The 56,511-nt window shown below is 66.3% G+C and carries 55 protein-coding genes and 4 pseudogenes (2 of these 59 running past the window's edge); 22 read left to right on the plus strand and 37 right to left on the minus strand.

Going from position 1 to position 56,511, the window contains the following annotated elements; all coding sequences use genetic code 11:
- The 3 genes from A5733_RS03960 to nirD all read left to right on the plus strand — a co-directional run.
- Positions 1-250: the 3' end of a PLP-dependent aminotransferase family protein gene (locus A5733_RS03960; protein ID WP_076239161.1), read on the plus strand. The gene continues 1,163 nt to the left of window position 1, outside the view; only the last 250 of its 1,413 coding nucleotides appear in the window; the start codon falls outside the window, past its left edge; its stop codon occupies positions 248-250.
- A gap of 124 nt (positions 251-374) precedes the next feature.
- A complete protein-coding gene (nirB, locus tag A5733_RS03965; RefSeq protein ID WP_076239162.1) occupies positions 375-2,960 on the plus strand; it encodes a nitrite reductase large subunit NirB in 2,586 nt (861 codons plus the stop codon).
- Entirely contained in the window at positions 2,957-3,328 is a 372-nt protein-coding gene (gene nirD / locus A5733_RS03970) for a nitrite reductase small subunit NirD (protein ID WP_076239163.1), read from the plus strand. Before nirB ends, nirD begins: the two co-directional genes overlap by 4 nt.
- Here the strand turns inward: nirD and A5733_RS03975 are convergent.
- From A5733_RS03975 to A5733_RS04055, 17 genes and pseudogenes are all read right to left on the minus strand, one after another.
- Complete coding sequence (locus A5733_RS03975; RefSeq protein WP_067775774.1) at positions 3,313-3,573, minus strand: Fur family transcriptional regulator; 261 nt, start codon at positions 3,571-3,573, stop codon at positions 3,313-3,315. The genes nirD and A5733_RS03975 overlap by 16 nt on opposite strands.
- Before the next feature lie 673 nt (positions 3,574-4,246).
- Complete coding sequence (locus A5733_RS03980; protein WP_076239164.1) at positions 4,247-4,942, minus strand: sirohydrochlorin chelatase; 696 nt, start codon at positions 4,940-4,942, stop codon at positions 4,247-4,249.
- Positions 4,939-6,090 (minus strand): uroporphyrinogen-III synthase, encoded by a 1,152-nt coding sequence (locus A5733_RS03985; RefSeq protein WP_067775768.1) that lies wholly within the window; start codon positions 6,088-6,090, stop codon positions 4,939-4,941. Before A5733_RS03985 ends, A5733_RS03980 begins: the two co-directional genes overlap by 4 nt.
- 34 nt (positions 6,091-6,124) lie before the next feature.
- Positions 6,125-7,531: a NarK/NasA family nitrate transporter gene (locus A5733_RS03990; protein ID WP_198938726.1), complete on the minus strand. Its 1,407-nt coding sequence runs from the start codon at positions 7,529-7,531 to the stop codon at positions 6,125-6,127.
- 119 nt (positions 7,532-7,650) lie between these two features.
- The gene (gene aac(2')-Ib, locus A5733_RS03995; protein ID WP_067775763.1) at positions 7,651-8,241 is read right to left on the minus strand and encodes an aminoglycoside N-acetyltransferase AAC(2')-Ib; all 591 of its coding nucleotides are present in this window, start codon (positions 8,239-8,241) and stop codon (positions 7,651-7,653) included.
- Between the two features lie 39 nt (positions 8,242-8,280).
- Entirely contained in the window at positions 8,281-9,162 is an 882-nt protein-coding gene (locus tag A5733_RS04000; protein ID WP_067775760.1) for a 5-oxoprolinase/urea amidolyase family protein, read from the minus strand.
- 17 nt (positions 9,163-9,179) lie between these two features.
- Positions 9,180-9,854 (minus strand): allophanate hydrolase subunit 1, encoded by a 675-nt coding sequence (locus tag A5733_RS04005; RefSeq protein ID WP_233152610.1) that lies wholly within the window; start codon positions 9,852-9,854, stop codon positions 9,180-9,182.
- Positions 9,855-9,928: 74 nt separating this feature from the next.
- Positions 9,929-10,630, minus strand: a complete 702-nt coding sequence (locus A5733_RS04010; RefSeq protein WP_067775757.1) for a queuosine precursor transporter — start codon at positions 10,628-10,630, stop codon at positions 9,929-9,931.
- Positions 10,631-10,642: 12 nt separating this feature from the next.
- Positions 10,643-11,593: an ABC transporter substrate-binding protein gene (locus A5733_RS04015; protein ID WP_076239167.1), complete on the minus strand. Its 951-nt coding sequence runs from the start codon at positions 11,591-11,593 to the stop codon at positions 10,643-10,645.
- Positions 11,594-11,703: 110 nt separating this feature from the next.
- Positions 11,704-12,099 (minus strand): organic hydroperoxide resistance protein, encoded by a 396-nt coding sequence (locus A5733_RS04020; protein ID WP_233152617.1) that lies wholly within the window; start codon positions 12,097-12,099, stop codon positions 11,704-11,706.
- A gap of 100 nt (positions 12,100-12,199) precedes the next feature.
- Entirely contained in the window at positions 12,200-14,170 is a 1,971-nt protein-coding gene (locus A5733_RS04025; protein ID WP_076239169.1) for an MFS transporter, read from the minus strand.
- 148 nt (positions 14,171-14,318) lie between these two features.
- Positions 14,319-15,344: an alcohol dehydrogenase catalytic domain-containing protein gene (locus A5733_RS04030; protein ID WP_076239170.1), complete on the minus strand. Its 1,026-nt coding sequence runs from the start codon at positions 15,342-15,344 to the stop codon at positions 14,319-14,321.
- A pseudogene (locus A5733_RS04035) lies at positions 15,344-17,260 on the minus strand (flavin-containing monooxygenase). Before A5733_RS04035 ends, A5733_RS04030 begins: the two are co-directional and overlap by 1 nt.
- 86 nt (positions 17,261-17,346) lie before the next feature.
- Positions 17,347-18,711 carry an FAD-dependent oxidoreductase gene (locus A5733_RS04040; RefSeq protein ID WP_076239171.1) on the minus strand — a complete coding sequence of 455 codons (1,365 nt, stop codon included), beginning with the start codon at positions 18,709-18,711 and terminating at the stop codon, positions 17,347-17,349.
- Positions 18,712-18,729: 18 nt separating this feature from the next.
- Entirely contained in the window at positions 18,730-19,731 is a 1,002-nt protein-coding gene (locus tag A5733_RS04045; RefSeq protein WP_076239172.1) for a zinc-binding alcohol dehydrogenase family protein, read from the minus strand.
- 17 nt (positions 19,732-19,748) lie between these two features.
- Positions 19,749-20,501, minus strand: a complete 753-nt coding sequence (locus A5733_RS04050) for a glycine betaine ABC transporter substrate-binding protein (protein WP_076239173.1) — start codon at positions 20,499-20,501, stop codon at positions 19,749-19,751.
- The gene (locus A5733_RS04055; RefSeq protein WP_076239174.1) at positions 20,498-21,145 is read right to left on the minus strand and encodes a cysteine hydrolase family protein; all 648 of its coding nucleotides are present in this window, start codon (positions 21,143-21,145) and stop codon (positions 20,498-20,500) included. The genes A5733_RS04050 and A5733_RS04055 overlap by 4 nt, the downstream gene beginning before the upstream one ends.
- 133 nt (positions 21,146-21,278) lie before the next feature.
- Here A5733_RS04055 and A5733_RS04060 point away from each other — a divergent pair, with 133 nt between their 5' ends.
- The gene (locus A5733_RS04060) at positions 21,279-21,668 is read left to right on the plus strand and encodes a helix-turn-helix domain-containing protein (protein ID WP_076239175.1); all 390 of its coding nucleotides are present in this window, start codon (positions 21,279-21,281) and stop codon (positions 21,666-21,668) included.
- A 42-nt stretch (positions 21,669-21,710) separates the two neighbouring features.
- Here A5733_RS04060 and A5733_RS27820 read toward each other — a convergent pair.
- Together A5733_RS27820 and A5733_RS04070 are read right to left on the minus strand one after the other, a co-directional pair.
- Positions 21,711-21,830 (minus strand): annotated as a pseudogene (locus A5733_RS27820) (Fic family protein); the annotation flags it as partial.
- Between the two features lie 142 nt (positions 21,831-21,972).
- Entirely contained in the window at positions 21,973-22,857 is an 885-nt protein-coding gene (locus A5733_RS04070; protein WP_076239177.1) for an NmrA family NAD(P)-binding protein, read from the minus strand.
- Between the two features lie 69 nt (positions 22,858-22,926).
- Between A5733_RS04070 and A5733_RS04075 the strand changes: the two genes are divergently transcribed.
- On the plus strand, positions 22,927-24,411 hold the full coding sequence (locus tag A5733_RS04075) for an amidase (protein ID WP_076239178.1): 1,485 nt from the start codon (positions 22,927-22,929) through the stop codon (positions 24,409-24,411).
- On the opposite strand, the gene A5733_RS04080 is transcribed toward A5733_RS04075, so the two are convergent.
- The 3 genes from A5733_RS04080 to A5733_RS04090 all read right to left on the minus strand — a co-directional run bounded on the left by A5733_RS04080 (position 24,408) and on the right by A5733_RS04090 (position 25,714).
- Complete coding sequence (locus A5733_RS04080) at positions 24,408-24,788, minus strand: type II toxin-antitoxin system VapC family toxin (protein ID WP_076239179.1); 381 nt, start codon at positions 24,786-24,788, stop codon at positions 24,408-24,410. The genes A5733_RS04075 and A5733_RS04080 overlap by 4 nt on opposite strands.
- Positions 24,785-25,033: a type II toxin-antitoxin system Phd/YefM family antitoxin gene (locus A5733_RS04085; protein WP_076239180.1), complete on the minus strand. Its 249-nt coding sequence runs from the start codon at positions 25,031-25,033 to the stop codon at positions 24,785-24,787. The genes A5733_RS04080 and A5733_RS04085 overlap by 4 nt, the downstream gene beginning before the upstream one ends.
- An 87-nt stretch (positions 25,034-25,120) precedes the next feature.
- Entirely contained in the window at positions 25,121-25,714 is a 594-nt protein-coding gene (locus tag A5733_RS04090; protein WP_067764203.1) for a TetR/AcrR family transcriptional regulator, read from the minus strand.
- A 131-nt stretch (positions 25,715-25,845) separates the two neighbouring features.
- Here A5733_RS04090 and A5733_RS04095 point away from each other — a divergent pair, with 131 nt between their 5' ends.
- The 3 genes from A5733_RS04095 to A5733_RS04105 are packed head-to-tail and all read left to right on the plus strand — an operon-like array spanning position 25,846 to position 28,249.
- Entirely contained in the window at positions 25,846-27,186 is a 1,341-nt protein-coding gene (locus tag A5733_RS04095; protein ID WP_076239181.1) for a cytochrome P450, read from the plus strand.
- Positions 27,183-27,368 (plus strand): ferredoxin, encoded by a 186-nt coding sequence (locus tag A5733_RS04100; RefSeq protein ID WP_067764209.1) that lies wholly within the window; start codon positions 27,183-27,185, stop codon positions 27,366-27,368. Before A5733_RS04095 ends, A5733_RS04100 begins: the two co-directional genes overlap by 4 nt.
- A 26-nt stretch (positions 27,369-27,394) precedes the next feature.
- Positions 27,395-28,249 (plus strand): SDR family NAD(P)-dependent oxidoreductase, encoded by an 855-nt coding sequence (locus tag A5733_RS04105; RefSeq protein ID WP_076239182.1) that lies wholly within the window; start codon positions 27,395-27,397, stop codon positions 28,247-28,249.
- A 288-nt stretch (positions 28,250-28,537) separates the two neighbouring features.
- Here A5733_RS04105 and A5733_RS04110 read toward each other — a convergent pair.
- Both A5733_RS04110 and A5733_RS04115 read right to left on the minus strand, forming a co-directional pair.
- Positions 28,538-29,653 (minus strand): annotated as a pseudogene (locus A5733_RS04110) (CaiB/BaiF CoA transferase family protein); the annotation flags it as partial.
- Positions 29,650-30,822 carry an acyl-CoA dehydrogenase family protein gene (locus A5733_RS04115; RefSeq protein WP_076239183.1) on the minus strand — a complete coding sequence of 391 codons (1,173 nt, stop codon included), beginning with the start codon at positions 30,820-30,822 and terminating at the stop codon, positions 29,650-29,652. The gene A5733_RS04115 and the pseudogene A5733_RS04110, both read right to left, overlap by 4 nt.
- A gap of 122 nt (positions 30,823-30,944) precedes the next feature.
- Here A5733_RS04115 and A5733_RS04120 point away from each other — a divergent pair, with 122 nt between their 5' ends.
- The 3 genes from A5733_RS04120 to A5733_RS04130 are packed head-to-tail and all read left to right on the plus strand — an operon-like array spanning position 30,945 to position 35,721.
- Positions 30,945-31,943 carry a LacI family DNA-binding transcriptional regulator gene (locus tag A5733_RS04120; RefSeq protein WP_369830898.1) on the plus strand — a complete coding sequence of 333 codons (999 nt, stop codon included), beginning with the start codon at positions 30,945-30,947 and terminating at the stop codon, positions 31,941-31,943.
- Positions 31,944-31,991: 48 nt separating this feature from the next.
- Positions 31,992-33,041, plus strand: coding sequence for an alpha/beta fold hydrolase (locus A5733_RS04125; RefSeq protein ID WP_076239185.1), 1,050 nt, complete (start codon positions 31,992-31,994; stop codon positions 33,039-33,041).
- Positions 33,042-33,066: 25 nt separating this feature from the next.
- Positions 33,067-35,721, plus strand: a complete 2,655-nt coding sequence (locus tag A5733_RS04130) for an excinuclease ABC subunit UvrA (RefSeq protein ID WP_198938723.1) — start codon at positions 33,067-33,069, stop codon at positions 35,719-35,721.
- Between the two features lie 55 nt (positions 35,722-35,776).
- Here the strand turns inward: A5733_RS04130 and A5733_RS04135 are convergent, their stop codons facing one another.
- The 4 genes and pseudogenes from A5733_RS04135 to A5733_RS04150 all read right to left on the minus strand — a co-directional run.
- Entirely contained in the window at positions 35,777-37,834 is a 2,058-nt protein-coding gene (locus A5733_RS04135) for an MFS transporter (protein ID WP_233152611.1), read from the minus strand.
- A gap of 154 nt (positions 37,835-37,988) precedes the next feature.
- Positions 37,989-38,915 carry an alpha/beta fold hydrolase gene (locus tag A5733_RS04140; RefSeq protein WP_076239187.1) on the minus strand — a complete coding sequence of 309 codons (927 nt, stop codon included), beginning with the start codon at positions 38,913-38,915 and terminating at the stop codon, positions 37,989-37,991.
- A gap of 72 nt (positions 38,916-38,987) precedes the next feature.
- A complete protein-coding gene (locus A5733_RS04145) occupies positions 38,988-39,587 on the minus strand; it encodes a LysE/ArgO family amino acid transporter (RefSeq protein ID WP_076239188.1) in 600 nt (199 codons plus the stop codon).
- A 239-nt stretch (positions 39,588-39,826) separates the two neighbouring features.
- A pseudogene (locus A5733_RS04150) lies at positions 39,827-40,132 on the minus strand (Fic/DOC family protein); the annotation flags it as partial.
- Between the two features lie 52 nt (positions 40,133-40,184).
- Here A5733_RS04150 and A5733_RS04155 point away from each other — a divergent pair.
- From A5733_RS04155 to A5733_RS04170, 4 genes are all read left to right on the plus strand, one after another.
- On the plus strand, positions 40,185-41,204 hold the full coding sequence (locus tag A5733_RS04155) for an iron-containing redox enzyme family protein (protein WP_076239189.1): 1,020 nt from the start codon (positions 40,185-40,187) through the stop codon (positions 41,202-41,204).
- A gap of 222 nt (positions 41,205-41,426) precedes the next feature.
- Positions 41,427-41,846: an STAS domain-containing protein gene (locus A5733_RS04160; protein WP_083665987.1), complete on the plus strand. Its 420-nt coding sequence runs from the start codon at positions 41,427-41,429 to the stop codon at positions 41,844-41,846.
- A gap of 80 nt (positions 41,847-41,926) precedes the next feature.
- Positions 41,927-42,610: a cutinase family protein gene (locus A5733_RS04165; RefSeq protein WP_076239235.1), complete on the plus strand. Its 684-nt coding sequence runs from the start codon at positions 41,927-41,929 to the stop codon at positions 42,608-42,610.
- 196 nt (positions 42,611-42,806) lie between these two features.
- Positions 42,807-43,058, plus strand: a complete 252-nt coding sequence (locus A5733_RS04170; protein WP_067764242.1) for a hypothetical protein — start codon at positions 42,807-42,809, stop codon at positions 43,056-43,058.
- A gap of 22 nt (positions 43,059-43,080) precedes the next feature.
- Here the strand turns inward: A5733_RS04170 and A5733_RS04175 are convergent, their stop codons facing one another.
- Positions 43,081-43,278 carry a hypothetical protein gene (locus A5733_RS04175; protein WP_076239190.1) on the minus strand — a complete coding sequence of 66 codons (198 nt, stop codon included), beginning with the start codon at positions 43,276-43,278 and terminating at the stop codon, positions 43,081-43,083.
- A 92-nt stretch (positions 43,279-43,370) separates the two neighbouring features.
- Here A5733_RS04175 and A5733_RS04180 point away from each other — a divergent pair, with 92 nt between their 5' ends.
- A complete protein-coding gene (locus A5733_RS04180) occupies positions 43,371-43,868 on the plus strand; it encodes a DUF4383 domain-containing protein (protein WP_067764371.1) in 498 nt (165 codons plus the stop codon).
- 41 nt (positions 43,869-43,909) lie between these two features.
- On the opposite strand, the gene A5733_RS04185 is transcribed toward A5733_RS04180, so the two are convergent.
- The 4 genes from A5733_RS04185 to A5733_RS04200 form a co-directional block, all read right to left on the minus strand.
- A complete protein-coding gene (locus A5733_RS04185) occupies positions 43,910-45,343 on the minus strand; it encodes a glyceraldehyde-3-phosphate dehydrogenase (RefSeq protein WP_076239191.1) in 1,434 nt (477 codons plus the stop codon).
- Between the two features lie 155 nt (positions 45,344-45,498).
- Positions 45,499-45,882 (minus strand): type II toxin-antitoxin system VapC family toxin, encoded by a 384-nt coding sequence (locus tag A5733_RS04190; protein WP_067764247.1) that lies wholly within the window; start codon positions 45,880-45,882, stop codon positions 45,499-45,501.
- Positions 45,879-46,109, minus strand: coding sequence for a type II toxin-antitoxin system Phd/YefM family antitoxin (locus A5733_RS04195; protein ID WP_076239192.1), 231 nt, complete (start codon positions 46,107-46,109; stop codon positions 45,879-45,881). Before A5733_RS04195 ends, A5733_RS04190 begins: the two co-directional genes overlap by 4 nt.
- A 44-nt stretch (positions 46,110-46,153) precedes the next feature.
- A complete protein-coding gene (locus A5733_RS04200; protein ID WP_076239236.1) occupies positions 46,154-46,828 on the minus strand; it encodes a thioredoxin domain-containing protein in 675 nt (224 codons plus the stop codon).
- 183 nt (positions 46,829-47,011) lie between these two features.
- Here A5733_RS04200 and A5733_RS04205 point away from each other — a divergent pair, with 183 nt between their 5' ends.
- Complete coding sequence (locus tag A5733_RS04205; protein WP_142253792.1) at positions 47,012-47,605, plus strand: hypothetical protein; 594 nt, start codon at positions 47,012-47,014, stop codon at positions 47,603-47,605.
- Between the two features lie 21 nt (positions 47,606-47,626).
- Here the strand turns inward: A5733_RS04205 and A5733_RS04210 are convergent, their stop codons facing one another.
- Positions 47,627-48,232: a TetR/AcrR family transcriptional regulator gene (locus A5733_RS04210; protein ID WP_076239194.1), complete on the minus strand. Its 606-nt coding sequence runs from the start codon at positions 48,230-48,232 to the stop codon at positions 47,627-47,629.
- Positions 48,233-48,293: 61 nt separating this feature from the next.
- Between A5733_RS04210 and A5733_RS04215 the strand changes: the two genes are divergently transcribed.
- From A5733_RS04215 to A5733_RS04230, 4 genes are all read left to right on the plus strand, one after another.
- On the plus strand, positions 48,294-49,406 hold the full coding sequence (locus A5733_RS04215; RefSeq protein WP_076239195.1) for a DUF1214 domain-containing protein: 1,113 nt from the start codon (positions 48,294-48,296) through the stop codon (positions 49,404-49,406).
- On the plus strand, positions 49,403-50,650 hold the full coding sequence (locus A5733_RS04220) for a sulfotransferase (RefSeq protein WP_076239196.1): 1,248 nt from the start codon (positions 49,403-49,405) through the stop codon (positions 50,648-50,650). The genes A5733_RS04215 and A5733_RS04220 overlap by 4 nt, the downstream gene beginning before the upstream one ends.
- A gap of 40 nt (positions 50,651-50,690) precedes the next feature.
- Positions 50,691-51,671: a glycoside hydrolase family 6 protein gene (locus A5733_RS04225; RefSeq protein ID WP_076239197.1), complete on the plus strand. Its 981-nt coding sequence runs from the start codon at positions 50,691-50,693 to the stop codon at positions 51,669-51,671.
- Positions 51,672-52,021: 350 nt separating this feature from the next.
- On the plus strand, positions 52,022-53,194 hold the full coding sequence (locus tag A5733_RS04230; protein ID WP_142253793.1) for a hypothetical protein: 1,173 nt from the start codon (positions 52,022-52,024) through the stop codon (positions 53,192-53,194).
- Positions 53,195-53,209: 15 nt separating this feature from the next.
- Here A5733_RS04230 and A5733_RS04235 read toward each other — a convergent pair whose 3' ends face one another.
- The gene (locus A5733_RS04235; RefSeq protein ID WP_076239199.1) at positions 53,210-53,836 is read right to left on the minus strand and encodes a hypothetical protein; all 627 of its coding nucleotides are present in this window, start codon (positions 53,834-53,836) and stop codon (positions 53,210-53,212) included.
- Between the two features lie 73 nt (positions 53,837-53,909).
- A complete protein-coding gene (gene thiD, locus A5733_RS04240; protein WP_076239200.1) occupies positions 53,910-54,713 on the minus strand; it encodes a bifunctional hydroxymethylpyrimidine kinase/phosphomethylpyrimidine kinase in 804 nt (267 codons plus the stop codon).
- A 291-nt stretch (positions 54,714-55,004) separates the two neighbouring features.
- On the opposite strand from thiD, the gene A5733_RS04245 reads away from it, so the two are divergent.
- The gene (locus tag A5733_RS04245) at positions 55,005-55,703 is read left to right on the plus strand and encodes a DUF4344 domain-containing metallopeptidase (RefSeq protein ID WP_369806642.1); all 699 of its coding nucleotides are present in this window, start codon (positions 55,005-55,007) and stop codon (positions 55,701-55,703) included.
- A 381-nt stretch (positions 55,704-56,084) separates the two neighbouring features.
- Here the strand turns inward: A5733_RS04245 and A5733_RS04250 are convergent, their stop codons facing one another.
- Positions 56,085-56,511 carry the 3' portion of a TetR/AcrR family transcriptional regulator gene (locus tag A5733_RS04250; RefSeq protein ID WP_076239201.1) on the minus strand. 194 nt of this gene lie beyond the right edge of the window, so only the last 427 of its 621 coding nucleotides appear in the window; the start codon falls outside the window, past its right edge; its stop codon occupies positions 56,085-56,087.

The raw sequence follows: 56,511 nt of genomic DNA on the forward strand, positions 1-56,511 counted from the left end.
GTCCGCCCAGGTGGAGCGGGTGCCCCGCGGCGGGCTGCATCTGTGGCTGCGGCTGCCCGATGCGGTCAACCTGCAACACTTGGCGCGGGCCTGCGAGGCCGAGTCGGTGCTGGTGGCTCCGGGTGACGAATGGTTTCCCGCCGAGCCGTCGGGACCGTACCTGCGGCTGAACTACAGCGGTCCCGATCCGCAGCGTTTCGGCGAGGGCGCCCGGGTGCTCGGCCGGGCCCTGGACGCGCAACTGGGCTAGAAAGGGCCATCGCAAGCTCACATGGGCTCAGCTCACATGTGCGTCGCCGGCATCGTGAGCACACCGTGACGGGCGCTTCACACGGCGCGACATTTCGGCAACGTCAGGTTCCTAACCTCGCCGTATGTCCTCAACACAGAACGTCGTGGTCGTCGGACACGGCATGGTGGGCCACCGCTTCGTCGAGGCGCTGCGGTCGCGTGACGCCGCAGGCACCTGGCGGGTCACCGTCCTGTCCGAGGAAGCCGACGCCGCCTATGACCGGGTCGGGCTGACCGGCTACACCGAGCACTGGGATCGGGCCCAACTGGCCCTGCCCGGCAACGACTACGCCGGTGACGACCGGGTGGACCTGCGTCTGGGATGCGCGGTCGCCGAGATCGACCGCGAGGCCAAGACCGTACGCACCGTCACCGGGGAGACCTTCGACTACGACGCGTTGGTCCTGGCCACCGGCTCGTACGCGTTCGTGCCGCCGGTGCCGGGCCACGACCTGCCGCACTGCCACGTCTACCGCACGCTCGACGACCTCGACGCGATCCGGGCCGGCGCCTTGGCCGCGCGCGATTCGAAGACGCCGGTCGGCGTAGTGATCGGTGGCGGCCTGCTGGGTTTGGAGGCCGCCAACGCGTTGCGCGCCTTCGGGTTGACCACCCATGTCCTGGAGATGTCACCGCATCTGATGGCGGCCCAGCTCGACCCGGCCGGCGGCGCCCTGCTGAACCGGATGATCCGCGGCCTGGGCATCGAGGTGCACACCGGGGTCGGCACCGAGAGCATCCACCCCACGCAGAAGAACAAGCCGCTGCGCAAATCCCAGACCGATGACTCGGTGCGGCTCTCGCTCAACGACGGCAGCACGCTGGATGCCGGCCTGGTGGTCTTCGCGGCCGGCGTGCGTCCCCGCGACGAACTGGCCCGTCAGGCGGGTCTCGACATCGCCCAACGTGGCGGTGTGATGACGGATTTGTCCTGTGTGACAAGTGATCCCGACATCTACGCCATCGGTGAGGTCGCGGCGATCGAGGGTCGGTGCTACGGCCTGGTGGCTCCCGGCTACACCACCGCCGAGGTGGTGGCCGATCGGCTGCTCGGCGGTGAAGCCGAGTTTCCCGGTGCGGACATGTCGACCAAGCTCAAACTGCTCGGGGTCGACGTCGCCAGTTTCGGTGACGCCCAAGGGCGTACGCCCAACTGCCTCGACGTCGTGGTCAACGATCCGGTCAAGCAGACCTACGCCAAGCTCGTCCTCTCCGATGACGCCAAGACGCTGCTCGGCGGCATCCTCGTCGGCGATGCGTCGGCCTACGGCGTGCTGCGGTCGATGGTGGCCAGCGAACTGCCCGGTGATCCGCTGTCGTTGATCGCACCCGCCCAGGACGGCAAGGCCTCGGGCCTGGGGGTCGGGGCACTGCCCGATATCGCGCAGATCTGTTCGTGCAACAACGTCACCAAAGGTGATCTGAAGGAGGCCATCTGCGGGGGATGCACCGATGTACCGAGCCTGAAGAAGTGCACCCTGGCCGGTACGTCCTGCGGATCCTGTGTCCCGCTGATCAAGCAGCTGCTCGAGGCCGAGGGGGTCGAGCAGTCCAAGGCGTTGTGTGAGCACTTCAGCCAGTCGCGGGCCGAGCTGTTCGAGATCATCAGCGCCACCGAGATCCGTACCTTCTCCGGTCTGATCGAGAAGTTCGGCACCGGAAAGGGTTGCGACATCTGCAAACCCACCGTGGCATCGATCCTGGCCTCCACCAGTTCCGAGCACGTCCTCGACGGGGAACAGGCCTCGCTGCAGGATTCCAACGACCACTTTCTGGCCAACATCCAGAAGAACGGCAGCTACTCGGTGGTGCCGCGGTCACCCGGTGGTGAGATCACCCCCGAGCAGTTGATCCTGATCGGCGAGATCGCCAGGGATTTCGATCTTTACACCAAGATCACCGGCGGTCAGCGGATCGACATGTTCGGCGCCAGGGTGGAACAACTGCCGCAGATCTGGGCCCGCCTGGTCGAGGGCGGCATGGAGTCCGGTCACGCCTACGGCAAATCGCTGCGCACCGTCAAGAGTTGTGTCGGCAGCACGTGGTGCCGCTACGGCCAACAGGATTCGGTGAACATGGCCGTCGAGATTGAAAAGCGCTACCGGGGCCTGCGCGCACCGCACAAGATCAAGATGGCCGTCTCGGGATGTGCGCGCGAATGCGCAGAGGCACAGAGCAAGGACGTCGGCATCATCGCCACCGAACAGGGCTGGAACCTCTATGTCTGTGGCAACGGCGGGATGTCACCGCGGCACGCCCAGTTGCTCGCCGGGGACCTCGACGACGAGACCTTGATCCGCTACATCGACCGATTCCTCATGTTCTACATCCGCACCGCGGATCGGTTGCAGCGCACGGCCCCCTGGCTGGAAGCTCTCGATGGCGGGCTCGACCACCTGCGCGACGTGGTGTGCCACGACTCGCTGGGCCTGGCCGCCGAATTCGAGGCGGCCATGGAGCGTCACGTCTCGGGCTACGCCTGTGAGTGGAAGGGCGTGCTGGACGACCGGGAGAAGCTCTCGCGCTTCGTGTCCTTCGTCAACGCACCCGACGTCGACGATCCCACCATCACCTTCACCGAGCGGGCCGGGCGGAAGGTGCCGGCCAGCCCCGCGCACGCGGGGAGCACCAGCTTGGGTATGCCGTCGATTGTTCAGGAGGCGAAATGACATTGCTCGACGACCGCCAAGACGGGTACGCGCCGATGCTGTGGGCGTGGACCACGGCCTGCCGATATGACGTCCTGATTCCCTGCCGCGGCGTGGCGGTCCTGTTGCCCGACGGCTCGCAGGTGGCGTTGTTCCGCCTCGACGACGGATCGTTGCACGCAGTGGGCAACATCGACCCGTTCAGCGGTGCCGCGGTGCTGTCGCGCGGCATCGTGGGCGATCGTGGCGGACGGGCCACCGTGCAGTCACCGATCAAGAAGCAGGCGTTCGCACTCGACGACGGCAGCTGCCTCGACGACGACACGGTGTCGATCCCGGTGTACCGCACCCGGGTCACTCCGGGCGGGTTTGTTCAGATCGCGGCCTGATCGATCTCGTCGACGGTCCGGCTCCAGTGAGCGTCGCGTCCGGAGAGCTTGTGGCGTTGGACGTCGCCGCGGCGTTCGAGCACCGTGAGGTTGCGGTACACCGCCTCGATCACCACCGGTGCACGAAGGTGCTCATGGATGTCGTCCCGTAGCTGGGCAGTGGTCATCGGCCGTGACGCGCGTTCCAGGGCAGTGAGCAGGTGCTGACGCAGACGTTCGGCCGGGACCCGGTCAGCGGGTCGCACGGCCCTGTGCGCCGTCTCGGCGCTCAGCGTCCAGCGTTCTTGCCACCTGCACTTTTACCTGCACTTCCCTCAACCGTCCGATGGTCGGCATAACGATAGCTGAGTATTCGACCCCCATCTGACACGGTCTGCCGTCGGCAAACGCCGACCGCGAAGGCTAACTGGGTCAACCAGCTGGACAGAGGTACTTTCCTGGGAAAGTTTGCCAGTTTTGCTTGATGGGTACCCACTCATCAGAGTGTGGGCAGCATTATCTTGGCTAACTAGATTAGTTCGCTGTGTGTGTTTACACTCCCTGGCAGGGAAGCGTCGCAAGAGGGGCTGACAAGGGATGTTCGCGCGTTCGGTGTTGAATCTGGTGGGGGCGGCAGCGATGCTGGGCGCACTCGCCGCGGCGTTCATGCCGCTGAGTTTGGATGCCGTGGATCGCACCGGGCAATCGATCCCCTGTGGTAGCGGTGCGAGCCCGAATTACGACGTCGCCGCCCAGCAGGATCGACTCAACCTGGACCAACACACGCTGGCCGGTCCGGGATTCGTGGCGAGCGATTACGTCGAGCAATGTTCGGCGTTGGTCGACGTGCGACGGTCCGCGGTCTTCTCGGTCGCCGGTGCCGGTGCCGTGCTGTTGGTGACGGTGTTCGCCGCGCCGCTCGTGTCGCGGTCGGTCCGGTCACGCCGCGGCAGGCAGGCTCAGCACGCCCGCACGGCGGAACCGGTTCGCTATCAGCCGGACCAGCCCCGGATGGGTACCGAGTGGTTCGCTGACGAGGTCAGCGCCGGATTCACGCAGCCGGTCCTGGAAAAGCCCCTCGGCCAGCAGGTAGGACGCCACAGCTATGCGGCGATCGCCGCGGCGGCGCTGCGCGGCGACAGCTTCGGCCACGCTCGGCGCCCCGGTGGCGGCGAAGGCCAGTTCTACGCGGTCGCCGGTCACCGCTGACAGCAGCGCGGCGGTGCGCCGCAGATCTGTCTGGGCACTTCGGTCTGACGTGCCTGCCGCCGCGAGGATCACCGAATCACCTGGACGCCAACCCGACTCACGGAGCCGGTCGGCAAGAACCCGCACGGTACCCGGGCACGGGCCCAGTGGTTCGGTGACGGTGACGGCCGGATGTGCACTGGCCGCCACGTGGGCGGGCACGTCGACCCGTACGTGATAGCCCGCGGCCAGGAAGGCCGGCACCACCACGGCCGGGCAGTCGGTCGGCAGCTCGGCGAGCACCTCGCTCGGGGTCGGCCCCACCACGTCGACGAACGAGACGTGCACGGGCCGGCCCAGCAGGCCGGACACCTGCCCGGCCAGATCCCCGATCATCGCGACGCCACCCGGCTTGCGGGTGCCGTGCGCCACCAGGACGAGGCTCATCGCGCCCGGGCCATCTCGGGCTCGTCCACGGCCAGTCGGTAACCCCGCTTGACGACGGTGGACACGATGTTCTTGTCGCCCAAGGCGGTTCGAAGCCGCAGCACCGCGGTCTCCACGGCGTGGGTGTCGGTGCCGGTGCCGGGCAGGGCGCTGAGCAGATCGAACCGCGAGACCACCGCACCCGGGCGGTGGGCCAGGGCCCGGATGGTCGCCATGGCGGCCGGCGACAGCGATTTCACCACACCGTCCACCACCACGCAGGTCCCCCGGATCTCCAGTGTGTGGCCGGCGACGCGCACCGTCCGGGCCTGCAGCAGGGGCAGTTCATCAGTGATGTGACGGGCCAAGGCCCCCAACCGCATCCGCTCCGGTGCCGAGGACGGTATCCCGAGCCGGACCAGGGGCCGAGCGGTGACAGGGCCGACGCACATCGCGTGGACATCGGTGCGCAGCGCAGCCACCACCCGGTCGGCCAGCCCCATCTCGGTGGCCCGCATCAACACCGAGGCGACTGCCATTGCCGAGGTGAAACTGACTGCGTCATAGCGTTTCTCGGCAATCCCGGTGACCATCTGATCGAATTCGCCGTCCCGGGGTGCGGGGTGCCAACGGTAGACCCGGATCGGCACCACCTCGGCACCGGCGGCCCGCAACTCGTCGAGAAATTCGGGAAACGGATCCCACTCGTCGGTGGCCCCGTGCAGCTGCACGGCCACGCGTTGACCCGCCACCCCCTGCTCGATCAGGTAGCGCAAGACTTCTCGGGAGGATTCCGATTCCGGTGACCATTCCTCGGGCAGGCCTGCGGCCCGCAGCGCCCCAGTGGCCTTGGGGCCGCGGGACACGATGCGCGCTGTGGCCAGGGCGTCGGCCAGGTTGCCGTCCAGCCCCCAGCCGTCGGCGGCGGCCATCCAGCCGCGGAATCCGATGCCAGTGGTGGCCACCACGATGTCGGGCGGCACCTCGATCAGCGCCGCGGTGTGCGCGCGGAGCTCGTCGTCGTCGGGCAAGGGCACCATGGTGATCGCGGCAGCACTGGTCACCGTCGCGCCGCGCCGGCGCAACAGCGCACTGAGCTCGTCGGCACGGCGGGCGGAGGTCACCGCCACCCGGAAACCGGTGAGCGGCGCCCAGTCGGGATCACTCATGTGTCCTGTGTAAGCAGGCGGTGTTTCCAAGGTGTTAACCCACCATTGCTGAGGCGTGTCGGTCTGCGGGGACCGTGGTGACCTGCGTCGCAATCGGCCGCCGCACATACCGCAGCCAGGTGACCGCCGAGGCCAGCAGGTAGAACGTCAGGAAGATCACGAACGCCGTGGTCGCCGACCCGCTGGAGAGGTAGGACTGGCGCAGGGCCAGGTTGATGCCGACACCGCCGAGTGCGCCGATGGCTCCGGCGAATCCGATCAGCGCGCCCGACATCGACAGTGACCACCGCTGCCGATCCTCCTCGCTGAGATCGAGCGAGTGGCTGCGGGCTTCGAAGATCGACGGGATCATCTTGTACACCGAGCCGTTGCCCAGACCGCTCAGCAGGAACAGGGCGATGAATCCGATGACGTAGCCGACCATCATCAGGCCGTTCGCCGCACCGGCGGAGTGATCGTCGACCACGCTGATCGCGACGAGCGACCCGGCGGCCAGGATCATGCCGCTGAACGTCGTGAGGGTGACCCGGCCGCCGCCGATCCGGTCGGCGAGCTTGCCGCCGTAGACGCGGGACACCGAGCCCAGCAGGGGGCCGATGAAGGCGATCTGGGCGGCGTGTAGCGAGGCCTGTGCGGCGCTTTGACCGCCGGCGGCGAAGTTGATCTGCAGGACCTGGCCGAAGGCGAAGGAGAAGCCGATGAAGGAGCCGAACGTGCCGATGTAGAGCAGGGCGATGACCCAGGTATCCCGTTCTGTCAGAATCGCTTTCATCGCCGACAGGTCGATCTTGTGTTGTTCGAGGTTGTCCATGTACAGGGCGGCGCCGATGCCGGCGATGGCCAGTGCGACGAGGTAGATGGCGCAGACCCAGTAGGGGGAGCGGTTGCCTGCGGTGGCGATGACGAGCAGTCCGACGAGTTGGATGACGGGGACGCCGATGTTGCCGCCGCCGGCGTTGAGGCCGAGTGCCCAGCCTTTGAGGCGTTGGGGGTAGAAGGCGTTGATGTTGGTCATCGAGGAGGCGAAGTTGCCGCCGCCGAAGCCGGCCAGCGCGGCGCACAGTAGATAGGGCCACAGCGGCAGGCCCGGATTGGCCAGCAGCACCATCGTTCCCACGGTGGGGATGAGCAGGACGAAGGCGGAGAAGACGGTCCAGTTGCGGCCGCCGAAGGTGGCGGTGGCCAGGGTGTAGGGGATGCGCAGGCAGCCGCCGACGAGGGTGGCGGTGGCGCCGAGCAGGAATTTGTCCCCGGCGGTGAATCCGTAGACGGCCTCGGGCATGAACAGCACCATCACCGACCAGATGGACCAGATCGAGAACCCGACGTGTTCGGCGATCACCGACCAGATCAGATTGCGGCGAGCGATGTATTTGTTGCCGGCCTCCCAGGCTTCGGTGTCCTCGGGATCCCAGTTGGTGATGCGATTCGACTTCAGCAGTGTGGGCATGGCGCAAAGCTAGAAAGCGTTTGTTGCGCCGGCGCTGCCCGCAATGACCCGGTGGTGAAATTCCGCTCACCTACGCCGGGGCGGCGATGTGAGCCTGCGCCCGCTGGTGGCTACCAGACGTCGCCGTCGCGCCAGTCGCAGATGATCTCGGCGGAGGTGTCCAACTCCAGGCCGGCGGGCAGACCGACCGGCAGCACGAACACCGAATCGTCTTCGTCGGGGGTGCGGGTGACGCCGGTGGGCCGCAGCACCGAGGTCGGGCCCTGCCAGGGTAGCCAGCCGCGGGAGAGATACATGTGCCGAGCCGAGTCGCCGGAGCTCAGCGCGCCGATCTGATAGGCACCGCGCAGGACCTGCTCGACGGCGTCCATCACGGCCGTGGCCAGGCCCTGGCCGCGCCAATCCTCGCGCACCGCCACGGCTTCCACGTACCCACAGCGCAACGCGGTGTCGCGGTAGATCAGGCGCCGCTGCACCACGGCAGCATGCGCGATCAGGGCGCCGTGGTGACAGATGAAGGCATGCATGCCGCCGAGGGCGTGCTCCCAGTCGTCATCGGTGAACATGCCGTCGAAGGCCTCGATGACCATGCGGCGCGCGCCCTCGCGCGTCTCGTGATCGAGATCCGAGGTGTGGACCAGCCGCGCGGTGTGCAGGATCCCGCCGCTGATGCGCGGTGCACTGACATCCTGGAGGGGCACACCCCAAGTTCTACCAGCGCCGCGCGGCGGTGTCTCTACCTAACCCTCGAACGGCCGGCGCGGGTGCGACCAGTGCAACCGCACGGTCTGCCCCGGACGGATCTGACCCAGTTTGTCGATGTCGTCGTCGGTCACCACGCCGATCACCGGGTAGCCGCCGGTGACGGGGTGGTCGGGTCCGAGGATCACCGGAAAACCGTTGGGCGGGATCTGGATTGCACCACGGGTGGCGCCCTCGCTGGGGAGCTGGCGGTCCGGCCACCGGTAGTCCAGCGGCATACCGACCAGCCGCATCCCGACCCGGTCGCTGCGGGTGGTCACCTGCCAGTTGGTGCGGATCAGGACGTCGGGGTCGACGAACCAGTCGTCGCGTGGGCCGGGCACCACGTTCAGCTCGATCACGTCGTCGGAGATGGCGGCGACCGGGGCCTGATCGGTCTCGGGGAGTTCGGCGGTGTGCTCGCCGACCGGCAGCACGTCGCCCGGTCGCAGCGGCGCCGGTCCGATCGCCGACATCACGTCATAGCTGCGTGAGCCGAGAACGGGTTCGACGGCGATGCCGCCGCGCACCGCGAGGTAGCTGCGCAGCCCGGAGTGCGGGGCGCCCAGCGAGATCACCTCGCCCTCACGCACGTGGTGAATGCTGTTGGTGCCGAACGGTATTCCGTTGACGGCCGGATCGGTGTCGGCGCCGGTGACGGCGACCGTCACGTCCCCGCCGCGCACGCGGGCCGAGAACCCGCCGAACATCACCTCGATGGTGGCGTGCTCACCGGGATTGGCCACCAGGCGGTTGGCCAGGGTGTGCGCCCGGCGGTCGGCGGCGCCCGAGCGGGTGACGCCGAGGTGGGCCTGGCCGGGGCGGCCGAGGTCTTCGACGAGGGCCAGTGGGCCGGTCCGCAGTACTTCCAGTGTGGTCATGGTGTCCTCCTCGACGGCTAGCCGATGGCCCGGAACTGCACCCACGTGCCCGGGGTGAGCAGCGCGGGTTGGTCGCGATGAACGTCGAACAGGACCGCGTCGGTGCGTCCGATCAATTGCCAGCCGCCGGGGGACTGGCGCGGGTAGATGCCGCTGAACTCACCGGCCAGCGCCACCGCGCCGGCGGGCACGCTGGTGCGCGGCTCGGCGCGACGCGGCACCTGCAGCCGTTCGTCACCGCCGACGAGGTAGCCGAATCCCGGTGCGAAACCCATGAATCCGACCTGCCACGGACTGCCGGTGTGGGCGGCGATGACCTGTGCCGGGGTCAGCCCGGTCAGAGTCGCCACCTCGTGCAGATCGTCACCGTCGTACACCACGTCGATGGTGACGTCCGCCCGTCCACCGGCCGGGCGGACGGGAGCCGCGCCCGGTTGCAGCCGCAGCTTGCTCAGCCGTTGGCGGGTGGGCGCCTGGTAGCGCGGATCGGCCAGTTTGATCAAGATCGTGCGCGAGGCGGGCACGATATCGACCACACCGAGAAGTTGGGCCGCCGACAGCGTCGCGGTCCACGCCAGAACATCGGCAGTGCTGTTGAACTCGAGCAGCAGAGCCTGATCGCCATAATCGCGGGCGGTGCCTGGGTCCAGGCTGGGTCCCGCCGCGTCCATCACCTCTGATGTCACACTCATGACCTGAAGCTACCCGCGGGTAGCTAAGAATGCTCCGGCTCTGTGAACCTTGCCAGAGGTGCCTTACCGAAGCCTCACACGGCGGCCTGATATGTCGGCTCTCGGCGCTTGATGACGGCGATGACACGGTAGGTGATCGGCAGCATGATCACCTCGATTGCGGTCTTGTAGATCCAGCCCAGTGCGGCGTAGGTGACGAAGTCCCCGAAGGTGTTGATGCCGATCGCGCTGGCCGCGATGGCGCAGAACACCAGGGTGTCGCCGAGCTGCCCGGCGAATGTGGAACCGACCAGGCGGGCCCACAGGTGTTTCTCCTTGGTCCGCTCTTTGATGGCGACCACCACCCAGGCGTTGATGGTCTGCCCGACGATGAACCCGGCCAGCCCCGCCACGATCAGTTGGGTGTAGGCATGCACGACGTTCTCGAAGTGCTCCTGGTTGGTGTAGAAGTCCGCCGCAGGCAGATAGATGGTCACCCAGAAGGCCAAGGCGGCCAGCGCGTTCATCGAGAACCCGAGGAAGATGGCGCGGCGGGCGGCCTTGAACCCGTACACCTCGGACAGCACATCGCCGATCACGTAGGTCAGCGGGAAGACGATGAAGCCGCCGTCGGTGATGATCGACCAGTTGCCGATGATCGGGCCGAAGGCCACGCCCTTGGTGGCGGTGACGTTGGAGATGATCACCAGCGCCGTGAACACGGCGACGAGCACCGGATAGTAGGCCGAGCCGACGATGGCGGTGCCGCGGTGCTCGTGTTCTCCGGTGTCGGTCACCGGGCCATTTTGTCAGGCCAGTGTCTGGTTCAGCAGGGTCGGTAGCTGGTCGGCCACCAACGGATACGACAGCGGCGAGGCGAACGCGATGGCCCCGGCCAGTTCTTTGGGGGTGAACACATGCCGATTGCGGGTGCTTGCCTTGAGCCCGGCGATCACCGGATCGGCTAACAGGGCGTCGCGCTCCTGGTCGCTCTCGGTGGTCCAGATCAACACATCGGCGGCGTCGAGCACCGAGGCGATGTCGTCACGCGCAATCAGGTCGGGCGTCTCGGGGACGGTAAAGCCCATCTGGCTGAGAAATTCGGTGCGCCACCCGGTTCGGGACTGCACGCTGTCGCGGAACAGCGTGCCGCCCAACAACAGGACTTTCTTTCCGGTGAACTGTGGGTTGTTGGTCGCGACGGCCTTGAACTTGTCGTCCACACCGGCGATCAGCCCGCTCATCGCGTCGTTCTGAAACACCGCCTGCCCGACGAGGGTGGCCTGATCACGCCACGGTTCGAAGAAGGCGTCCGGCCCGGACTGCGCGATCGTCGGCGCGATCTCGGACAGCTTGGCGTAGGTGTCGGCATCCAGGCCGGCGTTGGTGGCCACGATGAGGTCGGGATTGAGGTTGGCGATCTTGTCGACCTGGATGCCGTCGGTCAGATCGAGCACGGCGGGTTGGGCGCCGCCGAGTCTCGGTTGCGCCCAGGGCCACACGGCGAACGGTTCGCCGCCGAACCACTCGGTGGTGGCGATCGGGACGACGCCGAGGGCCAGCAGGTCGTCCTGTTCGGTGAACCCGGCACTGACCACCCGTTGCGGCGGGCCGGGGATGGTGGTCTCGCCGAAGAGGTGACGGACCGTCGTCGAACCGTCTTTGGCGACTTCGCCCGGCTTTTGCGTGCTACAGGCGGCGACGAGCGCCATCGTGGCGGTGACCGTGAGAAATCCTCGCCGTGACCAAGTTGTCGGCACTTAGCCAGGGTAACCGCTACCCCGTGGTGAAACCGCCGAACAAGACCGTGGCCGACCCGAGTGTCGATTGCGCTCCGCGAGAATCGAACTCGGATGCCGTTGGCCGGATATCAGGCGACGCTGATCGTGACGTCGATGTTGCCGCGGGTCGCCTTCGAGTACGGGCAGACCTGGTGTGCGTCATCGGCGATCGCCTGAGCTGTCTCGCGATCGATTCCGGGGATGGTGACGTTCAGCCGCGCCCGCAGTGAGAACGCGCCGTCGGCATTGAGCAGATCTACCTCGGCGTCCACGGCAGTCTCGGCGGGCAGCTTCACGTTGTGCTTTCCTGCCGTCAGGCCCATGGCGCTAAGGAAACATGCCGACCAGCCGGCCGCGAACAACTGCTCGGGATTGGTGCCGGAGCCGTTGCCGCCCGGCGGGGTCAGCTGAATGTCGAGGTTGCCATCGGAGCTGTAGGCCTCACCCTGTCGGCCACCGGTGGTGTGGGTTTGAGCGGTGTACATGACGTTGTCGGTCTGGGTAGTGGTCACTGCGGTCTCCCTCATCTGGGTGTCGCGTCCAAGCGGATGCGTTAGAGAGAACGCCCGAAGGTGCCGATTCAATTCACGGACAGGCCGTGGCCGCCGTCTCAGGGACCACCAGCACCGGTGTGGTGGCATGCGCGACGACGGCGCCGGCCACACTGCCTTCGAGGTGGCCCAACAAGCCGCTGCGCCGGTGCGGTCCGACCACGATGAGGCTCGCGTTGTGGTCACGGGCGGTCGCGACGATGCCCTTCCAGATGGGGGCGGCCTCGACGGCCACGCTGCGCGCCGAGAATCCGGCCCGAGCGGCGATCGAGGCGCCGTGGGCGGCTGTCTGCTCGGCGGCGCGACGGACCTCGGTGGCCTGATCGGCGTCGAAATGCGTTGGCTCGCTTGGGGTAAACCCGACGTCGACGGGCTGCCACGCGCAGACCACGAGTGCGTCGCGTCCGGCCGGTAGTTCGGTGGCGGCCTGTTCGATCGCGCACCCGGCGCGGGCCGAACCGTCATAGGCAAGCAGCACCGGACCTCCGGCCGAGGTTTCGCGGGGCGGCGGCGTCACTAAGGGGCGTGCGCGCTCGGGGACGGCCGGTGCCGGCAGATTGGGCCGGAGCCGGGCCAGCAGTGGCGGTGAATACCAGGCCGGGGATTCGCCGTCGAGGAACGTGTCGAGGTCAGGTTGCTGCGGCCGAGCTCCACTGAGCGCGTAGACGACCACGCCGAAAATGGCGCCGCCGACCGCCAACCCGAATCCGATCCACAGTGCGTCGACGGCGCCCGCGGTGAGTCCACCGGCAGCGTTGGCGGCGAAATACGCGAAGATCGGCGCCACCATGAAGGCGGCCACCGCGCGCAGCAACTCGATGATCGCGAAGACCCGCTGCAGGCTGTTGGACTGCAATGAGAAACCGGCGACGAACAGGGCCGGGGCCACGGTGGCGCCCAGGGCCAGACCGGTCAGCGCCGCGCCGAGCAGAGCCAGCGGCCGGTTGCCGGGCAGGGCGAGCAGCAACACCAGAATCCCGGCGGCCAGCAGTCCCATGCCGACCAGGGGTAGGTAGTGCGTCGCGCGGCGGGTGATGACGAATCCGAACACGAAGGCCATCACGACAGCGCCGGCGAGCTCGGGCAGATACAGCAGCCCGACCTGCACCGGGCTGTAGGTCTGCATGAAGACCTGGGCCGTCAGCGCGGTGGCCGCGACCGACGCGGCGGCCGCGAACAGCGCGACGCCCACGCCGGCGACCGGGATGGAACTGGTGAGCATGGTGCGGATGGTCAGCAGCGGCCGGCGGGCCCGGAACTGGTAGACCATCAACACCACGATCAGCGCCAGGCCGCCGAGCATCGGTGCCCAGGCCGCCGGGTCGGTGAAATCGTGGCTGGTGAGTTGCGCGGCACCGATGAACGCCGCGGCGCAACCGACCGAGGCCAGGCCGATGGCCTTGAGGTCCCGCGGGGCGTCGAGATCGGCCGGCGGCGCGTCCTCGAACGTCAGGGCCGCCATGACCAGAGCCGTCACCGCGATGGCGGCGATGATCCAGAACAACGGCCGCCATGCCTGCGCCTCGGCCTGCAGACCGCCGATGAACGGTCCCAGGGCGACCGCCCCGAACACGCACATGTTCATGATCACGGCGGTGTAGCGCAGCTTGTCGCGCGGGAAGCCGATGGTCAGCGACGGCGCTGCGGCGATCAGCAGCATGCTGGTGGACAGCCCCTGCAGCACGTGACCGCTGACGAACATGACCCCGTTCTGCGCGGCGGCGGCCAGCACCGACCCGAGGACCAGCACGACCGCATACGCCAACAGCATCCGGCGCTGAGGCAGATGCTGGGCGAACTGGACGGCCAGCACCGTGCCCACCGCATAGGCCGCGTTGCCCAAGCCGAAGCCCAGGCTCATCGCCTGGGCCGACATGTGCAGTTCGGAGGAGATGACCGGCACCAGCGGCTCCACCGCCGCCGAGAGCGCCAGATAGGGGATCAGCGCCAGGCTGACCATGGCGGCCGCGGCGGGGTAGCGGCCGGCGAGTGGTCCTTGACGCATCAGCGCCGCCCGTCGCTGTCCGTCGGATACGCGTCGCTCGGGAAGGCGGTCTGAGGGCAGTCAGTTAACGGGTTCGGTGGGCACACGTGCCCGTGAAAGTGCCCACAATGCGGAATTCATTCCCAAATCAACGAAAGTGTGACGCGGGCTACGTCGTGAGCCGGATCTTGAGGTGGTCTCCGGACCGGGACATGGCGGCCGCGTAGCCCTCGGCCGCGTCGTCGAGTGGCAGGTTGTCGGTGAAGATGCCGTCGACGTCCATCCGGCCGGCCTGCAGCAGGGGGACGAGTTCCGGCCAGGTCTGCTGCACCGGCGCGGTGGTGAGCCGGACGGTCAGGCTGCGGATCAGGCAGGCCAGTGCCGGCAGCGGGTAAGGCTGCAGATCGTGCACGCCGACGATCGAGACCGTGCCGCCGGCGCGCACCGCTTCGATCGAGTCGTTGAGGGAGGCGTCGGAGCCGACTGCGTCGATCACCGCATCGACGCCGGCGCCTCCGGTGGCCTCGCGAATCGCCTGCACCGCGGGCGGGGCGATCGCGATGGCGCCCCATTTCTCCGCGCGGGAACGCCTGGTCTCCACCGGGTCGACCGCGAAAACCTGTGCGGCCCCGAGTGTCAGCGCGCTCCGCAGCGCGCACATGCCGACCGCGCCGAGCCCGACGATTGCCACCGAACCACCGATGGGGATGTCGGCGTGTCTGGCGGCCGCCCATCCGGTGGCCAGGTTGTCGGTCAGCAGCAGGGCTTGCTCGGTGGTGATGCCGTCGGGGACGGCCAGCAGTTGGAAGTCGGCGGCGGGCACGGCGAGCAGTTCGGCCTGGGCGCCGCCGAGCGCACCGGAGCCGAAGATCTGCGGCCCGTGCACGCAGCGGATCGGGTCATGGGTGGCACACCCCGTGCATTTACCGCAACCGGCGACCGAGGACACCAGCACCCGGTCACCGGTGGTGAATCTGGTTACCTGCGAGCCGGTTTCGACGACAGTGCCGACGGCCTCGTGTCCCAGTGACACCGGCTCGACGATGGGGTAGTGGCCTTCGAGGAAGTGCAGGTCCGAACCGCAGATGGCGGTCGATTCCACTTTGACGATGACGCCGTCCGGGCCGGGCAGTACCGGGTCCGGTCGGGTCTCGACGTGGATCGTGCCGGCGTGATCGACAACCACGGCGCGCATCAGGCCTCCTCTACGGCAAAGTCGGACCAGACGGGTTGATCGATGGCGGAACGGTATTCGCTCAGCCGCCACGGGCTGACGGTGTGGATCTCACCGTCAGCGTTCTTGAAATAGGAGTGTGTGATCGACGGGTGTGCCCACACGGTTTGGCGGATCTGCTCTTGGGAGCGCTGGTGCCACTCTTTCGTCGGCTCGGGTAGCGGTTCCATGGTCTTGGCGCGCGTGGTGATGAGATGTTCCAGGCACTGGTTGATGTAGCGCATCTGCAGTTCCGAGTTGAGGATCAGGCTGCCGCCGTGCGCCAGGTGGGTCCCGGGCCCGTAGGTCATGAAGAAGTTCGGGAAGCCCGGCACGGTGATCCCGCGGTAGGCGTACGGACGCTGCCCCCACACGTCGTGCAGGTCGACACCGTCGCGCCCGGTGATCGTCATCGGAAACAGCACCTCGGTGGCACGAAAACCCGTGGCGTACACGATGATATCGACGTCATAGCTCTGTCCATCGGCGGTGACGACGCCGGTGGGGGTGATGCGTTCGATCGGGGTGCGCACCAGATCGACGTTGTCGCGTTTGAGGGTGGCCAGCCAGCTGCCGTTGTCCTGCAGTGTGCGCTTGCCGGTGGCCGGGTAATCGGGCAGCACCTTGGCCAGTAGCTCGGGATCGTCACCGACCTGGGTGGTGATCCAGTCCGTGAACATGATGCGGGCGATGGCGTTGATCTCGCTGACCGCGTTCCCGTGGTCGTCCTAGTCGGGGTCGACCCGCGCGGCATCCAGGCCCTTGTCGGCTCCGGGCCACAGCAGCAGGAACCGGTACCACCGGCCGTAATAGGGAAGGTGTTCCATCGCCCAGCGCACGCCGTCGGCGACGGGTTCGTGGTACATCGGGTTGGGGAACATCCACTGCGCGGTGCGCTGGAAAACCGTCAGGTGCGCGACCTTGTCGGCGATGGCCGGGGCGATCTGGAAGCCGCTGGCGCCCGCCCCGATGAGCGCGACCCGTTTGCCGGTGACGTCGACGCTGTGGTCCCATGCGGCGGAGTGAAAGGCCGGGCCCGCAAAGGTTTCCGCGCCGGGGAACTCGGGGATCTGCGGACGGTTGAGCTGGCCGACGGCGGTGATGACGGCGTTGGCGTGCAGCGTCTCGGTTCCGGTCGCCGATTGCACCGTGACATCCCAGTGGTCGGTGTTCCAGGTGGCCGAAACGACTTCGGTGTTCCAGCGAATGTTCGGTTCCAGTTCGTGGCGGTCCACCACATCTTGGAAGTACTGACGTAGCTCGGGCTGCTCGGCGAAGAAGTGGTCCCAGTGGTTGCTGGGTTCGAAGCTGTAGCAATAGAAGTGGTTGGCAACATCGACACGGGCGCCGGGATAGCTGTTCTCCCACCAGGTTCCACCCGGGCCGGCATTTTTTTCCACGATCGTGAAGTCGATGCCGGCCTGCTTGAGCCGGACCCCGGCCAACACGCCGGATTCTCCGCAGCCGATCACGATGACGTGAAAATTTTCTGCGTCGTCGAGCGTGTTGGGCCGGCGCGGGTCGACCCCCTCGAGGTCGAGTTCTTCGAGCATCAGCGGCACGTTGTCGTCGTCGACCGGCTCACAGGCCGCCCAGTCGAGCATCTCGCGGACCAGTTCCGCGGGTGGGGGATCCGGGACCGGACAGCCACGATCGCGGTAGTCGGCGATCACCGGCAACGCCACTTCACGGACCCGGGCCTTGTCCTCCTCGCTCATGAAGCCCTGGACCTCGTTGAGGAACAGCCCGGCCTGTTTGAAGTCGCGGATGTAACGCGGGTCGCCGGTGATGTGCACGAGCGAGAGCAATAGCGTCGGGATGCTGACCTGCTCCAATGCCGCCGCGATCTCGGCATCGGACGTGGTGAACGGTTGGCCGACGTGGAAGCTCCGGGTCACGCGTCGTTACGCTACGCGGGGTAGCGTTATGGGGCAAGAGGTGCCAGTTGCGGCGGCGCGACGGCGGCCGACTATCTGGCTGCGGTCTACAGGGCGCCGAGCAACTGGTTGAAGCCCTCGGTCATGGACGGAGGGGTAAAGATCGAGTCACGCAGTTCGGTCGCGGTGATGCCGTATCGGATAGCCAGAGCGACAGTGTTGATCACCTCGTGCGCGTCGTGACAGAGCAACGCCGCACCCAGAATACGGTCAGTGTTGGCGTCGACCACTACCTTCATCATCCCGGCGGTCTGCGACACGATGCGGGCCCGCGGCATAGTAGCCATGTCCTGCACCCGCAGCGATGCCACCTTGATCTCGTGTCCGGCGGCCTCTGCCGCGGTAGCCGTCATGCCCACCCGGGCCAGCGGTGGCGTGGTGAACAACGCGTAGGGCACCGCGGATCGTGTTGCGGTGCTACGGGATCCGCTGCCGGTCAATTGGGATAGCACCACCCGGTAGTCGTCGAGCGAGATGTAGGTGAACTGCGGTCCGCCATTGACATCGCCGACGGCGAAAATATGCGGCTGGCTGGTACGGAGGTGCTCGTCTACGGCCACCGCGCCGCGGTCGGTGGTCACCACCCCGGCCGCATCTAGGTCGAGGCCATTGGTCACCGCCTCACGGCCTAATGCCACTAGCGCCGCGTCGGCCGCCACGCGATGAGTTGCACCGGCGCCCCGGTATTCGACGCCGTCATCGGTCACCGAGCTGACCTGGGCGTCGGTGATAACGGAAACGCCACCGGAGGAGAGGATTTCGGCGGTGCAGTCAGCGACATCGGAGTCTTCTCGGGTCAACAATCGCGTGCTGCGTTCCAGTACCGTCACCGCCGATCCGTAGGCGGCGTACATGCCGGCGAATTCCAGGCCCACATACCCGCCGCCGAGCACCACCAGGTGTTCCGGAAGCTGCCGGCGAGCAAGTAGATCAGTGCTGGTGTACACGATCGGCGAGTCCACCAGCCCCGGGATGTCGGGCAGTACCGGCTGTGAGCCGGTACCGATGACGATCCAGCGTGCGGTCACGGTGACCGTGCTGCCGTCGGTTAGTTTCACGGCCAGTCGATGCGGATCGAGAAACCGGGCGTGCCCGGTGAGCACCGTGGCGGTATCGAGATTCTCTAGCATGGCGTAGTTGATGGCCCGCAGTTCGGCGGTGATATCGGCGGTGGCGGCCACGGCCGCGGCGTACTCGCTCGGATGTGGGTCAACGCCGGACAACATCTCTGCGCGGTACACCATGGACTTAGTTGGTACGCAACCGATGTTGATGCAGGTGCCGCCGTACATCGCCGCAGACTGTTCGATCAGTACGACCCGACGGCCCAGCTTCGCCAGCGTCGCGGCCAACGTCTTACCGCCTTTGCCGAAACCGATGACCGCGAGGTCGACATCCAGCTCAGTGCTCACGTGCTCTCCGCATCTGGATCAGGAACGATGGACGACGATCTTGCCCACCATGGAGCCGGACTCTACGAGCCGGTGGGCCTGCCGGAATCCGGCGGCGTCGAAGTGGTCGATCGCAGTCGTCAGGGTGCTACGCAGCAACCCGGCGTCCGCCATGGCCGCGGCGTCGGTGAGCAGCCGTTGCTGGGCGATCATGTCGTGGTCGAACATCGATCGGGTGAACATCAATTCCCAGTGCCAAGCAATGCTTTTCGCCTTCAGTGGCAACAGATCGAGGCCCTCGGGTTCATCGATGGCGGTGATGTGGCCGAATGGACGCACAATGTCGGCGTAGGTCTGCACATTGCCCTGCGAGTGCGGGGAGAACAGGTAGTCGATGCCGTCGGGTGCCACCTTCAGCACCTGTTCGCGCAACTGGTGATGATCGACCACCACATCGGCGCCGAGTGCCCGGCACCACTCCCGCGACTCGTCTCGGCTGGCGGTGGCGATCACCCGAGCCTTGGTGCGTGCCTTGGCGAGTTGGATCATGGCCGAGCCGACGCCACCGGCCGCACCCAGGATCAGCAGATCCCCGGTGGAGTCGGCGCCGAGCCCGAAGCGCTCGAACAACGTCTCCCATGCCGTGATGGTGGTCAGCGGCATCGCCGCAGCCTCGGTGAAAGAGAGCGTCGTGGGCTTACGCCCCACCAGGCGCTCGTCGACCGCGTGGTATTCGGCGTTGGTACCCGGCCGCGTGACGTCGCCGGCGTACCAGACCTCGTCGCCGACGCTGTGGGTGCCCACCTCGGCGCCGACCGCCTCGACCGTTCCGGCGGCATCGAAACCGAGGATGGTCGGGATGGTTGATGGTTGCAGGCTTTGACGGCGTTTGATGTCTACCGGGTTGACCGATACGGCGTGCACCCGGACCAGCACATCGTGTGGTCGCAGTTCGGGTCTTGCGATCTCGATGTCGCACAAGGCTTCCGGGTCATCGATCGGCAGTCCGGCGAACGAGCCGACAGCGCTCATAGTGGGCATTGGTTCTCCAAATCAGGTCAGCGGCTGAAGTCGGTATAAGGGGTCGAGGTGCGGCGGCGAACCTTGTCGTCGAGGGTGGCGACCAAGGCGTTGCCCAGGTACAACTGGGCGAGGTCGGCCAGGGCCGCGGCACCGATCAACTCCTCGGCGTCCCGGCGCACCAGCACGGTGGCATTGTCGGTGGCACCAAGAATCATCAACGGGTCCTGCAACCGCCGGATCCGGTGGTGCAGATGCAGTCCCTGCGGATGCCAGAACGGCATTACCACCCAGCGCTGTTGGTCGAGCGCATCTACGAAACGGCGAATGCAGGCATCTTCGGTACCGTGCTCGAAATGGTAACCAGCACTGTCTAATCCGTACTCACGCACGGCCCGCGGCGACATCTCGCTGATTCCGGCGCCCGGTGCCATGCCCTGGATCAACCGCTCCATGTGCTGCAGCGCTGGCGGTGCCAGCAGGTCGGCGATGGAAGCCACCGTGGCCGGCACGTAGTCCGGTACGCCCCAGATCGGATAGGGCTCATAAAGCACGGTCACCGGGCGTACGTCAGGACCCAGGGCAGCCGCATACCGCCCGTGGCTGAATGGCAGCCACGCAGCTACCAGAATGTCGACCTCACCTCGACCCAGCGCGGTGAACATCTCCTCGTGCGGAGCACTGTGACGCTCGATGTCGTGGCCGTGCGAACGCAGTAGCAGCTCGACCTGCTCCGCGGCGGCGTCGTGAAACGACAGCGCGATATGGCCCACCCGGAGCGGCCGGCTCATGCCATCGCTGCCACGACGTCGGCGGTGCTGAGCACCGCATGGGCGAGGTAGCGGTAGTTGATCATCGCCGCGGCGTATCCATCGCCCCATTCGGGATGACGCGGCCCCGCCGTAGCGTCGCCGACGACGGCGACCTCGAAGCCCTGCTCGAGCAGGTCGCGCAGATGCGATTCGACGCACATGTTGGCCAGCATTCCGCCCAGGATCACCCTGCTGATGCCGCGCTTGCGCAGCTGTAGGGCCACGTCGTTGGTCTGCGACCCGAACACCTTGTGCGGACTGCAGACCACCGTCATCCCATCCTCGATGAAGTCCCGGAATTCGGGCAGCCAGTCGGCGCCGGAACCGGCAAATCCGTCGAGTGTCAGAGGGCCGGTGCGGGCGAACGTATTCGACTCCAACTCCGCGGATTCCAACGGGCCGTTGAACTTCCAGCTGTGATCGGCGGGGTAGAAGTAGTGCGGCGAGATCACCATGGTGACGTCGCGCTTCCGGGCGGCCTCGAAGATCTCGATCATGTGCGCCACCGTCCCGTTCTCGGTGACGCTGTCACCCAGCACCGCCCAGTTGCGTCCAAGTGGGCTCAGCACATCGATCTGCGGGTCGATGAACAGCACGGCGGTGTCTCGGTTGTCGATCTGCATCGGCTCTCCCTGTCGGTGTGTTCGCGGTGATGGTAGGAGTGCGGTGCCGGTTTCCCGCAAGGCCGCCTACTGTCCTTGCGGGAAGCATTGCCGGTCGGAGGTGGTTTCATCCATCTGAGCAGAAGGAGCCGATGTGGCCAGACCGTGCCCGACCGGGCGTCACGACGAGCACAACGTTTATGCCGAGAACTGTCCGTGCCGGGCGCTGTTGGACCTGATCTCCAACAAATGGTCGGCTCTGGTCATCGGGGTGCTGGATGAGCGAGGCCTCGTGCGATTCTCGGAGTTGCAGGCCGTGCTGCCCGGGGTGGGCGCGAAAATGCTGACCCAGACGCTGCGCCGACTGGAGGCGGCCTCGCTGGTGGAGCGCACCGTCTATGCCGAGGTGCCGCCGCGCGTCGAGTACACCCTGTCCGAACTCGGCCGAAGCGCGGCGGTGCCGTTGGCGCAGATCCGGACTTGGGCTGAGGATCACATCGACCAAGTGGAGTTCCTCAACCGGAAGTGGTCGGAGCAGAGCTGATCGGCAGTAGGTCGAGGCATCGCGTTGGCCGTACCGGGATGTTCATCCGCGCCGCCCCGCCCGTTCGGCGAAAGCGTCGAGCGCATCCAGGATTTCAGGTGCGCGCCAGGCACGATCACGTGCGCGGTCGGTGAACTCGACGACAATGCCCGCCCCGGTGAGACGACCCGGAGTAGCTGCTGTGCAGGCTCGGAGCCCAGTGCAGCGTCTCGTAGTTGAGCGGCGCAAGTGTCGCCATGGGTCCATAATGGCGACACTTAATCACCTAAGTGTCGCTATCCGGTGCAAAGAGCGACACTTAGCGCTAAGTCCAGGCTCGCTCCCGCCAGCGCCAGGCATTGTCGCGGACGAACTCGGTCAAGGTGCGTGGCGCCCTGCCCAGCAGCCGGCCGACGTCGTCAGTCAACGGCTGGTTCGCCCCGAACCGGGTCAGGGTATACACCGCACACAGGAAACCCACTGTGTCCCAACCGACTCCGCGCTTGCGCAGGCGGCGGACGAAACGAAGCAGCCCCGGTCGGGTGTAGGTGACCTTGAAGCCCAACTCGGCGGTCAGCGTCGCAGCCACGTCGTCCATGGTCAACGCCGCGGGCCCGGTGAGGTGATAGACGGTATCGACGTGCTCCTGCGGATCGGCGAGAACTTTCGCCGCGACCTCGGCGGCGTCCCGCGCATCGATGAAGGTGGTGCGCCCCCGGCCGGCGGGAATGAACAGTTCGCCGTGCTCGACGATGTCCTCGCCGTGGGTGGAGATCTGCCGGTGCAGGTTCTGCATGAAGAAACTGCACCGCAGCACCGTCCACGTGAGTGTGCTTTCGCGCAAAGCCTTCTCGACTTTGTAGTGCGGGATGAACCGGGCGCGGTCGGCACCGAACACCGACACGTACACGACGTGCCGGCATCCGGCCTTCTCGGCGGCGGCGATGAACGGGATGATCGCGTCCCGTGCGGCTCGGTTGCCGGGAAGCGGGAACAACAGGAACAGACAGTCGACACCGGCCACTGCGCGGTCCCGGGTGGAGCGGTCGAAGAAGTCCAGGGCGACGACCTCTGCCGACCCACCGCTCAATCTCGCCTTCAGCTCATCGGGGTGCCTGCTGGCCACGCGCCAGGACAGGTCCGGCCGACGGTTGAGCTGTTCCACCAGCTCGTAGCCGACGTTGCCCGACGGTCCGGTGATCAGCAGCATTCCTCACTGTAGGCAGATGGGCCCGGGTGTGGCCCACCGCGCAGAGTCACCTCGGTCTACCGTCGTGGGATGGACTTCGACGAGTACCGGACCCAAGACGCCACCTCCTTGGCGAAACTGGTTGCTGACAAGCAGGTTTCGGCGGCTGAGCTGCTCGCCACCGCCCGGGAGCGGGCCGCGGCGGTGAATCCGAAGATCAACGCCATCGTGCGGGACGTCCCGGCATCCCCGTCGGATGATCTGACCGGCCCGTTCGCCGGCGTCCCGTTCCTGATCAAAGACCTCGCGCAGGACTATGCGGGCTTGCCCACCTCGGCCGGCTCCCTCGCGCTGATGTCGCTGAACGCCGCCGAGCACGCCACCGTCGTCCAGCGCTGGCTCGACGCGGGCCTGGTCATCTTCGGGAAGACCAACACTCCCGAGTTCGGAGCGAAGGGCATCACCGAGCCCGACGCCTGGGGACCGACCCGCAATCCCTGGGATCTGGCGAGGTCACCGGGAGGAAGCTCGGGCGGGTCGGCGGCCGCCGTCGCCGCCGGCATCGTGCCCTGCGCCGGCGCCAACGACGGTGGCGGATCGATCCGCATCCCGGCGGGCAGCTGTGGCCTTGTCGGGCTGAAACCGGGCCGCGGGCTCACCCCCTCAGGCCCGGTTGTCGGAGAATCCATGCACGGCGCGGCGGTTCAAGGCGTCGTCTCCCGGACGGTGCGCGACACGGCCGGGATGCTCGATGTGCTCAGCGGCGGCGAGCCCTTCGGGCCCTACGTGCCGCGCGTGCCCGATGAGTCTTTTGCGTCGTGCGTGGGTGCGGATCCCGGGAAGTTGCGGATCGGGCTGTGGGTGCCGACGGCGATCAACCCGACACCGCACCGCGAAGCGTTCGCGGCTGTCGAGGCGACGGCTGCCGCGCTGACCGAGCTGGGCCACCATGTCGAGGAACTGCCCCAAGCACCCTTTGACGACGCCGCGCTGGCCCGGGACTTCCTGTTGACCTGGTTCGTCTATAGCGCATGGGAACTCGCCGAGGCCAAGCGGCTGACCGGCGCGGGTGACGACGCCTTCGAGCGGGACACGCTCATCATGGCGGCGATCGGGCGCGCCACGAGCAGCGTCGACTATCTCGATGCGGTGCAGCGGCGCCACGAACACACACGGCGGCTGAGCACGTACTTCGAGTCGTACGACCTGCTGTTGACGCCCACTCTGGCCACCCTGCCACCGCGAATCGGCGAGTTCGATCTACCGGTCCCGCTGCAGCGTGGCGCGGACGTGCTGATCAAGACGCGCACCGCAAGCCTGTTGCGCTACACCAAAATCGTCGACGACATGGTGGACAAAAATCTCGGCTGGGTGCCCTACACGCAGCTGGCGAACATCACTGGCCGCCCGGCGATCTCGCTGCCGCTGCACTGGACGACAGAAGGATTGCCGCTCGGTGTCCAGTTCGTCGCACCGCTTGCCGGTGAATCGCTTCTGCTCAAGCTGGCGGCTCAGCTTGAGCAAGCCATGCCGTGGGTGGGGCGGTACGCGCCCCTCACCTTCGGCGTCGTTTAGACGTTAACGATCTCGATGAGGTGGTCGACGCCGGTGAAGTCGTCCGGGTTGCGGGTATAGAGCCTGGCATGGTGTGCGTGGGCGGTGGCCGCTATGAGTAGGTCCATGGACCGTGCCCGCGGCTGGCGACCGGCGTTGACGACGGCGGCCGCTATCTGGCCGTAACTGACTGCCACCGCCTCGTCGATGGGCAGCGCATCAAAGGTGCGTTGTAGCGCTAGTAGGCGTCGTAGCCGTTCGGCGCGCACTCCCTGATCTTTGGCCACGAGAACTCCGAAATGCATTTCGGCGACGGTGATTGCGCTGATACCCAATTCTCCGTCGAGGGGTCCGATGTCGGTGGCGATGACCACGCTGGTGTCGAGGATCGCCCTCACGCAGTTCCCCATGGGTCGCGCAGTTCATGGGAGATCATGTCGCGGTCCTGTTTCCAGGCCGGGTCGTTCGGGCCGCGGAACAGTTCGGTGATGTCAGTCCACTTCCTCCACGCCCTGGGTGCTGCGGGCACGAGTCGGGCGCTCGGTCTGCCCGCGACGGTGATGGTGAACTCCTCACCTTCCTCGACCCGGCGGACGAGGTCGGAGGCGTCTTGCCTGAGCTCACGTAGTCCCACGCGTTCCATGCGACTACGATAGCACTTGTGCTACCCCCATGGCGATCGACTTGCCGTCGAACGTCTGTGGTCACCGCCGAAGCGGTCGCGCCGCACTCAGGAGGGCGAACTCAGATTTGCCTCGCGCGGTGCGCGCAGGCCGAGCGTGCGCCGGGCCGCCGTGATCAGGTGGTCGTAGAGCTCTCGATCGTCGATGCCGGCGAAGTCCACGCCGACGGCGGCCGAGATGCCGGCCATGACGACGGCGGCGCGGACCTGGCCGCCGACCCCGGGCTCGGCACTGGCGAGCAGATCGGCTTGCCGTTTGACCAGTGCGGCTGATCGGGGTTGTTGGCGTAGAAGTTCCGCGACGCCGGGGTCGCCGGTGAATATGGGGAACAGGTCACGATGCGCCACGGCCAGGGACACGTAGCCGGTGAGCATGGATTCGGCCTGGGCGCGGTTACCCCGCTGGGCTTCGGCGTTCTCGACGCGCTCGGCCAGCTCGTCGATCACGGGTTCCATGATGGCGTTCAGCAGCTCATCGCGGGTGCGGAAATGGTGGTAGATAGCCGATTTCGTCAGCCCCAGCTCGTCGGAGATCATCTGCAGCGAGGTGCCGGCGACGCTGTGGCGCCGGAACAACTCGATGGCGACGTCGATCAACTTCTGCCGGGTCGTGCCGCCGGCGCCCGAAGCCGCACCCTTCACGATGGCGACCGAAATGTAGCGTGCCTAACATTTTCGCCTAGACTGACCATTCGTACAGTGTATTCCTGTACGTTTGGTCAGTAAGCAGCTATACGTTTGGTCAGCTGGCACCGCTCAGCTCAGGAGAGCCGATGACATTGGATACCGCGTCTCATCAGGACGTTTCCGCCGACCCGTCCCCGCTCGACGGCATCGACTTTTTCCACGATCCGGCACTGGTCGCGGATCCGTACCCGGTGCTGGCGCGCATGCGTACCGCGAATCCGGTCCTGCGTGAGCCGTCGAAGAACGTCGTCATCGTCACGGGCTACGACGAGGCGTTGGCGGTGGTCAGCGACCACGACTCGTTCTCGTCGTGCAACACGGTCACCGGGCCGACTCCGGGATTCCCGGTGCCGCTCGACGGTCTCGACGCATCGGAAGTGCGCAAATTGATCGAGGCGCACCGCGACGAGTTGCCGTTCAGCGACCAACTTCCATCGTTTGACCCGCCAAAACACACGGGACACCGCTCATTACTCAGCCGCCTGATCACGCCCAAGCGCCTGAAAGAAAACGAAGAGTTCATGTGGCGCCTGGCCGATCAGGTGCTGCAGCCGTACGTGGCTGATGGTGGCGGCGAGTTTCTCGGTACGGTCGCCAATCCTTTTGCGCTCCTGGTCATTGCAGATCTGCTGGGCGTGCCCGAAGCGGACCGCCCTGAACTCACCGAACATCTGATCGGCGACAACTCACTGGGCAGTACCGATGATGCCGTGATGACGCATGCTCCGTTGGAGTTCCTCTACGCCCGGTTCAGCGACTACATCGCCGAGCGGCGCCGCAATCCCCGCCGCGATGTCATGACCGAGATGGCGCAGGCCACCTTCCCGGATGGATCGACGCCGGAGGTCATCGACGTGGTGCGGGTGGCGGCCAATCTCTTCTCGGCCGGCCAGGAGACCACGGTCCGACTCCTGTCCTCGGCCTTGAAGATCTTGGCCGAAAACCCGGAGCTTCAACAGCAGCTCCGGGACGCTCCCGATCGGGTGCCCAACTTCGTCGAGGAGGCCCTGCGTTTCGAAAGCCCGATTCGAGGAGATTTCCGGCTGGCCCGTGACACCACGACCGTCGGCGACGTCGAGATTCCCGCGGGCACTGTGGTGATGGTGCATTACGGTGCGGCCAACCGTGATCCGCGCCAGTTCGACAATCCCGACGTCTTCGACCTGGATCGGCACAATGCCCGGCGGCACATCGCTTTCGGCCGTGGTGTGCACAGCTGCATCGGTGCACCGCTGGCCCGCGCCGAGGCGAAAGTCGTCATCCAGCGACTGCTGGCGACCACCAGCGCCATCGAGATCGACGAATCCAGGCACGGAGCTGCCGACGCCCGGCGCTACGACTATGTGCCGACGTACATCCTGCGCGGTCTGACCGATCTGCATCTGACCCTGACTCCTGCCGCCGACGTGGGGGAGGGGCCTCGATGAGGGCCGTCGTCGACGATGATCTCTGCCGCGGACACGGAGTATGCGCAGCGCTGTGCCCGCAGGTGTTCACGCTCACCGACGGCGGCTACGCAGAGGCCCTCACCGCCGACATCCCGCCAGAACTCGAGCGCGCGGTCGCCGAAGCGGTCGACAGCTGCCCGGAACAAGCCATCCGCATCTAGCGGATCAGTCACAGAAAAGAGCAAAAATGGCAACGGATTTCGAGCATCGCGAGCGTACCGCCTTCGACCTGTCCGGCAAGGTGGTGGTCGTCGTGGGCGGCGGGCAGATGCCCGGACCCAAGATCGGCAACGGCCGGGCCACGGCCATCGTCGCGGCCCGCCACGGTGCGGAGGTGGTGGTCGTCGATCGCAACCTCGACGCCGCGCAGGAGACGGTGGACATGATCACCGCGGAGAACGGCAAGGCCTACGCCGTGCAGGCCGATGTGGCCGAAAAGGATGACTGTCAACGCATTTTCGACACCGCGATGCAGCAAAGCGGTCGCGTCGACGGGATGGTCTACAGCGTGGCGATCAACCCGCCGTTCGACCGGGTGAACAACACGATGACCGTCGAGGACTTCAACCACGGCATCAACGTGAACATGCTGGGGTGCTACTACTGCAATCTCTTTGCCGCCCAATGCATGGAGAAGAACGAGGGTGGTTCCACCGGCAGCATCATCAACTTCTCGTCCATCGCGAGCATCAAGAACGAGGTCGGTCTCAACATCGGGATCATGCCCTACGCCCTCGGTAAGTGCGGGCTGAACTACATCACCGAACTCACCGCCACCCAATACGCCGACGCGGGCGTCCGTGCCAATACGTTGATGCTCGGCCCGATCGACTCCACGCTGGGCAACACCGATTCCCAGTCGCTGTTCGGTTTCGAACCCGAGGAGGTCGACGAGGCCTATCGGGAAGTGGTGAAGCTGAAGATGGGTCGGGCCAGTGCCTGGGAGACCGGCTACACGGCGCTGTTCCTGCTCGCCGACGAGTCCCGATTCATGACCGGGCAGCAGATCCGGCTGGACGGCGGGGCCACCCTGGTGCGGTGACGGGTATCAGTCCGAATGCGCGGTCGGGCTCTGGGTGGACTCCCACTTGGATTCCAGGGACCGCGTAACCGGTGTCCCGGCGGCCAGTTCCCGCTGTGACGTCGCACCGTCGTCGGTTTCGAAGGTGACCAGGAAGCCCGAGTCCGTGGACTCTTTGTGAACCACCTTGCAGACGGGTTCACCGCTGCCGAGGGTGATGATGTCACCGGGGGCGACGTCGTCGATGCGGCTGTCGGCGTTGGGTTCAGACATGGTTTGACGGTAGCCATTTTGGTCGAGCGTCAAACCGCCGAGCCGCGGCGGTGCCGTCCGGTAGCGCGGCGGGGTGGCGCTCAGCCGGATCGGATTGGACACGGTGGCCACCGGCTTGTCCCGGCGCGGATCGGCGATCGTGGTGACCGGGCTCAGGCCGAGGCGCTCGGCGAGGGCGAAGGCGTCGGCGAGGTCGTTGAGCGGGCCACACGGTACCCCCACTTCGGTCAGCGCCTGGTACCACGCATCGGCCGTATCGGCGGCCAACGCTTGGGTCAGCTCCTCGATGAGTGGTACACGATGGCGTACCCGCTCGGCGTTGGTGGCGTAGCGGGGATCTTCGGCGAGCTCAGCCGCTCCGAGAACCTTTGTCAGCGCCTGGAATTGGCGGTCGTTGCCGACCGCGAGCACCAGTGGCCGGTCCGCGGTCGGCAGCACCTCGTACGGGGCGATGCTGGGGTGGCGGTTGCCCATGGCCTGCGGCACCACCCCGGCGGTGACGTACCCCGAGGCCTGGTTCACCAGGGCCGACAGCAGCGACGAGAGCAGGTTCACCTCGACCCGCTGACCGGCGCCGGTGCGGTCGCGATGGCGTAGCGCCGCCAGGATCCCCACCGCGGCATGCAGTCCCGTGATCACGTCGACCACGGCGACACCGACTTTGGTGGGGGTGGCCGAATCGGGTCCGGTGATGCTCATCAGCCCGCCGACCGCCTGGATCAGCAGGTCGTATCCCGGAAGTTGTTGCTCCCGGCCGAATCCCGTGATCGAGCAGTACACCACGCCGGGGTTGGTCCGGCTGACGTCGTCGTAACCCAGCCCGAGCCGGTCCATGGTGCCGGGCAGGAAATTCTCCACGACCACGTCGGCCCGCGCGGCCAGCGCCTGCGCCCGCGCCAGTCCGGCGGGATCGCGCAGATCCAGGGCGACGGACTGTTTGTTTCGGTTGACCGACAGGAAGTACGACGCCTCGCCGTCGACCCAGGGCGGCCCCCAGCTTCGGGTGTCGTCGCCGGTGCCCGGGCGCTCGATCTTGACGACGGTGGCGCCCAGGTCGGCCAGCAGCATGGTGGCGTACGGGCCGGCCAGCACCCGGCCGAAGTCGGCGATGAGCAGGCCGTCGAGAGCTCCGGCGGAATCCGCGGCGCTCACCGGAACGCCGAGGCGCCGGTGAGCGCCCTGCCGATGGTCAACTGGTGCACCTCGGAGGTGCCCTCGTAGGTCAGCACCGATTCGAGGTTGTTGGCGTGCCGCAGCACCGGGTACTCCAGGGTGATTCCGTTGGCACCCAAGATGGTTCGGCATTCGCGGGCGACCGCGATGGCCTCGCGCACGTTGTTCAGCTTGCCGAGGCTGACCTGTTCGGGGGCGATCTCCCCGCGATCCTTGATCCGGCCGAGGTGGTAGGCCAACAGGTGACATTTGCCGACCTCAAGCGCCATGTCGGCGATCTTGGCCTGCGTCAATTGGTACGCCGCCAGCGGCTTGTCGAACACCTCGCGGGTCTGCGCGTAGTCGATGGCCGTCTCGAGGCAGTCGCGCGCGGCGCCGGCGGCACCGAAGACGATGCCGAACCGGGCCTCGTTCAGCGCCGACAGCGGGCCGCGCAGGCCCTGAGCCTTGGGAAGCACCGCATCGGCGGGCAGGCGCACGCCGTCGAGCACGAGTTCGGATGTGACCGATGCGCGCAGCGAGAGTTTGGCGTGGATCTCCGGGGCGGAGAACCCGGGGGTGTCGGTGGGGACGACGAAACCGCGGATGCCGTCGTCGGTCTGCGCCCACACCACGGCGACGTCGGCGATGGAGCCGTTGGTGATCCACATCTTGGTGCCGTTGAGCACCCAGTCGTCACCATCGCGCTTGGCGCGGGTACGCATGCCCGACGGGTTGGATCCGAAGTCGGGTTCGGTCAGCCCGAAGCAGCCGATCGCCTCGCCGGTGGCCATCTTCGGCAGCCACTGCTGCTTCTGCTCCTCGCTGCCCCAGTGGTGGATGCTGAACATGGCGAGCGAGCCCTGCACCGAGACCAGGCTGCGAAGGCCGGAATCGACGGCTTCCAGTTCCAGGCAGGCCAGGCCGTAGGCCGTCGCGCTGGTGCCCGCACAGCCGTAGCCGTCGAGGTGCATGCCGAGGACGCCGAGTCCGCCGAGTTCCTTGGCCAGCTCGCGGGCGGGCAGGGTGCCGGCCTCGAACCACTCCGCGATGTGTGGTCGGATGCGCTGATCGCAGAACTTGCGGACCGTATCCCGCATGGCGATTTCGTCCTCATCGAGGAGGGCGTCGAGCGCGAACAGCTGGGCCAGCGTGGTGGCCTTGGACATTTTTCCTCCTGGAGCCGCAGATGTGTGCAATCGGTTGGCAGAACGTTTGCGAGAACGATTGCATCACCTACAGTAGGGGCGCATCGCGGATGCGGTCAATCCGCCGGATCAGGAGGTCGGCTGTGACGGGTCGGGCGCCGACGCTCAAAGAGATCGCCGAGCGCGCCGGGGTCCACATCTCCACGGCGTCGCGCGTGCTGCGACAACCCGAGCCGATCGACGGCTGGTCGGAGGCGGCGTTGCGGGTGCGGGCGGTGGCCACCGAACTGGGGTATCAGCGCAATCTGCAGGCCGCCAGCCTGCGGACCCGCCGGACCACCACGGTCGGGGTGGTGATGCCGCGGTTGACCGACGGCGTGGTGGCGACGTACTTCGAGGGCATCGAAGAGGCCGCGACCGCCGCGGGGTACTCCGTGCTGCTCTCCAGCCCGCCCGACGACCTCGACGCGCAGCGGCGCGCCATCGAATTCCTGGTCAGCCGGCAGGTGGACGGTCTGCTGCTGTCGAGCCTGCACATCCCCGGCGACCGCTTCCTGGAGTCGCTGAACCTCGGCCGGGTGCCGGTGTTGCTGATGACCCGGCACGCCGAGGCCGGCGTCCCGTTCGTCGGCGGCGACGACCGTCGCGGCGGTTACCTGGCCGGGCGGCATCTGCTGGAGCGCGGCCTGAGCGATCTCGCCGTCATCGCCGGCCCGGCACATGCCACCACCGCCAACGACCGCCTGGCCGGGTTCCGCGACGCGCTGGCCGACGCGGGGGTCGAGCTGCCGCCGCACCGGGTGAAGCGCTCGACGTTCGACGTCGCCGGCGGCCGTAGCGCCGGCACCGAGTTGCTGACCGGCCCCGATCGGCCGCAGGCCATCTTCGCGGTCAGTGACTCGATCGCGATCGGCGTGGTCGGCGTGGCCCGCGACGTCGGGTTGAGCATTCCCGACGAGCTGGGCCTGGTGGGCTACAACGACATCCCGGTGGCTGCGCAGCTGCCGGTGCCGTTGACCACCGTGCGCTCACCGGCCCGACAGATCGGCGCCACCGCGTTCCGATGTCTGCTGGACGTCATCGCCCAGCGCGATGTCGAATCTGTCCGTCTACCAGTGGAATTGGTTGTCCGTGGTACTTAGTTGTCCGTCGCACTTAGAGTAATCAACAACAGAAAAGAGGAGCCCACCTTGCCCGCACCCAGCGATGCCGAGTACTTCGACCTTGGCGACTTCACCCTCCAGGGTGGTTCCACGCTCCGAGGTGCCACCCTGGCCTACAAGACGTACGGCACGCTCAACGCCGACAAGAGCAACGTCATCGTCTACCCCACTTGGTATTCGGGGTGGCACACGGACAACGAGTGGTTGATCGGAACGGACAAGGCGCTCAATCCCGACCAATGGTTCATCATCGTCCCGAACATGCTCGGCAACGGGCTCTCGTCGTCGCCGTCGAACACTCCCGCGCCCTACGACAGGGCCCGCTTCCCCGCGGTGACGTTCTATGACCAGGTCGAGGCGCAGCACAAACTCGTCACCGAGAAGTTCGGCATCTCGACCATCGCGCTTGTCACCGGATGGTCCATGGGTGCCGGCCAGACGTATCAGTGGGCGGTGAGTCACCCGGAGATGGTGCAGCGCGCCGCACCGTTCTGCGGGTCGAGCATCACCGCACCGCACAACAAAGTCTTCCTTGAGTCGCTGATCGCGTCACTCACGGCTGACGCCGCGTGGGCGGATGGCGATTACTCATCGAATGCCCTGCCGGTCAAGGGATTGCGCGCATTTGCGCGGGTCTATTCGGGCTGGGGCTACTCGCAGGCGTTCTATTGGGAAGAGACCTGGCGTGAGCTCGGCTTCACCTCGCTCGATGACTTCCTCTACGGGTTCTGGGAGAACTTCTTCCGTGACGGACGCGATCCCAACAACCTGATCACGATGCTGCGGACATGGCACAGCGGAAACGTGGGCAACACACCGGGATTCGACGGCGACACCAAAAAGGCGCTCGGTGCCATCCAGTGTCCGCTCCTGGCGATGCCGGCCGAAAAGGACCTCTACTTTCCGCCGGAGGACGAAAAGTGGGCAAGTGAGTACATCGCCCAGGGTGAGGTGCGGGTGATTCCCGGTATCTGGGGGCATTTCGCGGGCGGCGGCGCGAACCCGGTCGATACCGCATTCATCGATGCGGGCCTTCGGGATCTGCTCGCCAAACCGGGTTATTCGCCGAAGAACTGATCACCTATGCCGTCGGATTGTGGTGATGAGGCCATCTGAACCGCCGCGGGATGAGCGGCCGGTGGACATCCCGGCCGATGTCCAGGTGCGCGGTGCCCGGGAACACAACCTCAAGAACATCGACGTCGACGTTCCGCGGGATGCGCTGGTGGTGTTCACCGGTGTGTCGGGATCAGGCAAGTCGTCGCTGGCATTCGGAACGTTGTTCGCCGAGTCGCAGCGTCGGTACCTGGAGTCGGTGGCCCCGTACGCGCGCCGGCTGATCGACCAGGTGGGTGTTCCCGATGTCGACTCGATTGAGGGGATGCCGCCCGCGGTGGCGTTGCAGCAGTCGCGTGGCGTGGGCAGCGCGCGGTCATCGGTCGGGAGTGTGACGACACTGTCGAGCCTGGTGCGGATGCTGTATTCGCGCGCCGGGAACTACCCGGCTGAGCAGCCCATGCTGTTCGCGGAGGATTTCTCATTCAACACCGTGCAAGGGGCGTGCCCGGCGTGCCACGGCATCGGCCGGGTGTATGAGGTGCCCGAGGCGCTCATGGTGCCGGATCGGTCGCTGACCATCCGGGACCGGGCCATCGCGTCGTGGCCGCCGGCGTGGTACGGGCAGAACCTGCGCGACATCCTGGTGTCGTTGGGTTACGACGTCGACAAGCCGTGGAAAGACCTTCCGAAGAAGGATCGCGACTGGATCTTGTACACCGAGGAGCACCCGACGGTGCCGGTGTACGCCGGGTTCACTCCGGCGCAGACCCGTCGCGCTGTGAAACAGGGTATGGAGCCCAGTTACCAAGGCACGTTCACCGGCGCGCGCCGATACGTCCTGGACACGTTCGCCAACACCAAGAGCGCCTCGGTGAAGAAGCGGGTGTCCCAGTTCGTCAGCAGCGCAGTCTGTCCCACATGTGACGGCAAGTTGCTCAAGCCCGAGGCGCTGTCGGTCACCTTCGAGGGATTCGACATCGCCGCCCTGTCCGGACTCTCGCTGACTGCGCTCGCACAGGTTCTGGAGCCCGTGGCCGGCGACAGCTGGGCGCCGACCGAGGTGGGTTCCAGCGACGTTCTCGACGAGTCAGCACGCCGCGCGGCGGTCCGAGACCGGGTATCTGCCGGTGGCTCGGCGCACAAGGCGGCTCCTGATATCCGACACACCCCCAACATGTCTGTCGAGAAGCGGGCCGCCGCAGCGCGTTTGGCGGACGAACTGCTCGAGCGGCTGAAACCGATCATGGATCTGGGCCTGGGGTACCTTTCCTTGGACCGCAGCACCCCCACGCTGTCTTCGGGAGAGTTGCAGCGGCTGCGGCTGGCGACGCAGCTGTCGTCGCAGCTGTTCGGGGTGGTGTACGTGCTCGACGAGCCGTCGGCCGGCCTGCACCCTCGCGATCGGGACGCGTTATTGGGCGTTCTGGATGGTTTGAAGCGACGTGGTAACAGTGTCTTCGTCGTCGAGCACTCGCTCGACATCATCGGCGCGGCCGATTGGTTGGTCGACATCGGCCCCGGAGCCGGTGATAGCGGCGGGGAGATTCTCTACAGCGGTCCGCCGAAGGGTCTCGCCGAGGTGGCCGAATCAGTCACGCGGCGTTACCTGTTCGGCCTGGTGCCGCCGGTGGTCCGCACGCCCCGCGAGCCCGCCGCCTGGCTGCGATTGGAACACGTGAGCCGCAACAACCTTCACGACGTGTCGGTGGCATTCCCGCTGAAATGTCTGACCGCGGTCACCGGAGTCTCTGGCTCGGGGAAATCGAGTCTGGTCAGTCAGGCGCTGCCGACGTTGGTCGGTGAGCACCTGGGCGCACCGGTGAGCGGATCAACTGACGAGGTGTCGGACGATGACCTCCTGCTGGTCGGGGGGTCGGCACCGGTGGACGGCCGGATCGTCGGCGGCATTGGGGGATTGCGTCGTGTGGTGTGCATCGACCAGAAACCCATCGGCCGCACGCCCCGTTCGAACGTTGCCACCTACACCGGCATGTTCGACCACATCCGTCGCCGTTTCGCCGCGACACCGGAAGCGCGACGCCGGGGCTACAAGGCCGGACGGTTCTCGTTCAACGTCGCGTCGGGCCGATGCCCGACCTGCGAGGGGGAGGGGTGGGTGATGGTGGAGCTGCTGTTCTTGCCCAGCGTCTATGCCCCGTGCCCCGACTGCCACGGAACCCGCTACAAGGCAAGCACATTGGAGATCACGTGGCGGGATCGCAACATCGCCGAGATTCTGGAGATGAGTGTGGAGCAGGCGTCGGAGTTCTTCGACGGCGATACCGACGTACTGCGCTCGTTGACGGTGTTGCGCGATGTCGGGCTGGGCTACTTGCGGTTGGGGCAGCCGGCGACCGAACTGTCCGGCGGCGAGGCCCAGCGCGTCAAGCTGGCCACCGAGCTACAGCGGGCGCACCGCGGCGACGCGCTCTATCTGCTCGACGAACCGTCGGCGGGATTGCACCCCGCCGACACCGACCGTCTGCTGCGGCATCTGCAGAAGCTGGTCGACGGGGGTAACACGGTCGTCGTCGTCGAACTCGACATGCGCGTCGTCGCCCAATCCGACTACGTCATCGACCTCGGTCCCGGTGCCGGCGGAGACGGCGGCCGCGTCGTGGCCACCGGCACGCCGGCCGTGGCGTCGACCCACCCTGACAGCGTGTCCGCCCCCTACCTCGCCGCCGCGCTCCGCTAGCACCGGATCACGAATCCTTATCTCCCCGTTAGCGATAGCGCCACAGCGGATCTACTTATCGAGGCGGAGTGCTCCACCGCGCTCGGGACGTTTGCGGTGCGACCGGTTGTGGTCGCCGGTGTGCCCGAGATGATCGTGGCGTGTGCAGCGGTGCGGTGGGGGCATTCGGCGACGGTGGCGGGTTGGATGCTGAGGGCGCCGCAGGGGCAGCCATCGCGATGTTCTGCCGTTGCACTTCCTCGTCGATGCCGTCGGACAGCCGGCCGAGGTAGCCGATGAGTGCGGCCACGTCGCCGTCATCCCAACGCGACAGGATGGACTCCAGCCGGGAGATGTTCAGCGCTCGTTGGCGCTCAAAGGTGTTGCGGCCGTGCGACGTAAGCAGGAAACGTGGCGGCGCGGCTTGATCGGTGGTGGGAGAGCGGCCGACCATGCCGTCGCGAATCAAGGTGGACAACCGCTCGTCGACGGTCTCGGCCGGGCTGTCGACCGCGCGTGCGAGTTCTTGCAGGGTGAGGGGGTCGCCGCCGCCGAGATAGGAGGCGATGACGTAGTCGCCGCGGTCGAGTCGGTATGGCGTCGAGGGAATCTGCAACGCCACGGCGGCCTGGCGGCCGAGCGCGGTCAGCACGTTCTCGAGTCGTTGGGCCCGGCGTCGCACCGGGACGGGCACCACGACCTGTTCCACATCCGCCAATGCCGGCGTCGGGACTGAGGTCGGGATCGTCACCGCCAGCAGGGCTCCCACCACGGCTGCGCCTCCGGCAATCAGCATGGCGGTCTGGAAGGCCGCCAGCGTCGGAAACGTGTGGCCGGCGTAGACGATGGTCATCTGGGCCAGCACCGCGCCGGTCACCGCGCTGGACGTCGAGGTGCCCAGCGAGCGGGCAAGTGAGTTGATTCCGTTGGCCGCAGCGGTTTCTGACACCGGCACGGCCGAGTTGATCAGGGTGGGCAGCGCGGCGAACGCGAAACCGACGCCGACGCTGCACACCACACCGAATGTCAGAACACCCGCGGGCGAACCGAGGAGCTGTGTCCCGCCCAGGTATCCCACCGCGATGACGATGGCGCCCAGGACCAGGGTGAACCGCGGGCCGCGGCTGGCGATCACCTTGGCCGCGACCGGGGACGCGGCCATCATCGCCAGGCCTCCCGGGGCCATCCACAGGCCGGCCATCACCATCGATTGGCCCAGGCCATACCCGGTTGCCGCCGGCATCTGCAGAATTTGGGGACCGATCAGGCTGGTGCCGAACATCCCGAATCCGATCGCCACCGAGGAGATGTTGGTCAGCAGGACTGGGCGTTTGAGCGTGGTGCGCATGTCGACGAGCGGTGTCGGCGCGCGGTACTGCCACCAGCCGAACACCACGAATGCCACGATCGATCCGATCAGCAAGCCGAGCGTGAGGGGGCTGCCCCAGCCCCACGACGCGCCTTTGGAGATGGGGAGCAGTAACAACAGCAGCGCGGTGGCCAGTCCGACCGCCCCCAGCGCGTCGAATCGGCCCGTGGACGTCGACGGCACGATGTCGGGGACCATGGTCGCGAACAGGATTCCCGAGAGCAGGCCCAAACCCGCTGCGAACCAGAACAATACGTGCCAGCTGGAATGTTCGGCGATCACTGCGGACAGCGGCAGGCCTAATGCGCCACCCACCCCGAGCGAGGCGCTGACCATGCCCATCGCGCCGCCGACGCGGTCGGCCGGCAGGGCGGCGCGCAGCACGCTGATGCCCAGCGGGATGACCGGAGCGCCGAAGCCCTGCAGTGCACGTCCGACCACCAGCGGCGCCAGGGAGCTGGTGAGCGCGGCGATCACTGAACCGGCGGTGAGGAGCACTGCGCAGGCGACGAGAATCCGCTTGGGGCCGAACATATCTCCGAGCCGGCCGAACATCGGCGTCGCCACGGCGCCGGTGAGAAGTGTCGCGGTGACCGCCCAGGATGCATTGGCCGGGCTCGTGTTCAGTATCTCGGGCAGTTGCGGAACCAGTGGCACCACGAGTGTCTGCATCAGCGAGACGCTGACGCCGGCGGCCGCGAGCACCGCGACCAAGGCGCCTCCGCCTTTCGGGGTGGCCGGACGTTCGACCAACTGCTGGGACACCGCAGCGACCTCCTTCGATACCAGTACGCGTGCTCACGCGACCTCGGCCTGCGCCGACGAGGGTCGAAACCTTACCGCATAGGTAGGCTAACTAACAAAACGGTGGGTCAAATCCTCGTCGCGCGAACATTCGGCGTGATCGGGCCTTGGTGTGTTAGGTGATCGACCAGAATTCCAGCAGGGTGCGGATGGTGGCCACCAGCGGCAGCGGCTGGTCCAGCATCGGATGGTGCCCGGCTTCGGCGAGTTCGACGAAGGGGCCGCGGAGTTGGAGGATCGAACGGATCTGGTCGGCCATCCGGGGCGGCACGACACCGTTTTCGCAACGCAAATAGCCGATCCGGCAAGGGATTCGGGCGAAGGCGTTTTCCAGGAGTTCCTCGTCGTCCGGCGTTTCGTCCATCAAAAGGCCGCCGAAGATGTCGGGGTCGAACTTCCAGACCCATCCGTCATCGACCTTGCGGATGGATTCCACGGCGATGTGGTGACCGATATAAGGCAGCGTCACGTCCTGTTTCGGTACCGCGCGGAACCGGGCCAGGATCTCGTCCTCGGTCGGATAACCGGCGGCGTCGCGGCGGCGCTTGCGCAACCGGACTTCCTCGGGGGCGCGATCGCGCAGCGGTGAGTCGATGACCAGGATGCTGTCGATCCGGGCACCGTAATGGGTGGCGGCCGAGGCGCCCACCCAGCCGCCCATGCTGTGGCCGACGATGGTGGGCCTGGCCGAGGAGCCCGAGGCCCTGGAAGCTTCCGCTGCGGCCAGCACTTCTTTCGCCCAGATCGACAGGGCGTATTCGGTGCGCTTGCCGCTGTCCCCGTGCCCGCTGAGGTCGGGCGCGACGACGCGGTGCGTGGAGGTGAAGAACGGCGCGATGTGATCCCACCATCCGGAGTGCGCGCCGCCGCCGTGGACGAATACCAGCGGGGGCTTGTCCGGATCGCCCCAGGTGCGCAGGTGGATCGGGCAGCCGTCGACGTCGATCGTCGAGTGCTGCGGCGTCTCGTCCAGCGCAGTGGTGAACCATGCGGGAGCGTCCGCCAATGGATGCGCGGCCGCGGGCTGCCCACGCCGGAACATGCGATTCACCTGGTCAGTCTGTCGCATCGGCCCCCGGGCGCCACGACCTGGGTTGGTGAATCGTCACGCCCGTCAGGAGAGCCCGAGGCCCAGACCCAGCGCGATCATCGTCACCGCAATCGCGCCGTCGAGGAGGCGCCATGTCATCGGCGTGGCGAACAGCCCCGCCAGCCGCCGTGCCCCCAGGCCCAGGCCGGTGAACCACACCGCGCTGGCCAGTACCGCGCCGGCACCGAAGAGCCACCGCTGCTCGTGGTGTTCATTGGCCAGGGAACCGAGGAGCACCACGGTGTCGAGGTAGACGTGCGGGTTGAGCCAGGTCAACGCCAGGCAGGTGACCAGCACCTCGGCCAGCCGGGCTGGGGTGCGCTCCGAGGGGGTGAGGGTCGACGGCCGGAAGGCGCGCCGCGCGGCCAGCACGCCATAGCCGATGAGAAATGCCGCGCCACCGACCTTCACCATCGTGACGGCATCGGGGTGCGCGGTGATCACCGCCCCGACACCGGCGATGCCGGCCGCGATCAGGATCAGATCCGAGACTGTGCACAACGCGATCACCGCGACGATGTGCTCGCCGCGGATGCCCTGACGCAACACGAAGGCATTCTGGGCGCCGATCGCGGCGATCAACGCCATGGTGGTGAGGAATCCGACGAGGACAGGTGAAGCCATGTGCTCGACGGTATGGGCGGGTGATGGGCAAGTACAGCTAATGAATTTTAGCCCGCATTAGAACCACTAATGCCGAGTTGGGCGGAACGTTCGTACTGGGAAGCTGCCAGTATGGGGGCCCAACGACACTGATGACCACGGCGACGAAGGACGGCAGCACCGATGATGACGTCAAAAATCGTATGCGGGCTCGTCGTCGAGGATCTTTGCGAACATGGCGATCAACCCGCTGAGGTCGGCGGGGGACAGAAAGACTCGCCGCCCTTTTCGATGCCGACAGTGCGCAGCTCTCCTGCCCACTCGTAGACATCTTGGAAGAGGTGCTGGTGGATGCGTTGCAGGTAGTCGAGATCGTATGAGCGTTGTCCCACTAGGTTGGGATCTTCGCGTAGCTCGATCAGGCGGGTCTCGACGAGGTCGTTCTCCGCGTCCCGAAGTTCGTCGGCTGTGCGGGCTCCGACCCGGTTTCTGAGAATGCCCGTGCCGGGGACGAAATAGCCCTGCCAGTTGCGTTCGATGTCGCCAGTGTCCCAGGGGTGTGGCAACTCCCGGCCTGGCGGGGATTGATACGCCGCTGAACTGGGTATCCGTGCCGTCGTGACATCTGCGCCGATTCTCGTGGAACCCACCCTCCCTGATCCTCGTGGTCCGTTGTCAGCTGCCGTCATCAGGTTGTTGAGCGAGCGGGTGCCCTGTAATCATCTGTCCCGCGTCGAGGCGTCGCTGGCTGATTCCGACCCGTTCGGTCTCGACCTGCACCTGGCCCTCTATGTCTGCTACGAGCTGCACTACCGCGGTTTCGTCGGGGTAGACGCCGGTTGGGAGTGGGACGCCGGCCTGCTGCACTTGCGGGGGAAGTTGGAGCGGGAGTTTCTGACGGAGGTGCGAGGCGCCGTCGGTGAGATCGACCCCGACGATACGGCGGTGGCCGAGATGGAGAAGATCTCGATCGAGCCGGTTGACGGTGAAGGTCTGTCATATCACCTGCGGGACAAGGGAACCTGGGAACAGATGCGCGAATACTTCGTGCACCGCTCGCTGTATCACCTCAAGGAAGGCGATCCGCACGCCTGGGCCATCCCGCGGCTGACGGGTCAGGCCAAAGCATCATTCGTCGCGGTGGAATTCGATGAGTTCGGCGGTGGCCGGGGGCCGCGGCTGCATCAGCAGTTGTTCGCCGACCTGATGGACGCCGCCGGGCTGGACTCGACCTACCTCGGCTATATCGACGACGTGCCGGCCGAATCGCTGGCCGCAGTGAACCTGATGTCGTTGTTCGGTTTACATCGCAATCTGCGCGGCGCGGCGGTCGGACACTTCGCCTCCACGGAGATCACCTCCTCGCCAGGTTCGCGACGGCTGGTGGAGGCTCTGCAGCGCCTTGGTGCTCCGCAGGAGTGCGTTGCGTTCTACGCCGAACATGTGGAAGCCGACGCCGTCCACGAACAGGTGGTGCGCACTGACGTGGTGGGTGATCTTGTGGCCCGCGAACCTCACCTCGACGCAGATGTGGTTTTCGGGATTCGAGCCCACGCCCTCGTCGAGGACCGGCTGGCCGATCACATGATGGGACGGTGGTCCGAAGGCGAGCCCTCGCTACGCCGGCCGTTGAGCTGAAGCATTTGCACCGGCACCGGCGACTGGTGTCACATGCTGTTTATATTGCGCACTCGGCGCGTTCACCATTTCTTTTCCTCATCAGAGATGCGGTTGCCCAGGCCTTCGGGGCGGAGTACTTTTTGTCTGCAAGGTTGAGATCACAGCCACCACGAAAGTCGGGACGTGGCTGCCGGTTCCCTGCAGCCCAGCAGCGCGAGTCATCGTCTGAGGGGGTCGCCGATGTCGTTTCCGATCACAGCTGAGCGGCGACGGGCCGAGGAAGCCGTCAAGAACGCTGGTGCGCGGCGCGCGCACGGCCACGTCTATTTCACGAAGCAGTGGGGCCGGACTGGGGCACTGATCAGGGTCATCGGTGACATCGACGCCGCCAATGCCAATCAGCTCGTCGATCAGTTCCACCAGGCGGCATGGTGTGAATGGCTGGTTCTGGATCTGACCACGGTGGAATTCATGGGCACGGCCGGACTGGCGGCTCTGCGCGCGATCAACGCTCGTTGCGCCGAGGGGAATGTGCAGTGGGCGCTGGTGGCCGGTCGCGCGGTATCGCAATTGTTGGCCGTCTGTGGCCACGATCAAACGTTTCCGACCAGCGAGTCGCTCACCGCGGCGTTGGCGTCGGTACACAAGCTCCCCAAGTAGCCGATGACACCGAACTAGCAGAGGAACCCAACGTGATTGAACGGCTGATTGGTCTGGTCGGTACCGCCGTGATCGCAGGGATGGGGGTAGTGTTCGCCAGCTCGGCGCCGCTCGCCTCGGCGCAGCCCTGCCCTGACGTGGAGGTGGTGTTCGCCCGCGGTACCGGTGAACCTCCGGGCGTCGGGCCAACCGGGCAGGCATTTGTCGATTCCTTACGACATCGGGTGGGCGACAAGTCTTTTGGCGTGTACCCGGTCAACTACCCGGCCACTGACCAGTGGACCACAGGCGTCGACGGCATCCGCGATGCCGGCGCGCATATCACCAAGATGGCCGCCGACTGTCCCGACACCAAGATGGTGCTTGGTGGATATTCCCAAGGCGCGGCGGTGATGGGCTTCGTCACCTCGGCCGCTGTCCCCGACGGCGTCGATCCGGCGACGGTACCCAAACCGTTGGCGCCCGAGGTCGCCGACAAGGTTGCCGCCGTCGTGCTCTACGGGACGCCGAACATCCGGGCGATGAACTTCTTGGGCGAACCGCCGGTCGTCATCGGCCAGCAGTACGTGGACAAGACTCTCAAGGTCTGCGCCCCCGAGGATTTCGTGTGCTCCGACGGTCTGAATTTCGCGGCGCACACCACCAGCGGCTACGACAGCCTGGTCAATCAGGGCGTCGACTTCGCGGCCGGCCGCCTCGGGTTGGAATCTCCGGCCGGACCGGCCGCCCCCGGTCGGTGGGACGCGCCGCCGGCCAACCCGTAGCCGCACAGCGGCGACCCGCTGTCGTTGTCGCGGTGGTACCCCGCGACAAGTGTCGTCGTGCAACGCCTGGGCGACCGTCCTGCCTGACAGGGCTTGCGGGATTCTCGACGCTGGTCGGCGACACCGACGAATAGGACCCGCAACGAACGGGCATAGCTATGGGCTGGCGAACAACGGACGAGGATGAGGACGACTGATGACGATCTCGGCTGATGACGTACGACGGTTACTGGCCTCGGATGTGGCTGACCCGGTTCTGGTGTTGATTCAGGGGCACACCGACGTGGTGCCGGCCGGGCGACTCGATACAGATGATTACCGCGGCGCGCTGCGGGTGATTTCCAAGTCGGACCTCATCGGTCAGACCGATGGAGCGCAACTGTCGGAACAACAGATGGCCGAGGAGGCCGCCAAGCTGGATTCGGAGATATCGAATCTTGGTGCGTAGCCGTATTTTTCGTCGCCGACGCTCATTCCGACCCGGTTTCGGCGGGATCGTCGGCACCCTCGGCCTGATCCGGCTGCGGCCGTAGCCGCTGCGGCTGCAGCATTTCGGGGTCGGCGTCCGGATCGTAGTCAGGGTCCTCGCCGCTGCGTTCGCAATCCTTCTTGTCCATCTGGCCTCCCAGCTCCGCGGCATACCCGCACGCCGGGGCGTCAAACCTCATGCGCAACTCTAGGCCTTGGCGTGTGGGCCAGCGATGCCTCGGGTACTCCGTGCACGAGCCGCCCCGGCTCAACCGTTGAAAGGGTGTGCATCATGGCGAAACCGATCCCGCGATCAGAGGGGCACGCCGGTCACGCGACCCCGTTGCAGGTGACCGCAACAGCGGTGGCAATCCTGTTCTTCATCGTCGGCATCCTGGGCTTCATCCCGGGCATCACCACCAACTACGGCGAGCTGACCTGGGCCGGGCACCATTCCGGTGCGATGTTGTTGGGTGTGTTCGCCGTCTCGGTACTGCACAACCTCGTGCATCTGGCGTTCGGCGCTGTCGGTCTGGTGATGGCCCGGCGCGCGGCCGCGGCGCGGGCCTATCTGGTCGGCGGTGGTCTCGTCTACGCCGTGCTCTGGCTGTACGGCCTGGTGATCGACCGGGGAAGCTCCGCCAACTTCATCCCGGTCAACAACGCCGACAACTGGCTGCATTTCGGCCTCGCCGTGCTGATGATCGGGCTCGGGGTGGTGTTCGGGCGTGAGGCGTCGGCGCAGTGGACGAACGGCGCCGGAACCGGCGCCCCGGGAACGATCGAGTGATCTCGTAGAGGCGCCGACCGGCCGTGCGTCGCGGATCAGTTTCAGATGTGCGGATACGTCGGGTACTCGATTCCCGACAGGTACTGAACCGTCCGTACCACCTGGGATGAATAGCCGAATTCGTTGTCGTACCAGACGTAGAGGATCACGTTGTCCTCGTCGACGATCGTCGCGTTGGCGTCGATGATGCTCGCCGCGCGGGATCCGATGAAGTCGCTCGACACGGCGTCGGTCGCCGCGGTGTAGTCGAGGTTGCGGCTCAACGGGCCCGATAGGGACGCCTGGCGCAGGTACTCCAGGGTTTCTTCCTTGGTGGTCGGCTTGTGCAGCTGCATGTTGAGGATCGCCACCGATACGTCGGGGGTGGGGACGCGAATCGAGCTCCCACTGATCTTGGCCTTCAGCTCCGGCATCGCCTTGGCGACCGCGGAGGCGGCACCGGTTTCGGTGAGCACCAGGTTGAACGGCGCGGACCGGCCGCGACGGTCAGCCTTGTGGTAGTTGTCCAGCAAGTTCTGATCGTTGGTGAACGAATGCACCGTCTCCACGTGGCAACGCTCGATGCCGAACTTGTCGTCCATCGCCTTGAGCGGCGGAACGATCGCGTTGGTGGTGCAGGAGGCGCAGGAGTAGATCTGCTCGGTGAGATCGAGCGTGCGGTGGTTGACCCCGTGCACGATGTTGGGCACGTCGCCCTTGCCCGGTGCGGTCAGCAGAACCTTGGCGATGCCGGGGCGCAGGTGCTTGGCCAGGCCGTCGCGGTCGCGCCATTTGCCGGTGTTGTCGATCAGGATCGCGTTGTTGATGCCGTACTGGGTGTAGTCGACGGTCGACGGGTCGTCGCTGTGGATGAACTTGATGACGTTACCGTTGGCGATCAGGCAGTTGTTCGCGGTGTCGACCTTGATCGACCCGTTGAACTGGCCATGCACGGAGTCGCGACGCAGCAATGACGCCCGCTTGGCCAGATCGCCTTCCCCGTTGCTGCGGATCACGACCGCGCGCAGGTTCAGGCCGTTGCCCGATCCGGCTTTCTCGATGAGCAGCCGCGCGACGAGGCGGCCGATGCGGCCGAACCCGTAGAGCACCACATCCCGCGGCCCCTGCGGTTCGGTCTTGTTCTCACCGGTCACCTCATCGAGGATCTGCGCGGTGAACTCCGGGATCGACAGCTGCCGGTCGCTGGCGTGGTAGGCCATGACCAGCAGGCCGAGGTCGATCTTCGACGGACCGAGGTCGAGGTCGGCCAACGCCTGCAGGAACGGGAAGGTCTCTTCGACCGACAGCTCCTCACCGCCGACCTGCCGGGCGAAACGGTGGGTCCGCAGGATCGAAATCACGGACTTGTTCACCAGCGATCGGCTGTGCAGCAGGACGGTCACGCCCTTTGCCCGATGCAATGTGCCGATGATCGGGATCATCGCCTCCGCGAGTGCTTCCTGGGCGTTCCAATGGGCGAGTTCTGGCGAGTTCAAGTCAAGCGTCCTGTGGGTCGTGTGGGCTGGCCCTGTAATGGGTGGCGCTTAGATGGTAATGACTGCTGAAACTGCCGAAGCGCCACGGTCGGCCGGTGAGACCGGCAGTGGCCCAGGTCACAGTACAAATCCGCCGTAGCGGCGGCCGGCCGGCCTCACATTCGGGCGTCGATCACGTCGGGTGAGGCCGCCAAGAGCTTCGCATCGGCGCTGAGCAAGGTGAGCCGTTCGACGACGGCCTGGGCGACCAGGATCGCGTCGAACGGATCTTTGTGAGGGAGTGCGGTGAACTCTGAGGCGAGGGTGTGGCGACGCGTGACGGGCAGGTCGCGCAGGCCTGATCGGTCTATCGCCTGGTCGAGATCGTCGGGCAGCGTGAGCTTGCCGACCGCTGACTTGATGGAGAGCTCCCACGTGCTGGCCGCCGAGACAAACACCGCAGCGCTGTCTGTGATGCGCTCACGCGCGGCGACGCCCAAGCGCGGATTGTCTTCGAGAAGCCACAGCAGGACGTGGGTGTCCAGCAACAGGCCACTCATTCGATGCCGAACAAGGTGTTGAGGTCCCTGTCGGTGTCATCGAAGTGTTCGGTGTCGTACACAAACCGTCCGGCCAGGCCGCCGAAGACGATGTCGACTCGGGTGTGCGGGACGAGGTCGGCCACAGGTTTGCCGGCCCGCGCGATCGTGATCTTTTCGCCGTTTTCGACGCGCGTGAGCAGTTGCGACAGATGCGTCTTCGCGTCGTGGATGTTGACCGTGGACATGGGCGAAGTCTACTCGACTTAGTCTAGTCGGACTAGGTTCGTGGTCAGCTTGGAAGCCGGTCCAGCCAGTCGGAGTTGCCGTCGACCGACTTGCCGTCGATGACCACCAGCGGCACCCCGGACTCGGGGAAGCTGCGCAGTAGCGGGAGATTGTTCGCCGCGATGGTGTGGGCGTCGTAGGGAATCGGAAGCCCGAGTTTGATCATGTTCTGCGCGGACGGCGGTGCGCCGACGTGGTCGGCCAGGCCGGCGAGCTGATCGTTGCTCAGATCGGACTCGCCCGTCTCCTTTGGTTGTTGTTCGGCGGAGAAGATCTGCTCGATGAAGCGCCACGTGACCTCACTTGACCGTGAGTGGTCGGCGACGACGTAGGTGGCGTAGATCGCGCGGGTGTCGTAAGTGCCACTCGCCGAGTACTTTTCGAGAAAATTCACGAACCGCAGATTGATGTGGAGGTGGCCGGCCTCGATGCGTCGGCCGATCTCGGCGCCTTGGTCGCGGACCATCTTTCCGCTGTAGGGGCACAGCGGATCCAGATAGAGCTCGATCTGGCCGGGTGCGGCCGGATCGCCGAGGGACAAGGCGTCGCCGGCCGGTGACGCTTCGGCCGCAGAAGCGCGTCCGGTGCCACTCCAGGTCAGTACCGCGAGCAGCACTGCGAGCGCCACCGCCACCGCCGTCCGGTTCGCAAGGCCGGCTTCCTTCGGGTTCGCGTTCATGTGCTCCATCATCTCTGAGTGCCAGGCCACCCCGAGGCAACAGACTTGGGCCCCGTCCGGTGGCGCGTCGCGACCGCACGCAGGAATGTGAGGTTGGTCCCCTCTTGACGTCGGGCGTTGCCCCGTAATGACACTCGGTGTCAAAATCGTTCACGTGGACGTTACATCGGTGCTGCTGTGCGCATGAGTGCGTCGACGTCAATGCGCCGGCCGTGGATTCTGCGCGCGCTCGGGGGCGGCGCCCTCGTGCGACGACACGACCGCATCGAAGCCGTGGTGACGTTGCTCAGTGTCATCGCATTGATCGTCGCGGTGCCGGCCGCGGTGCTCGTCAGCCGGGCCGCATACGCCGACAACGTGGCGCGAAACCTGGAGTACGCCAAATCGGTTCACTCGGTAGAGGCCACCGTCACCGAGGTCGCCGTCAATGCCCCCGCCCGGCTTCCGCACGCTCCCCGACGCGTCGGCGTGCGCTGGACTTCGGCATTCCAAGAGCAGACGGGTTTCGTCTCCACTGCTGAACCGGTGCAGGTGGGTGCCCGGATCACGGTATGGCTCGATAACACCGGCGCAGTGACCAGAGCGCCCAGAAGCGATGCGGAACTGCAGGGCTCCGCCCTCAGTGCGGGTCTGGCCCTGTGGACGGGCACCGCGCTGGTGGGCCTGGCCACGATCGCAGTGCTGCGCGTTGCGCTGAATCGACGACGTGACGCGGCATGGGACGAGCAGTGGTACCAGTTCTGCACCAGCGACGGGCGAGCCAACCGCGATCATTGACTTTGGTGGCGCTCCGGCCGGTCATCGCTCAACGGCGGACGCCAACGGTGACGACAACAGCATGCCGGTCACATGGTCGACGAACGCCTCCAGGTCGGCGCCCAGGTTGCCTTCGGTCCACTCGATGAACAGCGAGATGATCGCGCCGAAGGCGGTGGCGTACTGCATCTTCACCCGCGGCGACGCCGCCCTGCCGGTGGGTGCGGCGATGCCCTCCACCGTCATGGTGCCCACGGTGTCGCGCACGTACCGGCGCAGGCGTTCGTCGGCGATCGGTTCCACCAACAGGATTCGGCAGAGCCGCGGATCGTCTTTGACGAGTTGTGCTGCGGCGGCCACCCCGGCCCGGGTGCGCGCGGTCAGATCACTTGCCGGGTCGCTTGCGGCGTCGACCACGTCGCGGACATGCTCGAAGGCGCTGCGGTACACCTCCCGGAGTAAATCGTCGGTGTCGGTGAAGCTTTCGTAGAAGAACTTCTGGCTGAGTCCGGCCTCGCGGCACACGGCCCGCATGGTCATGGCGGCCACGCCGTGGTTGCCGACCAGATCAGCGCCTGCCTGCAGAAGGCGGGCGCGGCGATCAGATGACCGGGCTTCGGCGGCCTGCCCACGGTAGGGCCTTGACATGCGCTGACTGTAGCGGGCAGCATCCAATTTGGGAAGCGGGCGCTTCCGGATTGGGGGCCGCGTGACCGCCTCGGGTGACGGTGTCGCTGAAGAACCTCGTGCCGAAGTCACGGCGTGGAATGCCTTTGTCGACGGATTACGCACGGCTGGAACACAACTCGCGATCGATACGGCCGATTTGCCGGCGAACGAGCAGGCCGACGGTTTCCGCGCGCTGCTCCGCGCGGTGTCGAACCAGCTGGGGCGCTTCGAAGTGGATCGTGACAAACCGGAGTTCGTCGCCTTCAACGGTTGGCGGCACAAATTTCTGATGGACAACCCCGACTTCCAGTACTGGGTCGCCGACATTCGACCGGGTGGTCGCTACCGCATCCGCGGCCACCGTGGTGACGCCTCGTACGTGTCGATCACCGTCTACGCCGGTGCCGGCGGCGCCGAGCCGCGAGTCGACTCCCGGATCGACAGTGACGCAATAACGTTCGATAACGACGGCGGCTATCAGGTGACGGTCGGCGGTGATCGCCCCATGGTCGGCGACTGGTTGGAGTTGTCAGACCACGCGTCGGTGATCTGGGTGCGGCACTTCCACGACGATATCGGGACCGAGCAGATCGGGTCGTGTGCCATCGAGCCGGTGGAATCACCGCCGACCCCGGCGCCGATCGACCCGGTGCGCTTCGGAAAGGATCTGGCCCGGGCGTCGAAGGTGATCACGCACCTGCCGCTCATCTGGAAAACCGCGGCCGCCGCCGACCACGCGTCGCCGAATCTGTTGCGGCAGTGGACCGAGATGGCCGGTGGCGCGGTGTTCACCGAACCGGCCATCCACTACCTGCGCGGTGGCTGGCAGTTGGATCCGGACGAAGCCTTGATAATCGAGGGGGAAGCCCCGCCCTGTCGATACTGGAACATCTTGGCCTACAGCAGGTTTCTCAACTCGCTCGACTATCGCCATCGTCGCGTCTCCTACACCGCAGCCACCGCGACCCGACACGGCGGGCGCTATCGATTCGTGCTCGCGGCCACCGAACCCGGCGCGGAAGCCGGTGACTGGATCGACACCGAGGGACGGACTTTCGGGATCGTCGTGATGCGATTCCTACAACCAGAACAGCCGCCGGAGTTACCGACAATGCGCGTGGTGCGGCTGGCCGACCTCTCGGAGCCCACATGACCTGGACCGCGCCCGTCCGGACACCGGAGGGACTGAAGGCGTATGCGGCCGCCGAGCAGGACCGAGCCGCCCGACCAGACCGCTACCGGCTCGGGCCGGACGCCGTCGACATCGTGCTCGACCGCGGGACCCGCGGCGCCGGGGCGCGTGTGCTCGGTGACCCCGACGAGTGGCGCCCCGGCCTGCTGCAGTACCTCGCCTCGGCCGAACAGGACGGCCGGCTCAACGCCCTCGGTGCCGCGACCGCGCAGCGCACGGCGGCCGGCCGACTCGCCGCCCGGGCCGCGATCACGCGGCATCTCGACGAAAACCCCGAGACCGAGAACCGACCGCTGCTGCCGCCGATCATCATCACGGGCGGCTGGCGCACCGGCACCACATTCCTGTTCCGACTGCTCGACCGCGATCCCCGCTTGCGTGCGCCGCTGCCCGCCGAGCTGGGCGCCCCGTGGCGCCTGCCCGGCGACCTCGAACCCGAGGAACGCACCCGTCGCCTCGACGCCGCTGCCGCCGGGCCATACCTCCTGCACGTGCTCAACCCGGCAATGGCAGCCGTGCACGACTCCGGACCGAACCTGCCCGAGGAATGCGTGCTCGGCATGGGCACCACCCTGCGGAATTGGGGGTTCACCGCCACCACGCGCCTGGACAGCTACGCGTCCTGGCTGGCCACGCAGAGCTTCGCCACCGAGTACGCCCAGCACCGGCGGATGCTGCAGATCCTCGACGCCGGTGACGGCCGGCGGTGGATCCTCAAGGCCCCGGCCCACACCGCCGAGTTGCGTCACGTGGCCGCGACTTACCCCGGTGCCTGCATCGTGCAGTTGCACCGCGACATCGTCGAGACGGTCGCCTCCGGCGCCAGCCTGTTCGCGACCTACCGCCGCACCTACAGCGACGACGTCGACCCGCTCGATGTGGGCCGGTTCCAGACCGGGCAGACCGAACTGTGGCTGCGCCGCGCCCTCGACGCCCGCACTGGCGCACGCGATGTGACCTGGCTCGACATCCAGTACACCGATCTGGTCGCTGACCCCGAGGCGGTGGTGCGCGGCATCTACGCCGCCAGCGACATCGACCCGCCGGACATCGCCGGAATGCTGGCCGAACATCACCGCAGCCAACCGCGCGACGGCAAGGGCAAGCATTGCTATCGGCCAGAAGAGTTCGGCATCGACCCCGGACAGTTACGTGAGCGGATGAGCTTCTACACCCGGGCGTTGGCCGATTCCGAGAACCGGTGACTGGCGTTCGACGCGTCGCGCCATTACTTTCCCTGAGGTGATGTCCTCAGCCGTCGGCGCCGTTGGGCGCCTGCTCGCTCCTGCTCTGACCGTCGCCGCCGTGGTCGGCGTGGGTCTCGCCACCACGCAACCGACGTCGGCGGTGCGGTTGGTCAGCGACGGGAACCCGCTCGAGGGCCAGTCGTTCTACGTCAACCCGTCGTCGAAGGCCATGCGCGCCGCGCAGGGCAACCCGAGCCCGGAGCTGCAGGCCATCGCCAACACTCCGACGGCCTACTGGATGGACAACATTTCCACCCCCGCGGTGGACGCCAAGTACATCGCCGCCGCCCAGGCTGCCGGGACCATGCCGATTCTGGCGCTCTACGGAATCCCGCACCGGGACTGTGGGAGTTACGCCGCCGGTGGGTTCGGCTCGGCCGCGGCCTATCAAGGCTGGATCGACGGCGTCGCCGCCGCGATCGGCAGTGGGCCGGCCGCGATCATCCTCGAGCCCGACGCGCTGGCCATGGCCGACTGTCTGTCGGGTGATCAGCGCGAGGAGCGCTACAACCTGATGAGCTACGCCGTCGACACCCTGACCCGCAACCCGGGCACCGCGGTGTACGTCGACGCGGGGCACTCCCGGTGGACCGCCGCCGACGAGATGGCCAATCGGCTCAACCGGGTCGGGGTCGCCAAGGCACGCGGCTTCAGCCTCAACACCGCCAACTTCTTCACCACCGAAGAGGAAATGGGTTACGGCGACGCGATTTCCGGCATGACCGGTGGCAAACCCTATGTCATCGACACGTCGCGCAACGGCGCCGGACCGGCCGAGGGCGAGATGTACTGGTGCAACCCCAGCGGCCGCGCGCTCGGCGCCGCGCCGACCACGGCGACCGGCAACGGAAACGTCGACGCCTTCCTCTGGGTCAAGCGTCCCGGTGAATCCGATGGCGCGTGCGGTCCGGGCGAGGCATCCGCGGGCACCTTCGTCAGCCAGTACGCAATCGATCTGGTCCGCAAGGCGCAAGGGTAATACGCACGCGTAACCGACGGTTGAGTTCAAGCGACCACCGTCGGGCACGCTCTCCGGTCCGCGCACGGACGTTGCCGTGCGCGGATGACGCCTCACTGTGGCGCGAAGTGTTGTCGGTGCGGTCTCATACGGGGCTCATTCAGGTAGTGGGCTACTCGTGACCACCGACTGAGATGGGCGCACGCTCCTGCTTGGGACGGTCCCACACATCGACGCCAAGGAGGCTGACGATGGCTATCTCGACACCGTGGCTGATTCTGCGATGCAAGTGGAAGGGCGCTGACGCCGAACCACTGTCGGATACGTACTTCGAAAACATGTTCACTGCCGCCGGTGCGGGCACGCACAACATGGTGGAGTTCTTCGATCGAATGTCGCATGGAGCCCTTGATCTCACCGGCTCCAAAGTCTCGGCCTGGATCTCACTTCCATACGAGCAGGCCGATTACGTCGGCAATGTTTCCACCGTCCCGGACGGGAAGATCAACCGCAACGGACTCGTCGAAGCCGCCCGTCAGGCAGCGGATGATGCGGGTTACTCGACGGCCGATTTCACCGGCGCAGTGATCGTGATGAACACGGCGACAGACCTTTACGGACAGCAGAACGGTTGGGCGGCCGTGTGCGACTCAACCAATGTGCACCCAGCCCTGTTGGGGCAGGAGATGGGACATGTCTACGGTCTGGACCATTCTCGCCGAGCCGATCAGCCCGACGCTGACTATCTCGATGACTGGGATGTCATGTCCACGTGGGGATCTTGCCACATCAACACCGTCGGTCCCTATGGTGCGTGGGGCCCCGGTTTGAATGCGGCGAACATGCGGGGCCGCGGATGGCTGGACCGATCGCGCGTCAAGTCCGTCAGCACCGACGCCTATACCGCCGCGAGTGTCGAGCTGCGGCCGCTGCATGCACGAGAAGTGCCCGGATACCTGGCATTGGAAGTAGGCGACTTCATCATCGAGTACCGCGATCGCACGGGATGGGATTCCGCGGTACCTGAACCAGTAGTGCTCGTGCACAGCTTTGTCGACAACCACTCAGTCCTCCAGCCGTCCCACCGTGGAACGTACGGGCTGGTCGCCGGTGACGTGTGGTCGCCGTGGCCGGAAACACGGGACCTACCCTACTTCCAGGTCCACGTCGACGCCATCGACGAATCGTCACGGACTGCCACACTGTCGTTCTCCGGCCATGCCGGACGCGACTTGGAGGGCGAGATCCCGGTAGGCGGAAATCTGGGCCTGCCCTGGGTTGACGGCGGCGGCTTCATCGGGCTTGACGGGCATGTCTTGGTCATTCCGCGAGGTGACCCGATTGTTGATTCCCTCCGGCAGCTGATGTCGTTGCAGCTCGCGGAGACGGTTGCCGACAGCACGTTGCGCGCCGGCCTCCAGCGACAGTCGCTCACGGAGCTGAGTCGTTTTGTCGATACCCGCCGACGCATGTTGTTTCCCAGCGCCGTATCGAGCATTCGGACACCAGCCCCGCGCATCACCGAATTTCGCGGTGGCCGATAGGGAAGCGAATGGCGGTTACTGCGGCGGGGGAGCCGTCTCGCATTCGGCGAGCATCGGGGTGGAGAAGTTGACCGACCCGACGCCGCCGAGTGTCATCCCGTTGTCGGCGAGCGTCATCGTCGTGGTGTATCGGCAGGTTTGGATGCCGGTCAGGCCGGTGAGGAACTCGACATCGTAGGTGTAGAGGAACGACCGCACGAGCTGGTTCGCATCCCACGGCACATCCAAGGCGAAGCCGAGCGACGACCCGGACCGGGCGTTGAGAATTCGTGGACCGACCTCCCCGATTCCGGGGGTGAGGTAGAACGGCGTGCCGTCCTTTTTGGTGCCCGAGACACTGATGCTCTTGATGCGATAACCGGTGGCGCCCGCCGGGACCGCGGAACCCCTGCGAATGTTGGTACTGAACAGAATTGAGTAGTTCGTACCGCCCGCAATGGCGGTCGTGCTGAAGCTCGTCGCGGTGAACTCCTGCGCCAGCTGCGCTGCGCAGTTACCGATCTTGCCGGACGGATCACCGCACTCCTGTGGGGCAGCCAAAGCCACCGGCGCAAGTGCCGCAGCTCCGATGACGGGCACCGCGAACGCGGCTCCGCGGATGAACGTGCGTCTGGAGAACGCACTTCCTGAACGATTCGTCATTGGTCTTCCTCCTTGTTCGCTCGTGCTTGTCCTGCATTTCGAAGCTACAAGGGTGACCTGCGATTTGGTGGAGTTACGGGGTGGCGCCCGCACCCTGCCATACGGTGTCGAACGGGGCGTTGCCGCCGATTCGTTCGACGATTCCGGCGGTGGTGAACTCCTTGGCCAGGCGCACGGCGTCGACAACGTCTGACCCCTTGGCCAGGGCTGCCGTGATCGCTGCTGCCAGCGTGCATCCCGCACCGGCCACGCGTGCCTGCCCGACCTTCGGCGCCCGCAGGATTTCGATGTCCTTGCCATCGAAGACCACATCGACGGCGTCGTCGCCCGGAAACTCGACCCCGCCTTTCACCACCACGCACGCCGGCCCGAGATCGGCGATGCGCCGGGCCGCTTCCACGAGATCGTCGACCGAAGAGATGTCCTCCATCCCCGACAGCGTGCGGGCTTCGAACAGGTTCGGGGTGGTCACCGTGGCAAGGGGCAGGATCTGCCGGCGAAGTGCGGTGTCGGTGTCGAGGGCGGCACCGGGCTCCTGGCCTTTGCAGATCAGGACCGGGTCGACGACGACGTGCCGCCAGGGCTGGCGGGCGAGGCCCTCGGCGACGACGTCGATCGTGGCCGGAGTCCCGAGCATGCCGATCTTGACGACGTCGAGGTCGTACGCCGATGTCGCCGCCTCGATCTGGTCGGCGACTACCTGCGGATCGACCGGCACGAAGCGGTGCACCCAGTTCGCCTTCGGATCGAACGACACGATGCAGGTCACGGTGCCCACGCCGTAGGTACCGAACCGCTGAAACGTCCGTAGGTCTGCTTGTAGGCCGGCGCCGCCGGTCGCTTCGGATCCGGCGATGACATAGGAGAGGTCGACCACGTCACGAGCCTACGACAACGACCGGTGTTGCCGGGCAGGGCGTTTGTCGCGGTGCCGGCGGCAGGAGTGTTTGCGATACACGCCCTTGCGTCGGCAATTATCGGCTACCGTCACGAAACTGCTGACGAACCCGGAGGACGCACCGTGGCTCGATTGTCGTGTGCCGCTGCTGCCGCAGTGATCGCAGTACTGGCGGTCGGCTGCGCCACCACACCTGCCCCACCGGCGGGATCTGATCCAGCCGAAGAAACCAACGCTGCGGCCGAGGATCCGGCACCGGACCCCGGACGCATGGTGGTGCGGTACGAGGACGCCACCACAGCCGAAGCTGTCAAAGGCCGAGACCTGATGCAGCGAACCCGGGTGCTGGAACAGCTCGCTGACGACGTCACGGATACGTACAAACTGCCTTACGACATCCCGCTGGTCGGCGCCCAGTGCGACGAGGCGAATGACTACTGGAGTTCTGACGACCAAGAGATGACGATGTGCTACGAGGATGTCAACGAAAGCCTCGAGATCTTCGGTGAGGCCGGTGACCCCGACCCCGAAGACACCGCTCGGCGCGTCGTGATCGCCTCGTTCTTCCACGAGCTCGGCCACATGGCGATCGACGTCTACCAATTGCCGGCCACCGGTCGCGAGGAAGACGTCGCCGATCAGCTGGCAGCCTCTGTGCTGCTCGGTCCTGACGACGACGGCAATGTCGATCCGGACTACGTCCAGGCCGCCAAAGACCAGGCCCGCGAATACCGCATCTATGCCCAACAGGGCGGTCAGCCGGATGAGTCACTGTTCGCCGACGTGCACACTCTGGACGCGGCGCGCACGTACAACTTCGAATGCTGGATCTACGGATCCGATCCGGTCGCCAATGCGGACGTGGTCAGCCAGGGACTGCTACCTCAGGACCGTGCCGACGGTTGCGAAGACGAGTACGACAAGATGACCAACGCCTGGGCGGAACTACTTGCGCCCCACCTCAAATAACCGCGCTTGGCGGTTATCCGATCGGAGGCGTGTTACCCCACGGTCCGTAGGGCCCGTTCCCGGTGTTGGGGCCGCCCTGCTCGGGAGGCGTGGCGGTGACCGCCGGTCCCGACGTCTCACACGTCGGCGGGCCGGCGGAATTCGGACCGGTCCCGCCACTTTGACATTGATTGGGGTCGGCGGCTGCTGCCGGGGCGAATGCCACCGCTACGGCGGCCGCGCATCCAACCAGTACAGAGGACAGTGTCAACGGCTTGACAATCATGGCAAGGGTCCCTTCTATCGGATTTATCGGCGCTATCGGAAATGAGCGCGACCCTTTGGCTAACCCGCGTGGGGAATCGGTAAACACGCTTGGCCGGCCCGGCACTGACGCGGCGGCTATTTTGCCGAGGGCGAGGATGTGCGCGCCTGCGCAGCGACGGCCGGCGCGATCCACTCCCGCAGGAAGGTGCGCAGGCCGGCGTCCCGACGGGCCGGCCCACCGGGATCGACGATGAACGACTGCAGGGTCCGCAGCATGAACTCGACCAGCTCGTCGAGCTTCTGACCGTCGAAACCGGCGGCGGACCAGTCAATATCGAATCGCTGCACGATCGATTTGCCGAATTCGACCGCGACGTCCGAGGTGACCCCGGCGGTGAAGGCGCTGGCCTTGCCGGGCTGCAGCACCAGGCCCAGGTACCGGTCGTGCGGGATCTGCTCGACGGTGTAGGCGATGCCCTCGACCACGGCCTCGCTTGGATCGGTGATCGAGCCGAGCTCGGCGGCCAGCCGGTCGAGAAAGCCGTCCACCGCTGACATGGCA

The organism is Mycobacterium sp. NS-7484 (assembly GCF_001953975.1).
In the GTDB taxonomy this organism is placed as follows: domain Bacteria; phylum Actinomycetota; class Actinomycetes; order Mycobacteriales; family Mycobacteriaceae; genus Mycobacterium.

Bases quoted from the DNA above. Each gene is read 5' to 3' on its own strand.
- nirB (WP_076239162.1), top strand. From the start codon at position 375: ATGTCCTCAACACAGAACGTCGTGGTCGTCGGACACGGCATGGTGGGC.
- nirD (WP_076239163.1), top strand. From the start codon at position 2,957: ATGACATTGCTCGACGACCGCCAAGACGGGTACGCGCCGATGCTGTGG.
- A5733_RS03980 (WP_076239164.1), bottom strand. From the start codon at position 4,942: ATGAGCCTCGTCCTGGTGGCGCACGGCACCCGCAAGCCGGGTGGCGTC.
- A5733_RS03985 (WP_067775768.1), bottom strand. From the start codon at position 6,090: ATGAGTGATCCCGACTGGGCGCCGCTCACCGGTTTCCGGGTGGCGGTG.
- A5733_RS04000 (WP_067775760.1), bottom strand. From the start codon at position 9,162: ATGACCACACTGGAAGTACTGCGGACCGGCCCACTGGCCCTCGTCGAA.
- A5733_RS04005 (WP_233152610.1), bottom strand. From the start codon at position 9,854: ATGAGTGTGACATCAGAGGTGATGGACGCGGCGGGACCCAGCCTGGAC.
- A5733_RS04020 (WP_233152617.1), bottom strand. From the start codon at position 12,099: ATGTACACCGCTCAAACCCACACCACCGGTGGCCGACAGGGTGAGGCC.
- A5733_RS04025 (WP_076239169.1), bottom strand. From the start codon at position 14,170: ATGCGTCAAGGACCACTCGCCGGCCGCTACCCCGCCGCGGCCGCCATG.
- A5733_RS04030 (WP_076239170.1), bottom strand. From the start codon at position 15,344: ATGCGCGCCGTGGTTGTCGATCACGCCGGCACGATCCACGTCGAGACC.
- A5733_RS04045 (WP_076239172.1), bottom strand. From the start codon at position 19,731: ATGCCCACTATGAGCGCTGTCGGCTCGTTCGCCGGACTGCCGATCGAT.
- A5733_RS04050 (WP_076239173.1), bottom strand. From the start codon at position 20,501: ATGAGCCGGCCGCTCCGGGTGGGCCATATCGCGCTGTCGTTTCACGAC.
- A5733_RS04055 (WP_076239174.1), bottom strand. From the start codon at position 21,145: ATGCAGATCGACAACCGAGACACCGCCGTGCTGTTCATCGACCCGCAG.
- A5733_RS04070 (WP_076239177.1), bottom strand. From the start codon at position 22,857: ATGCTGCTGATCACCGGACCGTCGGGCAACGTCGGCTACGAGCTGGTG.
- A5733_RS04075 (WP_076239178.1), top strand. From the start codon at position 22,927: ATGGACTTCGACGAGTACCGGACCCAAGACGCCACCTCCTTGGCGAAA.
- A5733_RS04085 (WP_076239180.1), bottom strand. From the start codon at position 25,033: ATGGAACGCGTGGGACTACGTGAGCTCAGGCAAGACGCCTCCGACCTC.
- A5733_RS04095 (WP_076239181.1), top strand. From the start codon at position 25,846: ATGACATTGGATACCGCGTCTCATCAGGACGTTTCCGCCGACCCGTCC.
- A5733_RS04100 (WP_067764209.1), top strand. From the start codon at position 27,183: ATGAGGGCCGTCGTCGACGATGATCTCTGCCGCGGACACGGAGTATGC.
- A5733_RS04105 (WP_076239182.1), top strand. From the start codon at position 27,395: ATGGCAACGGATTTCGAGCATCGCGAGCGTACCGCCTTCGACCTGTCC.
- A5733_RS04115 (WP_076239183.1), bottom strand. From the start codon at position 30,822: ATGTCCAAGGCCACCACGCTGGCCCAGCTGTTCGCGCTCGACGCCCTC.
- A5733_RS04130 (WP_198938723.1), top strand. From the start codon at position 33,067: ATGAGGCCATCTGAACCGCCGCGGGATGAGCGGCCGGTGGACATCCCG.
- A5733_RS04140 (WP_076239187.1), bottom strand. From the start codon at position 38,915: ATGTTCCGGCGTGGGCAGCCCGCGGCCGCGCATCCATTGGCGGACGCT.
- A5733_RS04145 (WP_076239188.1), bottom strand. From the start codon at position 39,587: ATGGCTTCACCTGTCCTCGTCGGATTCCTCACCACCATGGCGTTGATC.
- A5733_RS04160 (WP_083665987.1), top strand. From the start codon at position 41,427: ATGTCGTTTCCGATCACAGCTGAGCGGCGACGGGCCGAGGAAGCCGTC.
- A5733_RS04165 (WP_076239235.1), top strand. From the start codon at position 41,927: ATGGGGGTAGTGTTCGCCAGCTCGGCGCCGCTCGCCTCGGCGCAGCCC.
- A5733_RS04170 (WP_067764242.1), top strand. From the start codon at position 42,807: ATGACGATCTCGGCTGATGACGTACGACGGTTACTGGCCTCGGATGTG.
- A5733_RS04175 (WP_076239190.1), bottom strand. From the start codon at position 43,278: ATGAGGTTTGACGCCCCGGCGTGCGGGTATGCCGCGGAGCTGGGAGGC.
- A5733_RS04180 (WP_067764371.1), top strand. From the start codon at position 43,371: ATGGCGAAACCGATCCCGCGATCAGAGGGGCACGCCGGTCACGCGACC.
- A5733_RS04190 (WP_067764247.1), bottom strand. From the start codon at position 45,882: ATGAGTGGCCTGTTGCTGGACACCCACGTCCTGCTGTGGCTTCTCGAA.
- A5733_RS04195 (WP_076239192.1), bottom strand. From the start codon at position 46,109: ATGTCCACGGTCAACATCCACGACGCGAAGACGCATCTGTCGCAACTG.
- A5733_RS04200 (WP_076239236.1), bottom strand. From the start codon at position 46,828: ATGAACGCGAACCCGAAGGAAGCCGGCCTTGCGAACCGGACGGCGGTG.
- A5733_RS04205 (WP_142253792.1), top strand. From the start codon at position 47,012: ATGAGTGCGTCGACGTCAATGCGCCGGCCGTGGATTCTGCGCGCGCTC.
- A5733_RS04210 (WP_076239194.1), bottom strand. From the start codon at position 48,232: ATGTCAAGGCCCTACCGTGGGCAGGCCGCCGAAGCCCGGTCATCTGAT.
- A5733_RS04220 (WP_076239196.1), top strand. From the start codon at position 49,403: ATGACCTGGACCGCGCCCGTCCGGACACCGGAGGGACTGAAGGCGTAT.
- A5733_RS04225 (WP_076239197.1), top strand. From the start codon at position 50,691: ATGTCCTCAGCCGTCGGCGCCGTTGGGCGCCTGCTCGCTCCTGCTCTG.
- A5733_RS04230 (WP_142253793.1), top strand. From the start codon at position 52,022: ATGGTGGAGTTCTTCGATCGAATGTCGCATGGAGCCCTTGATCTCACC.
- A5733_RS04235 (WP_076239199.1), bottom strand. From the start codon at position 53,836: ATGACGAATCGTTCAGGAAGTGCGTTCTCCAGACGCACGTTCATCCGC.
- A5733_RS04245 (WP_369806642.1), top strand. From the start codon at position 55,005: ATGGTGGTGCGGTACGAGGACGCCACCACAGCCGAAGCTGTCAAAGGC.